This is a genomic window from Gluconacetobacter brunescens, from assembly GCF_048695475.1.
In the GTDB taxonomy this organism is placed as follows: domain Bacteria; phylum Pseudomonadota; class Alphaproteobacteria; order Acetobacterales; family Acetobacteraceae; genus Gluconacetobacter.
The window spans coordinates 517,228-571,704 of the sequence record NZ_JBLHEN010000002.1 but is presented as its reverse complement, the minus strand read 5'-3'; the positions used below and the strand labels follow the sequence as shown (position 1 = coordinate 571,704).

The 54,477-nt window shown below is 63.1% G+C and carries 61 protein-coding genes (1 of these 61 only partly in view); 6 read left to right on the top strand and 55 right to left on the bottom strand.

Translation table 11 applies throughout. The features are described 5' to 3' along the window. From ACMAUO_RS14870 to ACMAUO_RS14790, 17 genes are all read right to left on the bottom strand, one after another. Positions 1-538 carry the 5' portion of a hypothetical protein gene (locus tag ACMAUO_RS14870; RefSeq protein WP_420357746.1) on the bottom strand. It extends 32 nt beyond the left edge of the window, so the window shows 538 of its 570 coding nt (coding positions 1-538); the start codon lies at positions 536-538; its stop codon lies off the left edge, out of view. Between the two features lie 538 nt (positions 539-1,076). Next, positions 1,077-1,484, bottom strand: coding sequence for a type II toxin-antitoxin system VapC family toxin (locus ACMAUO_RS14865; protein ID WP_166498104.1), 408 nt, complete (start codon positions 1,482-1,484; stop codon positions 1,077-1,079). Continuing rightward, a complete protein-coding gene (locus ACMAUO_RS14860) occupies positions 1,485-1,718 on the bottom strand; it encodes an AbrB/MazE/SpoVT family DNA-binding domain-containing protein (RefSeq protein WP_166498105.1) in 234 nt (77 codons plus the stop codon). 114 nt (positions 1,719-1,832) lie between these two features. Continuing rightward, positions 1,833-2,444: a DsbA family protein gene (locus ACMAUO_RS14855; protein WP_473965182.1), complete on the bottom strand. Its 612-nt coding sequence runs from the start codon at positions 2,442-2,444 to the stop codon at positions 1,833-1,835. Between the two features lie 141 nt (positions 2,445-2,585). Then, positions 2,586-5,462, bottom strand: a complete 2,877-nt coding sequence (locus tag ACMAUO_RS14850; protein WP_420357744.1) for a conjugative transfer ATPase — start codon at positions 5,460-5,462, stop codon at positions 2,586-2,588. After that, positions 5,462-5,902 (bottom strand): TIGR03751 family conjugal transfer lipoprotein, encoded by a 441-nt coding sequence (locus ACMAUO_RS14845; RefSeq protein WP_420357743.1) that lies wholly within the window; start codon positions 5,900-5,902, stop codon positions 5,462-5,464. The genes ACMAUO_RS14850 and ACMAUO_RS14845 overlap by 1 nt, the downstream gene beginning before the upstream one ends. Next, positions 5,883-7,298, bottom strand: a complete 1,416-nt coding sequence (locus ACMAUO_RS14840) for a TIGR03752 family integrating conjugative element protein (RefSeq protein WP_473965181.1) — start codon at positions 7,296-7,298, stop codon at positions 5,883-5,885. The genes ACMAUO_RS14845 and ACMAUO_RS14840 overlap by 20 nt, the downstream gene beginning before the upstream one ends. A 28-nt stretch (positions 7,299-7,326) precedes the next feature. Beyond that, on the bottom strand, positions 7,327-8,241 hold the full coding sequence (locus ACMAUO_RS14835; RefSeq protein WP_420357741.1) for a TIGR03749 family integrating conjugative element protein: 915 nt from the start codon (positions 8,239-8,241) through the stop codon (positions 7,327-7,329). Next, on the bottom strand, positions 8,238-8,930 hold the full coding sequence (locus tag ACMAUO_RS14830) for a PFL_4703 family integrating conjugative element protein (RefSeq protein WP_420357740.1): 693 nt from the start codon (positions 8,928-8,930) through the stop codon (positions 8,238-8,240). Before ACMAUO_RS14830 ends, ACMAUO_RS14835 begins: the two co-directional genes overlap by 4 nt. Then, complete coding sequence (locus tag ACMAUO_RS14825) at positions 8,927-9,361, bottom strand: TIGR03750 family conjugal transfer protein (protein ID WP_420357739.1); 435 nt, start codon at positions 9,359-9,361, stop codon at positions 8,927-8,929. Before ACMAUO_RS14825 ends, ACMAUO_RS14830 begins: the two co-directional genes overlap by 4 nt. 14 nt (positions 9,362-9,375) lie before the next feature. Beyond that, positions 9,376-9,744, bottom strand: coding sequence for a TIGR03745 family integrating conjugative element membrane protein (locus ACMAUO_RS14820; protein ID WP_420357738.1), 369 nt, complete (start codon positions 9,742-9,744; stop codon positions 9,376-9,378). Between the two features lie 23 nt (positions 9,745-9,767). Continuing rightward, positions 9,768-10,007 carry a TIGR03758 family integrating conjugative element protein gene (locus ACMAUO_RS14815; protein WP_166498113.1) on the bottom strand — a complete coding sequence of 80 codons (240 nt, stop codon included), beginning with the start codon at positions 10,005-10,007 and terminating at the stop codon, positions 9,768-9,770. Continuing rightward, positions 10,004-10,324 (bottom strand): integrative conjugative element protein, RAQPRD family, encoded by a 321-nt coding sequence (locus tag ACMAUO_RS14810; protein ID WP_420357737.1) that lies wholly within the window; start codon positions 10,322-10,324, stop codon positions 10,004-10,006. The genes ACMAUO_RS14815 and ACMAUO_RS14810 overlap by 4 nt, the downstream gene beginning before the upstream one ends. 372 nt (positions 10,325-10,696) lie before the next feature. Beyond that, entirely contained in the window at positions 10,697-10,966 is a 270-nt protein-coding gene (locus tag ACMAUO_RS14805; protein ID WP_420357736.1) for a hypothetical protein, read from the bottom strand. Positions 10,967-10,989: 23 nt separating this feature from the next. Then, on the bottom strand, positions 10,990-11,388 hold the full coding sequence (locus tag ACMAUO_RS14800) for a type II toxin-antitoxin system VapC family toxin (RefSeq protein ID WP_166498116.1): 399 nt from the start codon (positions 11,386-11,388) through the stop codon (positions 10,990-10,992). Then, positions 11,385-11,642, bottom strand: a complete 258-nt coding sequence (locus ACMAUO_RS14795; protein WP_166498117.1) for a type II toxin-antitoxin system Phd/YefM family antitoxin — start codon at positions 11,640-11,642, stop codon at positions 11,385-11,387. Before ACMAUO_RS14795 ends, ACMAUO_RS14800 begins: the two co-directional genes overlap by 4 nt. A 101-nt stretch (positions 11,643-11,743) precedes the next feature. Continuing rightward, entirely contained in the window at positions 11,744-12,463 is a 720-nt protein-coding gene (locus ACMAUO_RS14790; RefSeq protein ID WP_420357735.1) for a hypothetical protein, read from the bottom strand. A 294-nt stretch (positions 12,464-12,757) separates the two neighbouring features. On the opposite strand from ACMAUO_RS14790, the gene ACMAUO_RS14785 reads away from it, so the two are divergent. Next, a complete protein-coding gene (locus tag ACMAUO_RS14785; protein WP_420357734.1) occupies positions 12,758-14,134 on the top strand; it encodes a CoA transferase in 1,377 nt (458 codons plus the stop codon). Between the two features lie 41 nt (positions 14,135-14,175). Beyond that, positions 14,176-14,568, top strand: coding sequence for a GFA family protein (locus tag ACMAUO_RS14780; protein WP_420357733.1), 393 nt, complete (start codon positions 14,176-14,178; stop codon positions 14,566-14,568). 52 nt (positions 14,569-14,620) lie between these two features. Here ACMAUO_RS14780 and ACMAUO_RS14775 read toward each other — a convergent pair whose 3' ends face one another. The 8 genes from ACMAUO_RS14775 to pilL2 are packed head-to-tail and all read right to left on the bottom strand — an operon-like array spanning position 14,621 to position 21,714. Then, on the bottom strand, positions 14,621-15,370 hold the full coding sequence (locus ACMAUO_RS14775; protein ID WP_420357732.1) for a TIGR03747 family integrating conjugative element membrane protein: 750 nt from the start codon (positions 15,368-15,370) through the stop codon (positions 14,621-14,623). Continuing rightward, complete coding sequence (gene traD, locus ACMAUO_RS14770; RefSeq protein WP_420357731.1) at positions 15,367-17,499, bottom strand: type IV conjugative transfer system coupling protein TraD; 2,133 nt, start codon at positions 17,497-17,499, stop codon at positions 15,367-15,369. Before traD ends, ACMAUO_RS14775 begins: the two co-directional genes overlap by 4 nt. Before the next feature lie 12 nt (positions 17,500-17,511). Continuing rightward, positions 17,512-18,033 carry an integrating conjugative element protein gene (locus ACMAUO_RS14765; protein ID WP_420357730.1) on the bottom strand — a complete coding sequence of 174 codons (522 nt, stop codon included), beginning with the start codon at positions 18,031-18,033 and terminating at the stop codon, positions 17,512-17,514. Next, entirely contained in the window at positions 18,030-19,076 is a 1,047-nt protein-coding gene (locus ACMAUO_RS14760) for a phosphoadenosine phosphosulfate reductase domain-containing protein (protein WP_420357729.1), read from the bottom strand. The genes ACMAUO_RS14765 and ACMAUO_RS14760 overlap by 4 nt, the downstream gene beginning before the upstream one ends. 35 nt (positions 19,077-19,111) lie before the next feature. Further along, complete coding sequence (locus ACMAUO_RS14755) at positions 19,112-19,684, bottom strand: lysozyme family protein (protein WP_473965180.1); 573 nt, start codon at positions 19,682-19,684, stop codon at positions 19,112-19,114. Further along, positions 19,669-20,397: a TIGR03759 family integrating conjugative element protein gene (locus tag ACMAUO_RS14750; RefSeq protein WP_420357728.1), complete on the bottom strand. Its 729-nt coding sequence runs from the start codon at positions 20,395-20,397 to the stop codon at positions 19,669-19,671. The genes ACMAUO_RS14755 and ACMAUO_RS14750 overlap by 16 nt, the downstream gene beginning before the upstream one ends. Positions 20,398-20,410: 13 nt before the next feature. Further along, a complete protein-coding gene (locus tag ACMAUO_RS14745; RefSeq protein WP_420357727.1) occupies positions 20,411-21,061 on the bottom strand; it encodes a hypothetical protein in 651 nt (216 codons plus the stop codon). Beyond that, entirely contained in the window at positions 21,058-21,714 is a 657-nt protein-coding gene (pilL2, locus tag ACMAUO_RS14740; protein WP_420357726.1) for a PFGI-1 class ICE element type IV pilus protein PilL2, read from the bottom strand. Before pilL2 ends, ACMAUO_RS14745 begins: the two co-directional genes overlap by 4 nt. 266 nt (positions 21,715-21,980) lie before the next feature. On the opposite strand from pilL2, the gene ACMAUO_RS14735 reads away from it, so the two are divergent. After that, positions 21,981-22,190, top strand: coding sequence for a hypothetical protein (locus tag ACMAUO_RS14735; protein WP_420357725.1), 210 nt, complete (start codon positions 21,981-21,983; stop codon positions 22,188-22,190). A gap of 221 nt (positions 22,191-22,411) precedes the next feature. Here the strand turns inward: ACMAUO_RS14735 and ACMAUO_RS14730 are convergent, their stop codons facing one another. The 19 genes from ACMAUO_RS14730 to ACMAUO_RS14640 form a co-directional block, all read right to left on the bottom strand. After that, complete coding sequence (locus ACMAUO_RS14730; protein ID WP_420357724.1) at positions 22,412-24,697, bottom strand: helicase-related protein; 2,286 nt, start codon at positions 24,695-24,697, stop codon at positions 22,412-22,414. Between the two features lie 116 nt (positions 24,698-24,813). Next, positions 24,814-25,140, bottom strand: coding sequence for a methyltransferase (locus ACMAUO_RS14725; protein WP_420357723.1), 327 nt, complete (start codon positions 25,138-25,140; stop codon positions 24,814-24,816). Between the two features lie 55 nt (positions 25,141-25,195). Further along, on the bottom strand, positions 25,196-26,305 hold the full coding sequence (locus tag ACMAUO_RS14720) for a DUF6094 domain-containing protein (protein WP_420357722.1): 1,110 nt from the start codon (positions 26,303-26,305) through the stop codon (positions 25,196-25,198). 68 nt (positions 26,306-26,373) lie between these two features. Then, the gene (locus tag ACMAUO_RS14715) at positions 26,374-27,024 is read right to left on the bottom strand and encodes a hypothetical protein (RefSeq protein ID WP_420357721.1); all 651 of its coding nucleotides are present in this window, start codon (positions 27,022-27,024) and stop codon (positions 26,374-26,376) included. An 83-nt stretch (positions 27,025-27,107) separates the two neighbouring features. Beyond that, positions 27,108-27,506: a hypothetical protein gene (locus ACMAUO_RS14710; protein WP_420357720.1), complete on the bottom strand. Its 399-nt coding sequence runs from the start codon at positions 27,504-27,506 to the stop codon at positions 27,108-27,110. 89 nt (positions 27,507-27,595) lie between these two features. Then, complete coding sequence (locus ACMAUO_RS14705) at positions 27,596-28,201, bottom strand: DUF3275 family protein (protein WP_420357719.1); 606 nt, start codon at positions 28,199-28,201, stop codon at positions 27,596-27,598. 102 nt (positions 28,202-28,303) lie between these two features. Beyond that, positions 28,304-28,849 (bottom strand): STY4534 family ICE replication protein, encoded by a 546-nt coding sequence (locus ACMAUO_RS14700; protein WP_420357718.1) that lies wholly within the window; start codon positions 28,847-28,849, stop codon positions 28,304-28,306. Positions 28,850-29,193: 344 nt separating this feature from the next. Then, entirely contained in the window at positions 29,194-29,763 is a 570-nt protein-coding gene (locus tag ACMAUO_RS14695; protein ID WP_420357717.1) for a hypothetical protein, read from the bottom strand. A 201-nt stretch (positions 29,764-29,964) separates the two neighbouring features. Next, a complete protein-coding gene (locus ACMAUO_RS14690) occupies positions 29,965-30,321 on the bottom strand; it encodes a DUF3085 domain-containing protein (RefSeq protein ID WP_420357716.1) in 357 nt (118 codons plus the stop codon). Positions 30,322-30,536: 215 nt separating this feature from the next. Beyond that, positions 30,537-31,349: a GTPase gene (locus ACMAUO_RS14685; protein ID WP_420357715.1), complete on the bottom strand. Its 813-nt coding sequence runs from the start codon at positions 31,347-31,349 to the stop codon at positions 30,537-30,539. A gap of 284 nt (positions 31,350-31,633) precedes the next feature. Next, positions 31,634-32,059 (bottom strand): hypothetical protein, encoded by a 426-nt coding sequence (locus ACMAUO_RS14680; protein WP_420357714.1) that lies wholly within the window; start codon positions 32,057-32,059, stop codon positions 31,634-31,636. Between the two features lie 91 nt (positions 32,060-32,150). Beyond that, complete coding sequence (locus ACMAUO_RS14675) at positions 32,151-32,867, bottom strand: DUF5983 family protein (RefSeq protein WP_420357713.1); 717 nt, start codon at positions 32,865-32,867, stop codon at positions 32,151-32,153. Between the two features lie 127 nt (positions 32,868-32,994). Beyond that, a complete protein-coding gene (locus tag ACMAUO_RS14670; protein WP_420357712.1) occupies positions 32,995-33,279 on the bottom strand; it encodes a hypothetical protein in 285 nt (94 codons plus the stop codon). A 264-nt stretch (positions 33,280-33,543) separates the two neighbouring features. Further along, positions 33,544-35,085, bottom strand: a complete 1,542-nt coding sequence (locus ACMAUO_RS14665; protein WP_420357711.1) for a DNA cytosine methyltransferase — start codon at positions 35,083-35,085, stop codon at positions 33,544-33,546. A 607-nt stretch (positions 35,086-35,692) separates the two neighbouring features. Continuing rightward, a complete protein-coding gene (locus tag ACMAUO_RS14660) occupies positions 35,693-37,693 on the bottom strand; it encodes a DNA topoisomerase III (protein WP_420357710.1) in 2,001 nt (666 codons plus the stop codon). Between the two features lie 600 nt (positions 37,694-38,293). Then, on the bottom strand, positions 38,294-38,677 hold the full coding sequence (locus ACMAUO_RS14655) for a single-stranded DNA-binding protein (protein ID WP_420357709.1): 384 nt from the start codon (positions 38,675-38,677) through the stop codon (positions 38,294-38,296). Then, entirely contained in the window at positions 38,674-39,681 is a 1,008-nt protein-coding gene (locus tag ACMAUO_RS14650) for a DNA-methyltransferase (protein WP_420357708.1), read from the bottom strand. The genes ACMAUO_RS14655 and ACMAUO_RS14650 overlap by 4 nt, the downstream gene beginning before the upstream one ends. Beyond that, positions 39,678-40,187: a DUF3158 family protein gene (locus tag ACMAUO_RS14645; RefSeq protein ID WP_420357707.1), complete on the bottom strand. Its 510-nt coding sequence runs from the start codon at positions 40,185-40,187 to the stop codon at positions 39,678-39,680. The genes ACMAUO_RS14650 and ACMAUO_RS14645 overlap by 4 nt, the downstream gene beginning before the upstream one ends. Next, the gene (locus tag ACMAUO_RS14640) at positions 40,184-41,002 is read right to left on the bottom strand and encodes a PFL_4669 family integrating conjugative element protein (RefSeq protein WP_420357706.1); all 819 of its coding nucleotides are present in this window, start codon (positions 41,000-41,002) and stop codon (positions 40,184-40,186) included. The genes ACMAUO_RS14645 and ACMAUO_RS14640 overlap by 4 nt, the downstream gene beginning before the upstream one ends. Positions 41,003-41,671: 669 nt before the next feature. On the opposite strand from ACMAUO_RS14640, the gene ACMAUO_RS14635 reads away from it, so the two are divergent. Further along, a complete protein-coding gene (locus ACMAUO_RS14635; RefSeq protein ID WP_182999301.1) occupies positions 41,672-42,049 on the top strand; it encodes a helix-turn-helix domain-containing protein in 378 nt (125 codons plus the stop codon). After that, positions 42,049-43,281: a type II toxin-antitoxin system HipA family toxin gene (locus tag ACMAUO_RS14630; RefSeq protein WP_420357705.1), complete on the top strand. Its 1,233-nt coding sequence runs from the start codon at positions 42,049-42,051 to the stop codon at positions 43,279-43,281. The genes ACMAUO_RS14635 and ACMAUO_RS14630 overlap by 1 nt, the downstream gene beginning before the upstream one ends. 67 nt (positions 43,282-43,348) lie before the next feature. Here the strand turns inward: ACMAUO_RS14630 and ACMAUO_RS14625 are convergent, their stop codons facing one another. From ACMAUO_RS14625 to ACMAUO_RS14590, 8 genes are all read right to left on the bottom strand, one after another. Continuing rightward, on the bottom strand, positions 43,349-44,443 hold the full coding sequence (locus ACMAUO_RS14625; protein ID WP_420357704.1) for an STY4528 family pathogenicity island replication protein: 1,095 nt from the start codon (positions 44,441-44,443) through the stop codon (positions 43,349-43,351). Positions 44,444-44,445: 2 nt separating this feature from the next. Further along, entirely contained in the window at positions 44,446-45,006 is a 561-nt protein-coding gene (locus tag ACMAUO_RS14620) for a DUF2857 domain-containing protein (protein WP_420357703.1), read from the bottom strand. Between the two features lie 12 nt (positions 45,007-45,018). Continuing rightward, the gene (locus tag ACMAUO_RS14615) at positions 45,019-46,659 is read right to left on the bottom strand and encodes a ParB family protein (protein WP_473965179.1); all 1,641 of its coding nucleotides are present in this window, start codon (positions 46,657-46,659) and stop codon (positions 45,019-45,021) included. A gap of 16 nt (positions 46,660-46,675) precedes the next feature. Then, positions 46,676-46,927, bottom strand: coding sequence for a type II toxin-antitoxin system HicA family toxin (locus ACMAUO_RS14610; RefSeq protein ID WP_420357701.1), 252 nt, complete (start codon positions 46,925-46,927; stop codon positions 46,676-46,678). Further along, entirely contained in the window at positions 46,911-47,780 is an 870-nt protein-coding gene (locus ACMAUO_RS14605) for a ParA family protein (RefSeq protein WP_420357700.1), read from the bottom strand. The genes ACMAUO_RS14610 and ACMAUO_RS14605 overlap by 17 nt, the downstream gene beginning before the upstream one ends. 33 nt (positions 47,781-47,813) lie before the next feature. Beyond that, positions 47,814-48,020, bottom strand: a complete 207-nt coding sequence (locus ACMAUO_RS14600) for an AlpA family transcriptional regulator (protein ID WP_275881367.1) — start codon at positions 48,018-48,020, stop codon at positions 47,814-47,816. 677 nt (positions 48,021-48,697) lie between these two features. After that, the gene (locus ACMAUO_RS14595) at positions 48,698-49,597 is read right to left on the bottom strand and encodes a LysR family transcriptional regulator (RefSeq protein ID WP_420357699.1); all 900 of its coding nucleotides are present in this window, start codon (positions 49,595-49,597) and stop codon (positions 48,698-48,700) included. A 749-nt stretch (positions 49,598-50,346) separates the two neighbouring features. Continuing rightward, the gene (locus ACMAUO_RS14590) at positions 50,347-50,955 is read right to left on the bottom strand and encodes a glutathione S-transferase family protein (RefSeq protein WP_420357698.1); all 609 of its coding nucleotides are present in this window, start codon (positions 50,953-50,955) and stop codon (positions 50,347-50,349) included. A gap of 93 nt (positions 50,956-51,048) precedes the next feature. On the opposite strand from ACMAUO_RS14590, the gene ACMAUO_RS14585 reads away from it, so the two are divergent. Continuing rightward, positions 51,049-51,594: a TetR/AcrR family transcriptional regulator gene (locus ACMAUO_RS14585; protein ID WP_166498149.1), complete on the top strand. Its 546-nt coding sequence runs from the start codon at positions 51,049-51,051 to the stop codon at positions 51,592-51,594. A 74-nt stretch (positions 51,595-51,668) separates the two neighbouring features. On the opposite strand, the gene ACMAUO_RS14580 is transcribed toward ACMAUO_RS14585, so the two are convergent. The 3 genes from ACMAUO_RS14580 to ACMAUO_RS20930 form a co-directional block, all read right to left on the bottom strand. Next, the gene (locus ACMAUO_RS14580) at positions 51,669-52,367 is read right to left on the bottom strand and encodes a Ros/MucR family transcriptional regulator (RefSeq protein ID WP_420357697.1); all 699 of its coding nucleotides are present in this window, start codon (positions 52,365-52,367) and stop codon (positions 51,669-51,671) included. A 102-nt stretch (positions 52,368-52,469) separates the two neighbouring features. Then, positions 52,470-52,784 carry a type II toxin-antitoxin system RelE/ParE family toxin gene (locus tag ACMAUO_RS14575; RefSeq protein ID WP_420357696.1) on the bottom strand — a complete coding sequence of 105 codons (315 nt, stop codon included), beginning with the start codon at positions 52,782-52,784 and terminating at the stop codon, positions 52,470-52,472. After that, complete coding sequence (locus ACMAUO_RS20930) at positions 52,781-52,957, bottom strand: hypothetical protein (RefSeq protein WP_500862075.1); 177 nt, start codon at positions 52,955-52,957, stop codon at positions 52,781-52,783. The genes ACMAUO_RS14575 and ACMAUO_RS20930 overlap by 4 nt, the downstream gene beginning before the upstream one ends. Positions 52,958-54,477 lie beyond the last annotated feature (1,520 nt).

Below are 54,477 nucleotides of genomic sequence, written 5' to 3'. Positions count from 1 at the left end.
CGTGTTCGCGCCAAAGCGGGTCGACCAGTCGCCCCCGGAGAAGATCGGCTTGCAGCCAGAGACCCTTGGCGGTCTCGTAGTTGTCCCACCCCTGCTCGACACTGCCTTCATCGTGCAATGTGCGGGCCTGCGTGGCGATGGTGGCCGCTTCCTCGTCCGAGCCGACCGGCGCAAACCAGGATATAGTGCGGCATCTGGCGTCACCGGCAAGAACGAGCCGGTCATGCCGGTCGCGGATGCGAATCACTTGGGGAACAAAATCAAGCTCTCCGCTGGCTTGATCGAGGTCGAATGTGTGGTTCGACACCAGGTCCTGGGCGAGTTGTACGGCTTCTTCGATCAGACCGCATTCACCCAGCAGCAAGGTGGCGGCTGTCCACCACGTTCCATAGGCCAGGTCATCCTCCGGAAATTCGAGCAGACCCTGGCAGATGATTCGGAACTGGGACGAGAACACGTCGTGACGAACAAGGCCTCTCTCGTACGGAGATGCGACGAAGGGAATACCATCGAACAGATGGATCTTGGGCTCTGACATGGTGGACTCCTGGGCAAGGAACATGCGCGGAGCCACAGCAGACCCGTCGGGTCATGGTGACCCACGCGGGTTGAGGAGGAAGATTTTCGGGAAAGCCGCCGTGATGGCGGGGGGTGTCTCAAGATGCAGACTGTCCGGGAGAGGGGGGCTCTTTACGGACGGTCAGACGACATGAGGAAGATAGCATCCGCCATCACGCAGGATGGTTGCTCGCCGGGGGATGCGATGCGAGCGGCTCGATCAACGCGATGGCGTCGCGCCGTGGCCTTGAAGATCATAGGCCACCTGGGCATCTCGCCGACAGGACCGGCGGGGCATCGTCAAAGACGATGAGCCTGTTGAAATTTGTATGCGATCCGTTGTGCCTGGATCAAGCACTACGAGCCGGGCGCTTGGCATCCCAGCTCGGTGGGCCGATCATTGGAGAACGGAGCCCAGCGTCCTACGGTTGTTGCCGCACCCGACTGTGGGGCCTTGCGGTCGTTCAGGCGGCGCGAACATTTCGACGGCGGTGGCGCTCAGTCCTATGCCAGAATGCTCACGCCGGGGCGATCAGTCTCAGTGTCGGGAAATATGTACGGTAGCGCGCCACATCGCGGGTCAGCAATTCGTATCCGGCGATGGCGGCGTGGGCCCCAATGAAGAAATCCGGCAAGGGGGAATGCCTCGCGCCGCCACGCCGCTTATAGGCGAGGAAGGACTTGCCCGCGAGAAAAGCCGCTTCGTAGGGAACGTCCTCCCGGTCGAACAGTGTCCGGGGGAGGGCGGCTTCGAGGTCTTCAATACGGGAATAGCGGATTGAGACCTCGGCATAGACAATCGGGTTGATGACGAGACGCGAGCGATCGGCGGCACGCGCAACAGCGTCGGCCGACCATTCAAGCCAATGTTCGTCCTCCGTCATGATGTCGAGCAGGACGTTGGCATCGACCAAGACCGATGTCATTCAGTCGTGCCGGGTCAGAGCCATTATGGCGTCGGTGCTCATGGACACGTCACCGCGGCCACGCAGATGCGCGACAAGCCTCGCGCCGCGTGTGTCGCCGTGGCGAGGCGTGGCGCGTATCAGACGTACGACCTCGCCGTCGAACTCGAAATCGACGTCGGTATGCGGCAGTAGCCCGGCTTTCTCGCGAATTCCGGCCGGAATGGTGACCTGCCCCTTGGAGGTAATGCGCATGATCGGATCTCCATCTCTTACGGGTAAGAGTAAGAAATCTGGCGCTCTTCCGCAAGGGCGTCTTGGGTCGGGTGCGTGGTGGTGCAACGCGACCCCGATGGGGAAGATTGTGAGCTATCTGGATGTATCGTTTGGAAGCGTGGCCGGCGACGGAGAAGACAATCCCCCGGCGGTATGACGTATGTCGCGTTCCGAGAGCAGATCGATGGCCGAGAGCAGGGCGTCGCCGTCAACCGGGCCGGGCAACAGGAGCATCCTTCCGGTCCGCCTGTCCAGAAGACGCAGCGTCGGCGTCGCGGCGATCCCGGCTCGTGCCGCCTCTGCAGCTTGTTCGCGGATGAACCCGTCTGGGCGGGCGCTGCTGAGGCAGCGTTGAATCGCGGCTCCGGAAAATGGTAGCCGCGCGTCCGAGGGAAGCCCCTGGCCATCGCCCCGCGTGTGCCCGTAAATCCAGGCCACCGCGTTCCAGAAGGCGGCAACCCCGCCGACTTCCCCGGCGCATTCGGCGAGGCGCGCCTCATCGAGTGCCGCCGGCTGGTGCATGGGCAGCGGCAGGTGCCGCCATTGCCAATCCACGTCAGGATGCACGTCGATCCATCCTCTGAGCACCGGGAAATATGCCCGGCAATACGGGCATTCCAGATCGGCGTATTCGATCACCGTGAAGCGTGCATCACGGCGGCCGTAAATCCATGGCGGCCCAGCTTTCGATGGACTCTCCGTCATGGATGGCGCGCCTTGCGGAGCCGCATGGGACCGCGGATGGAGGGCGAACCAGGCACCGGCTCCAGGGACGGACGCAATCGCCAGGATCCACGGAAGGCGGCGTGCGATCGCATTGGACCAGGGCGCGCGCATCGTTCCCCCTTACTCCGGCAGATCCATGGCCAGCGGCGTGATGCCGCGTGCGCGATCGATCTTCTCGGCCACCTTGAAGGCCGCATCCAGCTCGCTGACGCCGTCTTGCTGCATCAGTTGGTAGCGTTCGGCCTTCTCTTCAGGCTCGGTCATCGCCATCGCGAGATACAGGCTCGGCGGCACGGCCCTGAACAGCAGCTCCATGGATTTCGACAGGATCACGCCCTCGCTGAATTTCCCGGCCTCCTTGCGCGCCGAGAGCATCAGCGCCTTCTGCGCGGGGGTGAGTTCGCGGAAGCGCGCGATCTTCTCGACCTCGTCCGGCGGCATGTTCAGGCAGATCCACCATTCGATCATGTTGAGCATCGGCTCGGCCGCTCTGGGGAGATCGTCGACATTCTGCGTTGCCAGCCAGTACCAGGCCCCGAGCTTGCGCCACATCTTGGTGATCTTGACGACGTAGGGTGCGAGCAGCGGATTCTTGGTGATGATATGGCCTTCATCGGTGACGTTGACGATCGGCCGGCCGAGAAACTGGTCGCGCTCGGCGATATTGTTCACGGTGTTGATGAGCGAGATGTAGGCGATCGAGAGCTGCGCGCTGTAGCCCTCTCGCGCGAAGGTCGCCAGATCCACGATGGTGATATCCGCCTCCGGCCAGGGGGTGCCGGGGCGGTCGAACATCTCGCCGTCGACACCCTGGCAGAACAGGGTCATCGCATCGGCCATTTCCAGCAGGCGGCCGCGCCGGATCTCCGGCAGGGTCGCGTCGCCGCCACGCTCGCGCAGCGCGTCGCGCACATCCCGGGTCAGGACGGGACGATTGTCGGTCACGCAGCGCCGGGCCGCATCAAGGATGCACTGGCGGATCAGGCTACGGTCGGCGCGGGTCATCCGCGCTTCCTCCTTGTCCTCGCCGCCGGTGATCATCAGCCGCGCGGTGATTTCCAGCTCGCCGAGCACATCACGCTGCTCGTCTCCATCGGCGGCGCTGGTGTCCTGCGGTTCGTCCAGAACGTCGGCGTCGAGGGTCTGCACCTGACCGGGTGTTGCGACCAGGCGCCACGCATCCGCGAAGGGCGCCAGGCTGACACCCGAGCCGGGGGAGAGCTTGACACGATGCACGGAAAGACCGAGGCGGCCGGCGAAATCCCCGAACAGACCGAAGGAATTGCCCGCCTCGACGATGAACAGCCGCGGGCGGTAGATCGCCACCAGCTGGTTGAGCAGGTTGTTGAGCGTGGCGCTTTTGCCGGAGCCGGTCGGGCCGAACAGGAACAGATGTGCATTCATCTGCCGGTCCAGGCGATTCAGCGGATCGAAGGTGATGGTGCCGCCGCCGCGATTGAACAGGGTGAAGCCGGGATGGCCGGTGCCACGGCTGCGCCCCCAGACCGGAGCGAGGTTCGCGACATGCTGGGCGAACATCAGCTGCGTGTACCATTGCCGCCTGTCGGCCGCCGGATCGAAGGTGGCGGGGAGCCAGCGGAGATAGCTGTTGAGCGGGGCCACCTCGTCGTCCTCGCGCACGGGCTGCACGCCGGCGTTGAGCATCACATTGGTCAGGTGCAGGCCGCGCGCGTCCAGCTCCTCCTGATCGCGGCCACGGAGATAGAAGGCGACCGCGCCGCGATAGAGCTTATGCGCGCTGCCGATCAGCTGGCGGGCCTGCTGCACATCCTGCCGCGTTTGCTCCGAGGCCAGCGTCTCGCCGACCGATTTCCGGCTCAGGTGATTCAGATGCGCCTCCAGCACATCCTGCGGCGTGGCGACCATGGTCAGGCACAGCACCGTATCCTCGGGCATCTGGTCGAGCAGTGCATTGAGCGCGTCGCCCTTGCGGGTCTCGCCGGTCAGATGTCCGGTTGAGGGCGGCGTGCGCAGCCGGTCCATGACGACGACGCGATGAGGCATGCCATCGAAGATCCAGGTGCCGTGCGTAACGTCCGAGCGCGGCGGCGCGAAGAACAGGCGCTGCGCGAAATCGACACCGCTGGCCAGTTCGAGTGCGCCGTCCTCCTCGCCGTCAGGATAGCGGGTCAGCGCGTAGAAGCGTTCGCGGTCCTCGGCTGTGCTGCCGAGATGCGTCGGGGCCGGGTTGAACCAGCGGAGCAGCCAGGCGTGGATGGCGGCGGCGTCAAGGCGGCGGGTCCGTACGCCCGCGTTGGCCAGGCCGCCTGTCAGCCGGTCGCAGATCGTGGTCAGCGTCTGTTCGGGAGACTGGCCGCGACGGACACTCGCGCCGGCTGGCGTGCGCCGGTAGACGACCATACGGACGCGCCGCTCCTGCCCGCGCCAGGCCAGGCGCGTCACGGTCCTGTCCTCGAACAGGCCGCCCGGCTTGGCGACGGCGTTCAGATGATGGGCGAAAAAGCGCAGGTAGAACTCCGTGAACGCGCTGTCTTGCGCGCGCGGCCGGATGTAGTCGCGCAGGCCGTGCAGGTAGTCGTTGAAGCTCGGTTCGTCCTGGGCATAGAACTGCACCACCCAGGGGTTCTCGTCGAATTCATCGAACGAATCCTGAAGCGCGTTCTCGACCACGTCGCGGGCATGCCACAGCCACGCCATCTCGCGCCCCTCGGTACCCACGGGCGTCAACTCGAAGAAGGCGGCGACGGAGCGACCGTCTTCGAGCAGCAGGCTCTGCGAGCCGGGCAGATATTCGGCCCAGGGCAGCAGTTCGACGAAGGACGGCGCGACATCATAGAGCGCCTCCACGTCCGCCTGGGTCGCCGGTTTTCGTTTGCCACGACACAGGACCTCGCCCGGCGATGGAATACCAGATCCCGTCAGGGCCGAGATATAGCGATCCCATACATCCGGCGCGCTGGCCCCATCGCTTGCCGTCGGTCCGCCCCGAGGCGACCAGGGGAACGACCAGGCCATCAATATGCCTCCAGCCGCTCGCCCGGCATGGCGTACTGGATCCGCTGATACAGGGGAAAGGCGGTCGTGTAGCCGGGGACGGGTGCGGGGTCGGTGCCGGCAAGATGCGGGAAGACGTACATCACCAGATCCGGATTGGGCAGCCGGTGGAATTGCCGATAGATCTCATTGGCCGCCGTGCGGGTGTAGGTACTGTTGACTTCCTGCTCGCGGCGGACATCACCCTCGGTGACGGGACGACGCAGGCTCTGGCGTGCGTCCAGCAATCGCCGGGACGCCTGACTGCTGCTCGCGCCACCGTCGGTTTCCTGATTCCAGATGTCGAGCATCGTGCTATCGCCATGCGGCAGCACCGCGTCCTTGCTGGTCGAGCAGCCGCCGAGGGCGACGAGCAGCGAGACGGCGAGCAGGAAGCTGGCGTCAGTCCAGGTCGGACGCATGGGCTTCTCCGATACGATGGTTGACCCGGCGTCCCTTCGGATCGTAGTCGATGTTGAGCGGGTGATCGATATGGACCGCCACCCTGGCGCCCGGCGGTACGTAGATCGCGGCGAAGGCCTGGCCGTAAAGCTTGTTCACCCATTGCGACATTTCCTGCACGCCACCGGCGAGGATACGGCCCATGGCCTGATTGCCGGTGATGCCGACCGTGCCGATGGTCGAGCCATTGGCGCCGTTGACGAACGAATAGTCGTTGTCGCCCTTGGGGATCAGCGATGCGGCCCCGGCACCGGCTGCCGTGATGAGCAGCTGTGAGCCGAGATATTGCTCGGCGTTGCTGTGCCGCTCGCCGGCTACGCAGGGAATGCCGTAGGGATCGCTGATCCAACCAAGCCCGCCCTGTATCGCGTTGGTGTTGCCGTTCTGTCCTGTGGAAGCCGTGTTGCTCGTATTGGTATTGCCATTCGCGTCCCCTCTGTCCTCCGGCATGGTGCGGATCGTGCCATCCTGAAAGACGAAGGTGACGCTGCGGATCTGTCCGCGCACGCAGGACAGGGTCCAGTCACCCGACGCCGTGCCGCTGACGACGGCGCCCGCCACGTCCGGCAAGTCGATGCCGTTGGCGGTCAGATTGTCCGGGCCGATCAGTACTTTGAAGGGATAGGGATCGTTGACGGTGCCGTCGATGGGCACGCGTCCGATCAGCGCGGTCATGGCGACGGATCCCATGAGGGTCGCGTTCGCCGGCACCGTATAGACCGCCGTCCCGCTGTTCCGGGATGGCGTGCCGCTATTGGCGGCGGTATCCGCGGCGGGACCCGTCAGCGTCGTCTGCGCGGGACCGAAACTGGTGGCGAAGGCGTGCGTCCCGGCACTGGCGCCGTTCCCCTTCCTGTCGTCGGGGCGTGGATCGTCCGGTTCGACCCAGCGGGTGCTGTCGAAGCTCTTGCCATCGCCGTCCTGGAGCCCGAGTCCGACAGGAAGGTCGCTCTGGCCTGGCTTGCCGCTCAGCCCGTCGAGGCGCTTTTGCAGATCCTGCAGCAGGGTCTGGGTCTGTTTGTGGTCGGTGCTGACCTGATCGCGTGCCTCGCGCAGATGGTTGCGCTCGCCGTCGATCGCGCCCTGGATGCGCTGGTCGATGGTGCTTTCCCGTGCCCGCAGGCGGTCGTTCTCCGCCTTGGCGTTGGTGTTGTCGTTCAGCGCGGTCTGCAATTCATTGCGCAGCTGCTTCACCTGCGCGACCAGCGTCGCCACCGTGTCACGCGGCGTATCGCCTTCAATGCCCAGCGCCTTCATCTCTTCCGGGGTGAGCTGGCTGCTGCTCTGCGACCCGGCCGAAGGGGCGGAGTGACCGGAGAACAGGCGGATCGCGACGAACAGCACGGCGAGTGCCATCGGGATCATCAGCCATTTGAGCAGACCGTTACTTTTCACGGTGGTCTCCCCGGGGTTGGCCGGCTGCTCCGGCGGGGGGCAGGTTCACGACCGGATCGATGGGCGCGATTGCCGGGAGCAGTGATTCGGCCAGGCCGTGACCGCGGGTGACCAGATAGACCACCGTCGTGTCCGTGGATTGTCCCGCCGGGCCTAGGTCCGGATGCTGGAAGGCCGCCGCCACGAAATCGCCCTGCAGCGCGCGGGGGTCGAGGTCCAGCCAGTTGGCGGACAGGTTGGTGAGCCGGATCGCGGTTACCCACTGGTCTTCCAGACGCCAGGCTGCCAGCGCGCGAGCTTGAATCGGCAGCGTTGGCAGCAGCATTCCCAGCGACAGGTCATGACGGAGCGTCGCGCGGCCGATCCCCGCCACCGGTTCGATGGTGCGCAGGGGCGCATATAGGCTTTGCGCGGCATAACGGGTCAGCGCGACGGCAACGGGCGTCTCATGCACGGCGGTGCTCGCGTTGCCGGAGGCGATGCCGGGACCGGCGGTCGTGGCGCCGTCCGTTTCGCCATAACGCGGCGCGGGCATCTCGTCCTCCACGATGCGCACCGGCTCCAACAGCGGCTGGCCGTCCTTCGCGGGCTGGGCGGCGATATCGACCAGGATCAGCGCCCCGCTTGCGACATCCTGCACTTGCAGCCGTGTCGGTGCGATCGGATCGCTGGCACGCAGATAGATGGCGCCCCCGGCGCTCTGCACACGCAGATGATCGGCGATGGCCGGCGGGACGCCGACCCGGACGTTGCGATCGACGAACACGACCCGCTCCTGACCGACGACCAGCGGGACGGCGAGCGGCAGGCGTGCCCAATGCAGGATCTCGATGGCCCGGCCTTCGGACGGCAGCCCGACGGCAAGGGCAACGCCGGACAGTGCCGGCAGGACATACCGTTTCACGGGGTGTCTCCCTGCGGGGTGAGGGAAGTGCCGCCGGCCGGAGGGGGGGCGGGAGGCGTGGGTGCGACCTCGATGCGTTGCGGCGTGCCGGCGTAGCAGTCGAGCGCCAGGCCGAACGGGTTGTGTTCGGGATCGACATCCATGCGCACGACCTTGAGCGGATAGCGCACGAAGGCGCGTTTGACCTGCTCGGCGCCGTAATATTCGTCGGCGGTGACGTCGAGTGTGACGACCCATTCGTCGTTCGAGACCGTCCTGACGCGCAATGTCGGATCCTCGCCGTAGCCGCGGCCCGGAATCTCGTAAATGCCACGTACCCGTTTCCGGAGCTCGCCGTTCCGCGCCCGGTAGAGGTCGTCCTGTTGCAGGAACGCGAGGCAGCTTGGCGTCAGGTAGGGCGAGAGCGTGCGGAGGTTGCGCGCATAGTCGGCTTCACCGTCCGACGGCCAGCGCTGGATCTGCTGCCAGACGTAGAAGGCGAAGGTGTACACGCTCTCGGGTGGAACATCCCACCAGCGGCGCGTGCTGCCCGAGCGCAGATCGGGCGGTACATGAATGGTCAGATTGCGCGGCGCGCTCCACCAGCCGAACGAGAGCAGCAGCACGATGACGAACAAGGCGCCGGCCGCCAGGCGCAATGTACGGACATGCGACTGAAGATGCACGACCTCATTGCGAAAGCGGCTCATGATCCACCCTGCGGCGGCATGGTCTTTCGGGCCGGTCGTCGTGTGCTCCAGGACCCTGTGCGGGTGATCAGGGCGCGGGTGCCCAGAACGGCACCAAGAGACGGATGGCGGACGGCGAGCCACCACTGGATCTGCCGGTGTAGCCAAGTATCGGGCCGTCCCCGCTTCTGGCGGCGCAGGAAGCCGCCGCCCGCGAAGATGCCCGCCGTGATGCCGAGCACGGCCATGGTCGGAATCATGGCGATGCTGTGCGTGACGCCGGCGAGCGGGATCCCCAGCAGCAGGCCGGCGACACCGGACAGGCCGGCGCAGATCCACAGTTCATCGGCGGTGAGGCCACGCACGACGACAGGCTGCCGGTTCAGGCGATGCGGCAGGAACGTCACCAGCCCGTTCTGCGGCTCATGAGGGGTATTCGAAGGATGGGTCATGGTCGGTCCCGGGATCAGAGGATGCCGGTGGCCTTGGTGAGGAGCCAGATGCCGATCACCAGCAGCACGGCGCCGACGGAGACGGTCAGGCCGAACTGGCCCCAGGTCGCGCGCCCGGTATGGATCTCCGAATAACGCGTGTAGGCGTGGTAACAGACACCGATGAACATCGACGCGATCACCAGCAGCGCGATCAGGGTCACGATGTCGTAGCCGTAATTTTGCAGGGTCTGGATGATCCCGCTGCCGGTCCCCCGAGACGGGTCTTCCATGGTCGGAAGGCCGGCGGCGAACGCGCTGGCCGGTGCCAGGGCGGCCGTCAGTGCCGCGGAGGAGACAACAGGTCGTGTCAGGAAATGGCGAGAGGTCGGAATGGTCGTCATGATCGTCATGCTCGCGGCTTGAGTCAGGAAAGGAGGAGGACACCCAGCGCCAGGTACATCGCGACGAAGCGCGTGATCACGCCCAGGAACTGGCGCTCCGTCAGTTTGCGTCCGGCCCAGCCCGCCCAGGCGGCATGGGTGGCCCACGCGCCCCAGAGAAGGAGTACGGCGAAGACCATGCCGGTCGCAGCCGTTGACACGCTGGCCGGCGTAAAGCCGGCATTGGCCTGGAAGGCGGTGCTCTGATCGGAGGACAGCGTCATGGATTGCGCGCGCCCGTCGGGGTTGCCGATCCCTCACGCGCATAGTCGCCGTTCAGGCGGAGCGGATCACGCGGCTGTGCCCGCTGGGGCGTCAGGTAATCGGCGATGCCCACACGGACAGCTTTGAGATCCGTGTCCAGGCGCTGAAAATCGAAATGATACCGTGTGGGCCCGTCAGGCGTAACATGGGCGGCCTGGGCGGCGAGCCGATCCGCCAGTTCCAATTGGCGAATGACCCCCGCAAGCTGCTCGCGCTCCGTAGGCGCATCCGCCGCCACGGCCGACGACGCACTGAAGAACGCCAGCAGCGCAGTCATGACAGAAAGATATGCTGGTGGACCGGGACAGGCGGTGCATGCCATCGGGTTTTCTCCGCGGAGAAGAACGGGATGGCGAACGTTGCAGAAGCGGACGCGCCTGCGCCGCTGACAACGCGGCGTATGACGCGCCCTGATTGTTGTCCTGCGAATTCGGACAGTGCGCGGCGGTCGGCCGGTCAGCCCTCGGGCCCTCACCGGCATTCGGTGGAGGTGTCAGACGCCAGCTGGATGCTCTCGGTGCCGAAGCACCGGATTGCTCTCGGCGGAATCCCTGCCGGTCGGTAGCGCTGCCTCACGAAAGCACGTCGCGGCGAACCTTCGTTCGCCCGAGCGTGAAAGTCCGGCTTTTCTCTTTATACCGGCGGGTTTTCAGTGCCGTGTCGGGAAGGGAAAAACATTCGTCATGTCCAGGAAGGCGCCGATACCTTCGCTGTCGATGGTCGCGTCAAAGGCCGCCTTTGCGTCTTCGGCTGTCTCGAAATGGTCCTCCCACACGATCGAGGTCCCGTTCCTGTTGATGACCTCCAGCACCCATTGAGGGTCCGTCTCGATCCGGTAAATCTGCACCTCCACCGTCTCGCCGTCCCGCGTGAAGGGGCCGGACAGTCCGGACGTGATGATGTCGGGATCATGGTCCATGTTCATGTCTTTCGGAAGAAGGTCTATTCGGACGGAGCGGGAAATGCCGCCTGGATATCGGTCTGGCTGAAATCATCGCCGACGAACAGGAGCGGACATTCATGGTCGCGGGCGATGACATAGGAAAAACAGTCACCGAAATTCAATCCGGCAGGGTGCATGCCTTTCCCCCACATCCCATAGGCGTGTGCCACTTTCTTCGCGTCAGCGTCGGTGAAGCTGACCACGGTGAAACCGAAATTATCGATCAGCGCACGCATTTCCGCGCCGAACCCGCGCCGATCCGCAACGATCAGGGTTTCGGTGACGGTGGGCGCGGCAATCAGGAGGTCGGCTTCGGTTTCGAGAACGGTGCGACAGCGGCTGGCGGCGGACTCATTGAGGGCAATGGCTACCAGCGCGGATGTATCGACGGCAATCATTCCGGCATGCCGTCATCGCCATAGAGAAAATCCTGGCTGCGCGCGGCATCCGGACCGGACGCTGTCTTTGCGGCACCAGCAGCCGCAAGTCGCTCCATCAAGGCACGCCGTGTGTCAGGGCTGGATCTGGGGCGTATGGGAGAGAGACGCACAATAGCGCGTCCGTGACGGGTCAGGATGACCTCGTCACCTTCTTCGGCGCGGCGGACCAGTTCGGTCAGCTGACCTTTGGCTTCCGTGACGGAAATCTGCATGAGCGGAATTCCCTTGCTGGTGTGACAGGGGAACTATAGTCGAATGAAATGGACCATTCAATGGTCCATTCTCTTGGGGTGGATGACGTGAATGGCTTTCGTCAATGGGTTGTCGGTGGTCGGGCATTACCGATAATCTGGTCGTATAACGCCTCGGGGTCCGCGTCTTCTCCGAGTTCGTCGACCATCTTGTCCAGTTCGGCGCATATGTCAGGTGGCAGCATCATGGTCAGTTCCCATCCGGGCGTATCCCATGCCGGGATAGGCAGACCACGGACATAACGGGTGTCCGGGTTCGTCTGACGTGTTCGGCTGACGCCGGCAAGCTGGCTTTCGCAAAGTTCCGGCGTCGCGGTCATCTCGATGTAGGCGCTGGCCGTCCGAAAGGCGTGGCTTGGCGAAGCGAAGCGCCCCAGCGCGCGGGCCTTGTTGCTTGAATACAGAAACAGGGTCGGTTCCCTGATCCGGCTGAACTGGACCGGAAGCCATTCAACGATCGCCAGATCGGAGGCTTCGGGCCACTGGAACCCCGTGGACGCTTTCCGCGCCAGTTTGAAGGCACGGCCGACGCTCGTCGGTTCGACCCTGACAGTCTGTGCGCCGTTCCGATAGCGCTGGTCCGTGATCCACTGGTTGATAATGCGCGCTTCCCGGCGTGGAGCCTGTTCGCGGACGGAGACAAGGGCCATGTCCGGCATGACGACCTGCTGGCCCATCAGATAGAGGCGATCGAGCCTGTCGTGACGGGCAAGATGGACCAGAGGTTCGCTATCGGTCACGATGATTTCAGCGGGGCGCGTGGGGACAGATGTTTCGCTCATGTCGAATCCTCCCGTCACTTATACTGTCAGCGACCGGCGGAGATTTCCAGAAATTCCGACATGGAGAAGCCGCTCGCGGGTTATATGTCCGGGCTGCCGTTCCGCGCGAACATGCGCTCCAAAGATGCCTGCGAGTGGACACTGATCCAGTTGGCAGGCCCGACGGATTTTCCCATGCTCACGGGTCGAAGCCCCTCCAGGCGCACTCGCCGTCGCCGCATCGGGGGGTATCGAGGTGTGGGAATCAATGTTGATCGTGCGTCCCGACCTCATCTGTCGACAGGAAATCATTGCATGACGCGGAACATATCCCGGCTTCTGCTCAAGGACATTGCCGCTTCGATCGGGCTCGCTCCCGAGGTGGCCGATCGGGTGGCGTTCAGGGGGAATGATCGTCTGCCCTCCTGCTTTCCGGTGACGCAACTCGCGGCGGCGACGATCGGGGCGGCTTGTCGCGCTGTCGCGGACCTTCTGGAGGCGGACGGTTTGTCATTGCCGGTGGCGGTCGATCATCGCCTCGCGTCGCTCTGGTTCCGTTTTTCCATCCGGCCGCAAGGCTGGACGCTTCCGGCTGCGTGGGACGCCATCGCCGGTGATTACCGCGCACGCGATGGCTGGATCAAACTCCACACCAATGCTGCACATCATAAACGCGCGGCTTTGGCTGTGCTCGGGTGCAGCGCGACGCGCGAAATGGTCGCCGAGGCCGTGGCAGGCTGGACCAGCGATGCACTCGAACAGGAAATCGTCACTGCCGGGGGATGCGCGGCGCGACTGCGTGGCCGGGCGGCCTGGGAGAGCCATCCGCAAGGCCGGGCGGTCTCGAGGGAACCTTTAATTCTGTGTGACATGGGGAGCCCGGGAAACGATCGTCGATGGCGTCCCGATCGCGACAGGCCCCTGGCTGGCTTGCGCGTGCTGGACCTGACGAGGATTCTGGCCGGCCCCGTCGCAACGCGCTTTCTTGCGGGATGGGGAGCCCAGGTTCTCCGCATCGATCCGCCCGGATGGGAGGAGCCCGTCGTGGCGCCGGATGTCACGCCCGGGAAACGGTGCGCCCGGCTGGATCTCCAGGATCCGGGTGACAGGGCTACGTTTGAACGATTGCTGTCCAGAGCGGATATCCTCGTCCACGGCTATCGGGCCGACGCCCTCGACCATCTCGGATATGGCGCTGATGCAGGGCAGGCCATCCGGCCGGGTCTGGTCGACGTGTCACTGGATGCTTACGGCCATAGCGGCCCATGGGCGCACCGGCGCGGTTTCGACAGCCTGGTGCAGTTCTCATCCGGGATCGCCGCCAATGGCATGACATGGCGCGGTTCCGAGGCGCCGGTTTCTCTGCCCGTACAGGCTCTTGACCATGCAACGGGCTATCTGATGGCGGCGGCAGCCATGCGTGGCGTTGCAGCACGCCGGCGCGGTGAGGGAACGACACGGTTCCGGCTTTCTTTGGCACGGACGGCTGAACTGCTTTTCGCGTATGAGGGCGACTATGGCGGTGATGCCCCGGGTGATGCCGGGTTTGGTGATTTTTCAGACGTTCAGGAGACGACTGCGTGGGGACCCGCGCTCCGTCTGCGTCCTCCGGCCACTATTGGGGACATCGCAATGCACTGGGCCTCGCCTGCTGTTCCCCTTGGATCCGGACGCGCTGAGTGGACTGACTGACTGAAACCAGGCAGACGATTTTGGAAGAGCGGGAGGTGAAGATGGAAGGTGGATGCCTGTGTGGTGCCGTGCGTTATATCGCTGAGGGTGAGCCCATCAGCAGCGGAATCTGCCATTGCGAGACCTGCCGCCGTGCCGCGTCGGCACCCCGACTTCCCTTCGTGGGCATGCTGTCTGGTGGCTTTCGCTACACGCGCGGCGCGCCGGTCGATTACACGTCCTCACCTGGTGTCACGCGAAGCTTCTGTGGCCGCTGTGGCTCCCCTCTGACCTATCGCCGCGAGGACACGCCCGGCGAACTCGACGTCATGACGGTGAGCCTGGACGACCCGAACACGATCCGCCCGACCTTCCATGTCTGGGCGAGCGAGGCGCTCGACTGGGACCCGATAATGGGCGATCTCCCGAGCTACCCGGGATCACGCCCCTGCTAAATTGTGATTGTCGTTGGAACGAGGACATATCGACGCGCGGTGCTGTTGCGAGTCAGAGGTATTTCTTGAACATCGCTGCCGCGACGTTCGTGGCGAGGCCGAGCAGGACGGCGCACGGAAGCAGGATCAGCAAGGGTGGCACGCTCACCGGTATCGCGAGATAGGTTACCCAGGGCCAGACGGCCAGCGGCATAAGGGCGGCCCTGGCGCGGTGATAGACGAACCCGGATTCCTGACCGGCCCCGAAACGCCTTATGTCCCGGCGGACCAGCCCGTCCACGAAGCCGACGAAGGCGCTCAACACGAAGAGTGGCAAGGTCAGCACCAGCACGAACAGCCGGACCAGAAAGGTCAGCACGGTGTATGCCGCGGCGATGAGATAGGCTTCGACATGCACATAGACGACCGCCATGTAGTAGCGGAAATCATGCGCCTGGTTGCGCGCCCCGCTGCTGGACTGGACGGAAGCGTCGCGTATCCAGTCCAGCAGACCGCTTCTCACGAACAGCCACTCATAGGCGGCCTGCACCAGTCGGTAAGCCGTGCGTCCCGGCTCCTGCACCAGGGCGCTCCGGGTGAAGCCGGAGGAAAGCTGGCCCAGTTCGTGGTTGAGCATGGCTTCGGCATGGTGCCAGCCCTGTTCCGGCCAGAAGAGAGCCATGCCGACGCATTCGATGGCGACGCAGAGCAGGAGCGATCCGCACAGGACGCCGATAAAGCGAAACGGCAGGGTGACGAGGCTGACGACGGCGCTCTGCTGCCGCTGCTGGGCACGCTGCGCCGTGGCAGCGGGATCGCTCAAGCGCTCGTTTCCCCGGCGAGATCGGGCGGCAGGGCGTCCGTCGGCGGGCCACCCAGCTCCGGGTTCTGCCACCACTCGTCCGCCTCGACATAGTTCCGGCGCATGGCGGCGGCCAGCTGCTGCAAGTCTTGTGGCATGACCTCGTCCGGGTCCGGTGCCGGCAATGGCATGCGGACCTTCCAGAGCGTGCCGCCCTCGATCAGCGCGAAACACTGCCCCTTGGGCAGGGCGACGACATGCGCGGGCTCGATCATGGGCACGCTCGAACTGCTGATCCGGTCCTGTGTATTCGAGGTAAAGGCAGTCCGGCCGGTCGGATCGGAACTGTCGGTCGCGCCGCTCATCATGGAAGCCGCATAAACCTCGACCTTGGGCAACTGGCGCGTCAGCAGTTCGGCGGTCGCCGTCTCGCGCACGCGCAGCATGAACAGATTGTTGAAGTTGCCGACGACCTGGCCGGCCTTGGCCCGGTTGCCGATGCGCGCCTCGATGTCGGAGAGCGTCTGCGTGTAGGCGGTCACCTGCATGCCCGCCCCGCCGCCCTTGTTGACCATCGGGATGAATTCATCGCCCATGAGTTCGTTGAATTCGTCGGCATGGACGTTGATCGGCACCTTCGCGCCCGGCGTCGTACCGGGCAGCCCGTCATCGATGCCGAATTTGTAGATGTGGCCTGCGACGGAGACCAGATCCGCGAACATCGAATTGCCGACCGCCGACGCGACTTCGGCGTCGGAGAGCGCGTCGAGGCCGACATAGACCACCGCGCGTTTGCGGATGATCTGCATCCAGTCGAAAATCGGACGCGGATCGTTGAGATCGGCATAGTTCGGGGCGAGCAGTTGCGCGATCTTGCCGGTGGTGAGCTTTTCCAGCAGTGGCAGGAGCGAGGCGACGATCTTGTCGAAATAGGTACGGTCGTAGCGGACGGCCGAGCGCAGGCCATCCAGAACCGGGTCGTAAACCCGGGCCTGCGAGAGATAGTGTTCGAGGGCAACCACCCGTTTCTCGCGGCCGATCATGTTGCGCGGGATGTTCTTGTCGTTCAGGCGCCCCTCGATCTGGACGATCATCTCCCAGGCCTTGGGGTCGTGCGTCGCGAAATAGTGCTGCGCATATTCCATGAACAGGGCGTCGATATTGACGACGTGACGCTGGATCAGAAGGTAGTCGGGCCGCTGGCCAAGTGCCACGAGGGCGCGGGCGATGATATTGACGAAGCGCCAGGCGAACTCGCGGAACGCTGCGCTGTTGCCTTCACCCGAGAGCTGACCGGCGATGCGGGTCGCGACTTCGGAGATGCGTCCGAAACGCCCGACGGCATTGTAGCGGGCGCTGAAGTCAGGCCAGCCCAGATGGAAGACATAGAATTCGCCGGTCCGTCCGGCGCGTTCAGCCTCGACATACATGCGCCGGAGCAAATCCGCGTCGCCCTTCGGGTCGAAGACGATGACGACCTCGAACTCGCCTGCCGCATTGCGGCGCCTGATGTCCTGGGTGATGAACAGCTCGGCGAGCCGCGTCTTGCCAACGCGGGTGGTGCCCAGGACCAGGGAGTGTCCGACCCGTTCGCCCAGCGGCAGCGTGACGTCGGTCTCGTCCGGCTCGATGCCGTGGAGACGTGGCATGCCCCCAACCGGGGGCAGCGGCCGGGCGGGGTTGAATGGGCTATCCCAGCCCAGCGCCTTCCGGAAGTTGGACGCCGGGAACGGGGCGAACTCCAGTTGTTCTTCCAGTCGCCGCGCGAGCCGATACAACACGGTGGGTTCGACATAATGCCGGAACTCCGGCCGATAGGTCTGCATCAGGCGATGGGTATGCCGCTGGTCCCAGCGGAAGCCGCGACCGACGAACAGGCGCTGCTGGCTGACCGGAACCGCGCGGCTGGTCATCACATAACGGGGCAGACGCCGGATATTGCGCCGATAGCGCAGGATGGCCCAGGCTTCGCGCAGCCTGATTGCGCCGAAAGCCAGGAAGGCCAGCGCACTGCCGAGGCCCAGAAGGGGGTTGAGGGCGAGTGACCATGGGGCCGCCAGGCAGAGCAGCGCGGCGGCAGCGCAGACTACGACCGTATAGAGTTCCACCGCGGGGCGCAGCAAGACCTCGATGCTCTGGGACGCGGCCATCGGCGGCTCCGATCAGGGTTCGATGCCCGTGGCGGTGATCAGCGCCGGGTAGGTCCGCAGTCCGAGGCGTTGGGCGAGATCATCCCCTGGCGTCGGGGAGAGCAGCAGGTCCGGTGCCAGCGCGCGCAGGGCGGCCAGCGCCTCCGTGGTGTCGATATTGACCACCAGCCCGACCGCATGCATCGACCGCAGCCGCGTCGCATGCAGGCGCAGCCATTGCCGGGACCGTTCGTCATCTCCGATGACGAAAAACGGTGTCAGGCCCGGTGCTTGGATCTCTCGCGGTTGCACGGCGCCCGGTGATAACAGAGTCGAGCGCACCGGCAGCATGGTCCCCTCAGCAGTCCTCGGCGGACTGGTGAGGGGCGGCGGCGGCGTTTCTGCAGACTCCGACGTCAGGGCCTCATAATAGGGCTGAGCCGGTGCGCCCCCATGGTCCTCGACGATGATCAACGGCGACGATTGCGCGATGCCAGACGCCGGTACCAGCCAGCAGGGAAGTGCGAGCGCCATGTGCATGACGCCACGGGTCATGGCGATGGGCTCCCGATGTCCGCTGTCTGATCGTCGGACACGCCATTGGATGTGTCTTCGTTCTCCTCGTGCTCGCACAGGGTCAGATCGGAAAGACAACCGCCGCCGGGCTGACGCTCGAAGAACAGCGTATATTGGCGCCCGCCCCGGCTTGTCTTGCTCCAGTCCGCAATGGTCCGGATATCGGCGTAGCGGCCCGGCCGGCCCGCATCCATCGGGTCCGTCCCCGCCGCGAAAAAGGTCGAGACGCCGCGCTTGTTGGCGGCGGAAACAATCGCTTCCCAGCGTTCGATCCGATCAATGTGTTCGGGGAAGCGTTCGGCGATCAGGCGCAATTCGTTCTTGGTGCAATGGATGCAGGGCAGACAGCCGACCCGTCCCATGCCGTGGGCATAAAGCGGATTGGGGGCAAGGCCGTACCGGCGGTGCATCGCCCATACATCCTGGACGGACCAGTCGAAGATGGGGCGCCAGACGAAGGAGCCGCTGTCATGGCGGTTCCAGCGGGGATGTCGGGCGCGGCGCGCGCTCTCGGCGGCGCGGATGCCGAGCCATTGCAGGACAGGGCCATGTCGGAGCATGGGAAACACGACCTGAAACGTGATCGGCAGACCCTTCAGCGCCTCCGTGCAGAACCTGGCTCCGGCGCTCGGAAACCGTCCTTTGCTGATGCAGAGATCCAGGAAGGGATTGCCTGTGGGTTCGTGAAGAGCGGCCGCTTCCGCGACGATCGCATCAGGGATGCCCTGCTTCGGCCATTCGCGCAGGATGTAGGCCCGATGGCGTGCCAACTCCCTGGAAAAATCGGCGCGGACGGTCTCGATAGCGGGCCCACCGGTCCGCTGTGCGAGGCGGTCGATGAACGCGTAGGTCGATTCATGTTCGTTCCCGGTATCGGCGAATACGGCGCGAAACGGCAATCCGGATTCCAGCGCGAGCAGATAGACGGCCGTACTGTCCTTACCGCCCGATACGTTGATCAGATGCTGGACTGAAGAGCGAGCCGGGTCGCGCGCGAGGCGACGGCGCGGGTCGAACGGCAACGGCGGAATCGTATCCTGCCGCAACGCATGGTCAGTCATGGCGCCCCCGCGTCCGCGAGAACCTGGGAGAGGCGGAGGCCGACGCTGCGGCGATAGCGCACCGCCAGTTCGCCTCCGGCGGGGCGGTGATACCGGCCGATCGCCAGCAGCCAGTTCTCGTTCGGCAGATGCTGCTCGCGCAGGATCCTGGCGGCCGTTGCCAGATTGGCGTAGGGGTCGAGCAGGTCGCAGGGGGCGGCGTAGCGCCGACTCTGATAGCCCAGATTGATCTGGCCGAGGCCGACATCGACACGGCTGGCAGGAAGCTGGGTCAGGATCTGGCGCAAGTGCCGGCAGGCGTCCGTGCGGGTCGGATAGCGCTCGGCGTGCCCGGCGACGTTGAGCGTCCAGGGCCACGGGATCAGGCGACCGCGCAGGAGCGCCCCGCTCTCCTGCAAAGCCACGGCGAACAGCACCGGCGATGGCACGCCGGCCGGTGCAGCCGCCATCTGGTAGGCCGGAGGCGGCAGCTCGCGTGCAAGGCTGGGTGATGTCCAGCCCATGGGAAGCAGTGCGACAAGGCCGAGCAGCGGCCCTGCCCGACGCGTGGGGGTCAGCGCCGTTGCCATTGGCCGTTGACCTCCTGCACCAATGCGGGCAGGTCGCCGGGCAGTCCGAGCGAGAGCCAGCGCCCTGAATCGTGGTTGAGCGTGATCGTGGCGGAGCGGACTTTGGCGGGGTCGATGCCCGCCTGACGCGCCCATAGGCGGATGCGCTCGTCGTCCCCCTGACTGCCGACCAGATACAGGTCGAAACTGGTTCCGCTCGACTGCAATTGCTCGACGCGCTGCGCACAGGCGGGGCAATCCGGTTTGACGAAAACGGCCAACCGGCCGGAGCCCGAGTTGCCGGTGCTCGGCGTCTGGGCGTCGGGCAGGCTCACCCGCAACTGGCCGGGAAACAGGTGTTGCCACGCGAGATCATAGGCGCGCTGATAGGCCAGCATCTTGTCGACGCGCCTCGCCTCCGCCTGGGCTTGCAGCGTCGCATAACGGGTTCGTTCGTCGTCGTTGCGTGCTTCGATGCCGAGCGCCGTCAGCGGATCGAGATTCGGCGAGTAGATCCCCAGCGGCCCCTGCATCAACTCGCGGAAACGCGCCCACTCCTCGGTGCGCAGACCCCAGGTTCGCGCCTGGCGCTCTTCGGATGCCGCGTCGCTGGTCGTCTGGATCTGGCTGAGGCCGGTGCGCGAAGCGGCTGTCGATACCGGCTGCGAATGGGCAATGAGCGGCATTCCGATGCCCGCGCATATCAGGCCGGCCACGGTGAGGGAGGAGCGCATCTCGGCCAGCCCCCTATGGCAGGGCCACGCGCTGCGCGGTACCGTTGACACGGAACAGCGCGGCGTGAGGTTCGAGGGCCTGCAATTGCCAGCCGCGCTCGCTCTCGCCCGCGTGGAGCAGGCGAGCCGAGGCCAGCGAGGCGGTTGTTGCCGGCGTAATCGAGAGGAAGCGTTCGCCGCCGCGCAATTCGACACCCGTTACCCGGAACGGCGGCGCCAACGGACGGGGTGGGGTCGAGGCGTGTCGGGGAGCGATCGGAGCAGCGGTCAGCGCCAGGCGCTCGTGTTCCTGCTGCGCCTCAATTGCCGCAACACGGGTTTGCAACGCTCGGACATCGTCGGTGTGGACGAAGGCGGCCTGCTCTTGTTCCAGGCGCGTGATCCGTGCTTCCAGCAACCGACGTGCCGTGGCGATTTCGGTCTGGCTGGCGGGTTTGGGTCGGTGTCGATCGGTGTCGGCCAGCCGCTCCAGATCGGTCATGCGTGCGGCCAGCACACTAAGTTGCACGTCGGGGTTGTTGCGGCGTGTCTGGTCAGCCAGTCGGGACAGGGTAAGGTGATCGGTGAGCGCGATCGTGCTGACCGCCAGGAGACAGCCGGCCGCGACGATCCTGAACCAGGGAATCCGGCGACCGCGCAAGGTGGAGATCGGGGGTAAGCTCACGGTCGCGCCCCCTGCGGCTGGTGGAGGTCGAATCGAGGTTGCTGTACCCCCGCTTGGCCGAGAGAAGGGCCGCGCGGTGCGGTTGTGGCCACCGTGAGGGCGGGAGTGGCTGGCCCCACGTGTTGGCTGAAGCACACCGTCCGGCTCGCATCGTCGATCGACAGCGCCCAGGCGGGACCGGCAAGGGTCAGCAGGGCCTCGTGCAAAAACTGCGGACCAAGATGCAGGTGGGCGGCAGGCAGGGGCAGGGCATAAAGCGGCGCGATTTCGCTGCTGGCGCAGAGGCGATAACCAGAGCGGAGCAGCACGTAGTGGATCGCGTCGGCCACTGTCGCATCGAAGGTGGACGGCACTCTGACATCCACAATTTGCAGCATCAGATCCCGTTGCCCGAGATCAGGCGTAAGCTCGACCAGCGTATATCGGCCCTGGCGCATCACCGGCACGAAGCCTGGGGGGAGTGCGCCGGGGCTATGGGATTCCGCTCTGCTCGGCATGCTGGCGCTTGCGGCCGGCGCGGGTGCAACGGGCTTCGTCGTGACGCACCCTGCCAGGAGCAGACTGCTGGCTATGCAGCCCGGGATAGACAGAGAGCGGATGGTGCGGGATGGTCGTTGCATCAGCAGTTCCGGGAAGCAATGGATCGTCACCATCGCCTTGGGGAATCGCCAGGGCAGTCAACAAAAGGGATTAGAAGATCCCCAGGTTCCGCAAAATCTGCCAAAAGGTCGTTCACGCCGCGATGGACGGTGACGGGCCGTATGGGGCAATCTGGATGTGTCGTGTCGAGGTCGTCGGTTTGAAGACGTGAACGGAATATATAAAATTACGATAAATAGACTGATATTTATCGGATAGACTTCTATAGGGATCCATGAGGCGAGACGCGTGAACATGCGTGCGTCGGAGGGCAATAGAGATGGGTAACGTTACGCTATCGGCGACACCCAAAGGAAATGGCTACCAGGCCACAGTCATTTTTTCAGGGGAGAGTGCAATTCCTGCTGGTGTCGTGATCAGTTCGGCGGAGACGTACCCGACAATCGCCGAAGCAATCTCGGCCGCGGCTTTGAAGTTGCTGGAGATGCCCGACCACCTGGAACAGCTGGATCATGTGGCTTCAGGATAGTGGCGGCCGTCGATCTGATTTGAACAGTTTCCCCCAAGCCGCAGAAGACCCGCTACAGAAGCGGTCCTTGGCTTCTCATTGCCGGAAAGCCAGGCTGCGGCGATTAACGGTCTTGTTCACCGCATGTCTTGCGGCAATTACGGCCTGTATCCCTTCGAGGTGGTCATGAAGGGGGAGGAGAGATCCCGACGATCCGATGGATCGCCGGGATTTGGAGGGGATCACGCAGCCAGAAGCTGCCTGGCGAGCGCGACTTCGATGGAATCTCCGTCCTGGTTCAGGACGTCGAGCCCTGATTCAGGCACGTCGCCCGACGTGCTCTGCGAGACCATGATCTTCCTGGCCATAAGGCCCAGGCACGTCATCTGCGACGTGCCCGCATAGCCGAGAAAGATCACCCGGACGGCAAGCTTCTGTCCGATGCGCCATGACCGGCGAGCGGCCTGCTGCAATGAGTAGACGTTATAACCGCTCTGCATGAACACGATCGTCGGAAATTCCAGAAGGTCGAGACCAGTCTTGACCAGTTCCGGGTTCGTGATGAGGACATCAATCCCCCGGTCCAGCTGCTCGGCGATCCAGTCTTCCCGGCGGGACGCATCCACGCTCGCGCGCAGCACGGCCACCTTGAAGCCCTCCTGTTCCAGCAGCATCTTGAGGCGCGACGTGGTATCGCGGGTGCCGGTGTAGACCGAGTAGACGAGGGTCTTGCGCCCTTCTGCCTTCTCGTGCCGGCAGATCTCGATCAACTCGCGCTCCTTGGGCATGATCTCCAGCTCGTTGAACTGAGCTGGAACGAACGCCAGGGTGTGGCGTGTACGCGGATGAACGACGGTTTCCGAGCGAAAGCAGCAATCCGCCCAGGCGAGGAGGACGTTGAGCACCACACCGAGAAGCGTGGTGTCGCGCTTCGCCAGAGCCTGCTTCAGTTCGGCAGTGAGGCGCGAAGCCAGATCCCGATAGGCCGTGGCCTGCTCGGCGTCCATGGCGACTTCACGGAATTCCTCGTCGTAGGGCGGCAGCACATTGCCGCCGATATCTTTCAACTTGAGAAAGACGGTGAATGGCAGGACGCACCGCATCACGCCCTTGGGACCAAACCCCGGGGCCTTGACGGTACGCACCGTGACCTTCGAGCCCCGGGCCGTCTTGTGCGCGGTGCCGGTGCTCTCGGAATAGATGTCCTTCAGGACGCCATGATCGCGCATGAAGGCCATCGCGGCGGATGTCATGCTGCCGCTCTTGTTCGGCCGGTAGCCGTCCTCGATCATCCGGCCTGGCAGGGCACGGAACAGCAGGTAGAAGAGATCGTCGCCATAGCCACCCATCAGTGTACCGGTGAGCAGCAGCGTTCTGGTCGCCTTTGCGGCGAGCACGCCCATGGCCTGACCCTGTGCGGAGCCGCCGTTCTTGTACTCATGCGCCTCGTCGGCGATGAGCAGGTCGAACGTGCTCTGCGGCAGGTATCTCTTGATGAATTCAGACGGCTGATAGCCGCCTTCGCCGAAGCCGAACTCCATGTTGGCCATCGCGCGCTCCATGCGATGGGCCTGACGGTCGGAAAAAACGAGTTCGCCGCGGGCGTCCATCAGGTTGATGAACTCGTGGATATTGTCGCCCAGCATGGAAGCCAGGAAACCGTCTCCAAACGTCTTCATCAGCCGCTGGGCGGTAACCGCCCCGATGGTCGGGATGCGTTTGAGCGCCTTGAGCACGGCCGAGGACTGGTCGCTGGCAGATAGACCTCGTGGACGGATCAGGGTCCACAGGGGGGCAGCGCAGTGGCTGCACTTCCTGCGGTAGTCCTCGGCGTCGAGTTCGACCGGCCTGACCGGTTCGCCGTCGAGATCGGTGATGACATGGCCGCAATCCGGGCAGAGGCCGATGTCGCCGTCTGCACTGCGCCGGCGGGTGAAGGCGGGCTTCCAGTGAAACCCCATCCGCATCCGCACGCGGCCGAGGACGAAGAACTCCTGCCCCTGCGCGGGGACGCCGAGTTGCTGCCGCAGCTTGATGAGCTTGACCAGCGTGTCCGGTCCGTTGAGGACCCAGACCCTGGCGCCGGCCACCGTCTCCTGGATCTCACGCCGCCATTTGTAGACCAGATGCGGCGGTGAGAGGATCAGGGTGCGACGATAGCCCTCGGCATGGAGTACGGCGGCCGTCGCGATACCGACGGTCGTCTTGCCGCAGCCCATCTCGCCGTTGACGATCGCGGCGCGCTCGCCCCGGTCGATCAGCAGTTCGGTCACGGCGTGAACCACATCGGCCTGGGCGTCGAACAGGCGACGCTTGAGCCCGGCCAGAACGATCTGGCGGAATGCTTTCGGGTGTCCGGTATAGACCGGTGGATTGGCGCGGTTCAGCGAGTCCAGCAACTCGTCGCCGAATTCGGTGACGAAGTCCGGCAGGCTGACGGTAAGAGGAGATGCCGCCGCGTCGAGCAGGTCGTCCTGCATGGAGGCGGTTTCGGCGGGAGAGGAAAGAGTATCGGATTCGAGGGACATGGTGATGCTCCAAAAAAAAGGGGCACGCACCTCCCTCGCGGGGCGATGACGTGCCCCGGATTGGGATGAAGCGAACGGCGATGAGCCGCGCGCGGATGTGGAAGAAGAATCGGCCGTTAGAAGCTCAGATCCTCTTCGGGCAGCTGAACGACGGTGACGGTACGGTCAGCGTTGGTGACGACCGCGATCAGCAGACGCGGCGTGATCGCATAATGCGAGATCAGGACGTTATCGGACTGCAATGCGTCGAGATTCGCATGACGCTGATCGTCTCTGACATCGCCCCAGTCGCCCCGGATGTGGCGCTGGACATACTGCAGAGGCTCGATCAGCCCCTTGCGGTCCAGCCATTGGACCTTGTTGCTGAGTTTGAGGCTGCCGAAAGGGAAGAGCGGCGGGGCTGTCTGGGGATAGTCCAGACCGGCGAACAGGTTTTTGAACATGGAAAGGAATCCTTCCTTGATAGTGCGCTTCCACGGGAAGCGGGGATGAACTGGATCAGCGGATCGTGAGCACCTCTCCCCGCGTCGGGGAGGCCGGCGTCATGTCCCAGGCCCGGATGACCGGAACGAACTTGTCAGTGAGGATGCGGGTTTCGGCCACGGAACCGTCGTCGCGTTCGGTGTACTGCGTCTGCGACGTCTTTTCCTTGTGGGTGTCACCCTTGACGACCAGTACACGCCCGCTTTTGGAACGGACGACACCGGAGATCGCGCCCGCCGCGAGAGCCAGGGCGAGATGCCAGTGTGACAAGGCACGCGCCGGGGGGCGCTGAGATTGCTGCGCGGCTCCGAGATGCATGTCGAGCATCGGCCAGAGCCCTTGCAGGCGGCCGATCTCATCGGCGAACTGCTCGGGCTCCATCGTCACGCGGAAGAACTGCTCCGGTTCCGAAGGACTGGCGGGGACTATGTAGGGCAGGAACGGCCAGTCAGGCGGCAGTTCCTCGGCTTCGATATCGCCTTGCCCGATCTGCAGCAGCAGACCGCGCATGGTCTTGGTCACGTCGGACATCTGGTCGCGCTGACGAACGCGGCGTCCGAAGATGACGACCTGTTTGAACTGCGTTTCCACCGCCCGGTAGATGCGCAGGTCGGTGAAGTGGCGTGTGAGCCAGCCGACCAGTTCGGCGTCGAGCACGTAATGCGGCACGATGAAGATCAGTACGCCGCCATATTGCAGGAAGGGAAGCGAGCGCTGGTAGAACAGCTTTTCCAGACGCGGGCGCCCCTGGCCCTGATAGCCGATATTGCCGTCCATCCCTTTCGACAGATCGCCGTAAGGCGGGTTGAGCCACAATAGGCCGAAGCTCTGTCGTGAGATCAATGTGTCCATCAGATCGCCATGGATACAGCGATCGACCAGTTGCCGTGCGTGACGCGCGCGCTCGGCATCGTATTCGACCGCGAATGCCTGGACCTGTTCGCGCCCGAGGGCATGAGCGGCTTCGGCGATCGCAACGCCTTCGCCGGCGCAGGGATCGAGGATGTTCATCGGGCCGACACCAGGAGCCAGTGCGGAGAGCACGCGCTCGATCGTCGGTTCATCGGTCGGAAAATAGCCGTTCCTGGCGAAATTGCGCGCAAGGCGCGGGAACATGAGAGCCATGGGATGTCTCCACGATGACGGTGAGGAAGGGGGACCGACCCTGATGAGCGGGTCTGCATGAAAGTCGGCTATGCGACACGCAGCAGCGGCGACACCGAAGCCAGTGGGCTGTCGTCGGCGCGTAATTCACCGCTACGGATGAGGCCGCCGAGGGCGACGGTCAGAGCCGGGACGTCGATCGCCAGCCGATGGCCTTCCAGCGGCCCGAGGGCGAGCGGGAGATGGCCGAGCATGTCCTGGGCGTAGAGGAGGTCCAGGACGGTTTCGCGCCAGTGATCGAGTAGGGGAAGTGGGCAGGTTTCCTTGACCAGCGTCCACAGCCGGTCGCGGTGGCGGAGAGAGTGACGCGGCAGAAGAGCCAGCGCACTGGCATTGGCTTTGTCCGGACGCACGCAACGGCGGTCGAACAGCCAGAGATGAACGATGGAGCCGAACAGGGTCCGCCGATAGGCCCGCGTGGAGCGCTTTTTGAGCATGTCGACATTGCCGACAAAAATCGGGGTCTTGCTTCCGTCCTCGGCGACGATCTGGAACTGGTCGAGGCCCCGTTCGTCACGCCCGAGGGTCAGGCGTGCCAGGAATTCCTGGATGGCGGTGTCACGGGCCCAGACGGACAGGAAAACGAGGTCGTTGCGCTCGTCGGCGATGCAGGCATCGGCCATGAGATCAGAACATTCGTCGATACGATAGAGCAGTTTGGAAGAAGGGGTTGCGGGCATGGTGAATTTCCCTGGAAAAGGAAGCAGCACCGCCCGGCAGGGACAGTACTGCCCCATTGGGTTGGAAGGATCGGGCCTGCCGATCAGGTCGAGGCAGGCGCTGTCGGCGAAGTCGCGGAATGGTGTTCTTCGTGCCAGGTACGAACCCCCGCGCGCCATTCGGCGGATTGTTCGGGCGCCATGTCCAGAAAGCGCAACGGGCACGAGTAATAGTAGGGGTGCATCGCCTCTTCGAGCGGCTTGTAGCCCCACATATTTCCGCTCCGTTCCAGGAGGTCGCAGCGGATATAAATGAGGGAATCGCCGGGCTTGAGATGAGGATGTACGCCGTCGACCCGCGCGGTGACCCTGACCAATGACCACAGCACGTTCTCGTGCAGGGCGTGGTCCAGGACCTGGGTGAACGCGCGTTCGGTCGTTTCCGACCAGGTGAGTTCCCGGATCAGTTCTTCCCGGGATTGGAGCGAAAAATACCAGCCCATAAAAGACCTCCATTGAAAATGTCGGAGATCCGCCCCGAGGGGATGAATCCCCGACGGGTGAGAGAGGGCCGTTCGCACGGCATGAGGGTTCAGGTGGCCAGACGCCATTCCTGAGCCAGAGGGGTGAACGTATATCCAAGCACGCCGAGACGATCGCACTGCTGACGCAGGCGTTGGCGATCGACTGTCGGATCGAGTTTCACGGTCTCGCCAAGCGGCCAGAGCGTGTCGAAGAGCGCCTTGTCAGCATCCTCGTCTCGGGCTTTGGTCTCCGCGGGCGGTGCGGCACCGAAGGGTGTCGTATCGACCAGGGGATCATGCCGATCTCGTGTCCTCGCCTTTCTCGAAGGTCTGACCTCAGACGGTGCTGGCGTCTGGGTCTCCTCGTCGATCGGGTCGACTTCCTGTGGGCTCAGTCGCTGGACATCGTCAGCGCTCAGGGCATCGATATTGGAGAGGGTCATGCCGCCAAGCAGCGCGCGGATTTCAATGACCATGCGGCCATTGGTCGTATAGGTGGAAGGGCGGATTTCGGCGATGCCGAAATCACCTTCATATTGTCCTTCGGCATATTGCTCGAGTTCGGCATTCTTGACGACGAACTCGCCGATGGAGGTTGCAAGGCGGCCGACATTGAAATCGCCGTTGCGACCGTGAATGGTCTTGATGGCCAGGCGGCCGGGGATCGTAATCATGGGGGCGTCCTCACAGGATGATGCCTCGGTCACACGCTGACGCGGGGCGTCAGGGGCGAGCTGAGGCAGCAAGACCCCGATGATCGGGGTCTTGCCGGAAGATCAGAAGGAATCGGCAAGCGCTGGTACCGGAGTATCGGCGGCGTCTTCCTCGGGCGTATCGGATGCCGGCGCGGATATTCCGGGCGTGGCGGCGTCCTGTGTGGGGGATGAGGCAGGGGCCTGGGGCACCTGGTCGCTGGTCTCGGTCGGCTTGGGCTCAGCCTTGTAGACGAGCTTGCCGTCGATCTTGATCCAGCTGACGAAGAGCAGGCGGGCCTTGAGGCTGACGCCCTGCTCACCGGCACGCTTCCCCTTGGCGTAGGTGAAGATGTCGGTCCAGAGATCGCCGAGGCGAAAGCCGATCAGGACTTTCTTCTCGCTCTCGACCGCCTGGATGCAACGGCGGATAAGGTGCTGGGCTTCGGAGCCTGAAACGCGCGTATCGAAACGCACGTAGGAGGCATCGTTGGCCGGACCGTTCAGGGCTGCGACGTCGCAGGCCAGAAACGGCGCGCCTTTCTTGGGCTTCACCTCACGGATCCGGTTGAGATAGCCGAGACCGGTGATGTGCAGGTCGAAAAAACTGGTTTCGTTGGACGTGGTCATGGTGGATCTCCAGAAAAAAGAGCGGAGACACACCCGACCCTGGCGGGGAGGTGTGAAACCCCCGCGTGGGTTGATGAAACGATGTTCAGGCATCACCATCGTTGACGATGGCCGTTCGCGCATGGATGCCGGTGCGAACCGGGATGATCTACGTGGTGACAACCACGTCGCAGTCTCGAAGATCATGACTGCCTGGGCATGCGGCTGAAAACATCAGCGGGCATGCTGGCAGGGTCGCACGCGGCCGCAATCCCCCGTGGGCAACAATATGCACTGGGGAAAGCTCCTGTTTGCCGTCATGGTGAGGGCAGAGTTGAGGGGGCACGCACCCCTTTGCGAGCCACCTACTGTAGACCGAGGAGGTGGCCGATGATTGTAACGCAGAGCGGAAAGACGATACCGGTGACAAGACTCCAGAGAGGTCCGTCGCGAAACCCATGGGTCAGCTTGTTTGCTGTCTCATGGGCCTGGTTGATCTGATTGATCGTAACATCGCCACCTGCTTGAATGTTTCCGATCGATTGCGAGGAGATGTTGGCGCCGACCAGTTGCTGCAATGTCAGAATATGTTCAGCCTGAGCGATCAATCGAAGATTGCCGAGCGCGCGATCTCTGAGCCAGGCGCCCACTATGCAGGAGCTGAGAGCGGTGAGCCCGGCCAGATTAAAGAATGGAACCGGCATATCAAAAGACGGCTCCGGCGCCACCATCCACACACCTCTGAACCAGGCGTAATTAGCATAAAGATATTTTATTTTTTGAATGAATGGGAAGAGAATGAGCTTCAATATCGCAGGGTCCGTAAAATAGGCGTATTTTACATACTCGGAGATTGGTATAAGAAGCCCTATAATGCAGAACGATATTCCAATATATTTGGAACGTGATGCGCGTTTGCGCGCAATTTGCAACATGCGGCCGATTTCTCCTATCGTGGAGTAGTGTCTGGAACACGGTAGCGGTGTAAAGGATGCGCGCCAAGACCTCGTATCGGGCTGCTGTTCAACAGCACTGCCGCGATGTCATGACGCGGAGCTACGGACAGCCGATCGCGGACGTGCGGCGTCAAAAAAAGGCCCCCGCAGATCTGCGGGGGCCGTAAGCATTTGCTGCTCTCAGGGGATAGGCGGCACCGCCAGTAGCGACAATTGCGTCGGGCTGGCGGACAGTTCGAGATCGTCATCGCTTTCCAGAATGCGGAGGAAGACGCCCTCCTTCGGGTCGAAAAACTCGCCGAAATCGTCTCCGCCAAGTTCCGCGCGGACCAGTTCCCACCAGTCGTCGAACGGGTCGACATCCGGGTTGCAACCGACCGCGTAGGCGAGCAGTTTGTGGTGCCCCGTCTCGGTGCGTTCTCCGCGTTCGGAGAGGAAATAGGTTCCTTGATCCTTGGCGAGGATGACACGGCATTGATTGGCGATTGCTTCGGCCAGCACGGGGCGAAGATCGGCGCCTTTGAATCGTAGTGACATGGATGAATTCTCCTGTTCTGGGAAAGAAAAGGCTCTCCACCCGAGGGACAGAGAGCCTGTAAGACCTGTTTGCAGGCTGTTTGGAACTGATGATTGGGACAATTGGCATCAACCGCGGAGCTTCCGCGTTTCATGCCCGGATACAAAGTGTGCATCCTCACGGGTGGCGGTTTCGTTGCGCGAGCAGATGACCGGGCGGTCCTGAACGCTTGAAGTCACGCTGCTGGCGCCTGGCGCTGACGGGTTTGCTTTTTGTCGACGACGCAGACCTTGATCTGACGCCAGCCTCCGTCATCGATCAGGCGTTCCAGAACAGCGCCGAGATCGTCGAAATACACATCGTCGATGCGTTCGATCGTCTCCGTGTCGCGATGCAGCTCCACAACGTAGGTATCTCGGCCACGATCATAGAGAATCGAGACCTGACCGCAGAATTTCGCGGTGGTGACCGAAAAGCCGATCGTGGGCGGCGTGACGACAATATTGGCAGGGCTGGGATCGACCACAGTGAAGTCTCGCGCGCCAGCATCGACAAGCATATGCGTGATGCGCCGGAAGCCATCCGGGGCGGGCAATTGTTCAAGCTGGCTGATCAGATCGGCCAGCTCCGGACAATCGGGCGACGGGACCGGGAGTTTGGCCGGCGCCGAACCGAGTATGTATGTCTTTGAGGTATAGGATGTGCCGTCCGACAAATTCCGGGTCTGCACCTCCGGCGTGTCCGCTCGCAGGCCGTCGAAGCGGCGTCTGGCATACGGTTCGACGTGAATTTTAGCCCCATCGCCGGGTGCGACGGTGACGAGCTGACGATCGAGCACGGCGAACTGGGTGCGTCCAGTCTTGACGATGATGGCATCACGGGTCGTGGCGACGACCGTGCCGTCGAACGGGTTCGGGTCGACATAAAAACCCAGCGTCGAGCGCTTGGGCTGACCATCGTAGATGGCGAACTGGAATCTGCGGGCGTTGGAGGGCACATGGCCACGAACCAGCGTCGGCATCTGTTCACGAATGGATTGGGTGTCCATGGAAAAGCTCCCTTGAATGCCAGGGGAACTGCGCCCGCAAGGGAACAGGGTCCCCTTTGAGGCGTGATGGACGCGGGATGCGTCCGGTGAGGCGGGATGACCGTCACGGTGTGCCGTGATGCAGTCTCGAAGGTCTCGACTGCCTGGGATGTTGCCGGCAACGCCAGCGAACATGCGTGCAGGATTGCGCGCGGGCGCCGGGGATGCGGCTGAAAAACGGAAGAGAGCGACCTTCGTCTTGTCACAAACCGCGCGTCGCCCATGAGGCCGGAGAGCCGACGGGATCAGGTCTCAGGCACGAAGCGGTGCGTTCGGGAGGCGGGAAAGAACAGATGCGTCCATCGGTCGCCCCGTGTGTGGCCACCGTCGAAACGCACCAGCGCGTAGTGATACAGGCCGCCATCGAGCAGATCGCGGATGGCAACAGACCGAAGACCTGTATCGGTCTTCCGGCGTGCCATGACCCGCGCGTCGCACGTGATGTCCACCTGTGCGAGACTGGCGAGACAGGAGCGGAACTGCTGATCGAAGTCATTCCCGTCGTCAGGCTCTCCGAATACGTCCCTCCAGCCGAGATCCGGTACTATATCGCGGAGGCAGGAAGGATCGTTCTGTTGATCGGCATGGTCGATCATGGGCGTGATGACCTGCGGGGACGATAGGTCGGTCTGATTGGCGGCCGTGCCATCGTGTGAATGGGAACGTGACATGGGGATACTCCTTCGTCGAGACGCGAGCGCCGCACCACTGTCGGATTGGCGCTCGCGTGTGCTCAGAGACAATGGTTTTTGAAAATGCTGATTATGGCTCGTAGAGTTCGAGCCCTTCGAGATCTGGAGCATCCTGGTCGAAGATCAGAATGCGGATATCGGCCTCGCCCGCGCGTTGCAGAATGTCGGCAAGAACCACGGGCAAACCACGGTCCAGGTTCTCTTGCCGCAACTCCTGGGGGGTGATGCCGTCGAGACGCAGATTGTCGTCGGTCCACGGCGTGGCGAACAGTTTCACGCCGACGGCCGGGCTGTCGGTGATAGGGAAGACGATGAACGGGAAGCCCGTAGGTGTGTGCTCGGTTGCCAGGCTGGTGAGGTATTCCCATGCTTCGCCGGTGAGATGGGCCGCGCTGATTTCCCAGCTGCGGCTGTAGATTCCGGTCTCGAAACTCAGGCGGCGCACGGTCTGCCGCGCTGCCTCGGGAGAACCGGCATCGCCGATATGAATTGGCTGGCCATCGAAATCGTCGCCGTAAACGGCGTAGAGAATGGCGCGGACGACACCTGCGTTGCCTTTGGTCGGCTCGATCCCGGAAGTGCCGGTGTTCCGGTCGTCGGGGATTACGGCGAAATCAAGCGTTACGATGCAGCGTGAGTGCAGCAAATCGTCGTCGCTGAAATGGCCCTGCCCGGGATGAACCGGCCGACGCAGAAGTGGGTACTCGGCTCCGGTGTCGATGCAGAGCATGCGCACGACGCGCAGATTCTGATAGCCGCGGGCAAACGGATTGATTTCGTGTGACATGGGAATTCTCCAGAAAATGGTCGCTGGAGGCCCCTGATGCCGGGGTCGGACCCCAGCGGGTGAGAAAGGACGTGGATGGTTACGGGGCGTTTTCCGGCGTCGCGCCGGTAAGGAACTTGTTGACCCGTCAGTCCGTCAGGTCGTCGGACTTCGCCAGAGCCGCGAGAACGACATTGGGGGACAAGGCATCGGCGAGCCGTTCGTAAATGACCGGAGCTTCGCTGTAGCAGACGGCTTCGGCGGTGCCGTCACCGATGGGAAAACGCGTGATATCCACGTCATCCGCATCCTGCGTGTCATAGTCGACGACGACGACACGAGGCTCTGGCAGGGTGGCGGGCCATCCCTGAAGAACGACGGCAATGACGAGGCCGCCTTCGAGGGCAACCGCGATGGAGGGTGTTTCAGACATGATCGCTCCTTGGGAAACAGAGAGGCAGACGACCTCGCATGAGGCGCTCCCTAATCAGGTTGGAGTGGTAGAAATCCGCAGCGGGAGAATGCGAACACTCGGCCGTGGGTGCAGATGCAATCGGCGCCGGAGCGCGGAGAAAGGCCGCATCGACGCCTGACAGGCGTGCGTCCGCAACCTGATGCGAGGCGGACGAGGTGTGGTCCACGCGAAGTCATCCGCGTCGCAGCCCGGGGACCGTGGCTACTGGCAGGTGCTGACGGGTCAGCGCGTGCGGCGATCAGGATCGATGTGGCGCGCCGTGGCGTCGCGTGCCAATCCGCTGTTCCCGCTCTCCCTGTTGCGCAGGACGTTCTTGATGCGGTGCCCGAGCCATGCCATGCACGGCACGGCCATGGAATTGCCGATGGCCTTGTAGCGGGGTGCATCTGCGGCGGGTTTGCCGCGGTAGGGCACCAGCGTGTAGCCGTCGGGCAGCCCTTGCAGGCGCTCGCATTCGACGGGCATCAGGCGACGGACACGCCATGTGGACCAGGGTGGCGTTCCGGGTTCGGGGGTATAGAGAAGCTGCGTGCTGCAGGCGGGTGCTACAATATGCCCCTTGTCGCCGCCACCGCTGCTGGCGCGCAGAGCCGGGGAGAGAGCGCCGCCCAGTTCGGCGCGGACACCGTCCGTGCGTCCGCGGAAAGTGACGCTGACCACCATCGGGCGACCCTGGCCCGGTTTGCCGCCGCCGGTGGACAGCTCCCCCGCGATCTGGCCATGGCCGGATTCAAAGCGGACTTCGCCGCGCGTGTTCTGCGCGAACGCCGCGATGGGTGGGCAGGCCACGATGGGCACGCCCTTGCCAGTGCCGTCCTCGCTGCTTCCCTTGCCGCCGTTGGCCGTGCTCAGCGTATGGCTGATGGCGCCCGCGACCGATTGTACCATGAAGGTTTCGACCTCGAAGTCATTCTTCGGGCCGGGCGCCGCGGTCAGGCAGGCCGCGACATCGATCGGGCCCCGCGTATTGCCGCCGCCAAAGGAGAGTGTGATCGGGTCATAAGGACCCTTCACCCGGGCATAGTCACCCGGGACGCGAGGGCTTGGCGCAGGAGCATTGGCAGGTTTTTGCCACGGCGCGAAGCCCTGCGCAGGATCCCGGCGCAGGCCTTCGGACTCAAAAAGTATTGCGGCGGGATCGACGTCGTCTCGACCACTTGCCACAAGAAACACGCGGCGGCGTCGTTGGGCGACTCCGAAATATTGGGCGTCGAGCACACGCCATGCGATGCGGCGGCGGGGACCAGACACGTGACCCGCGTATGTCCACTTGCCCCCTGGCGGCTCGAGCGCGCGGACTTCTCCGGCCAGGATGCCCAGAAAGAGGCCGAAGGCGTTGTCGCGTGCGCTGAGCACGCCGGGGACATTTTCCCAGACGAGCGTCGAGCGCGGGCGGTGGGTTTCGGTGCGGACCTGATCGATGGCATTGGCAAGCTCCACATAGGCAAGGGTGAGCGCTCCGCGCGGATCGGCCAGGCCTTGGCGGAATCCCGCGACGCTGAATGACTGGCAGGGGGTTCCTCCGACCAGGATGTCCGGCGCGACCGTGCTGCCGTCGCGAATTTTCGGGGCGAGAGCGGTCATATCGCCCAGGTTCGGAACGTCGGGGTAATGGTGTGCGAGCACCGCGCACGGAAAGGGTTCGATCTCGGCGAACCAGGCGGGTCGCAGGCCGGCCGGTTGCCAGGCGAGGCTCACGGCCTCGATGCCGCTGCACACGCTGCCATAAAGCATGGCGGGCGGCGCACTGTGTACAGAGTTCATGGGGGTCTCCTGTTCGGGTGTCGGGAAAGCAGGAGCAAGGCGCCGCAGTCCGAATGGACCGCGGCTGTGGAGAACAGGACCACCTGTGGGCTGGTCCGGCATCGGGCTGTCGTCAGGGCCATTCGCCGGCGCAGCAATCGCACCCGACCCGTTTCGTGGCTGGGGTCGGCATTCGCTGGCGCACATCCGCGCACAAAAGGAGCCCGTTCTTTCCCCGGCGGGCACCGGAACGGAGTACCGTCAACCAGAAAAGGTCTCCCGAACCCTCATGCGCGGGCGACCAGGGATCGGGGGACCCCTTCCGATGAACGGAAGATAGTGATGGGGGCGGCGAGGGATGCGCCGGAACAGAGAGGCGCCTTCCAGACCCGCGGCGAGGATGACTCTCGCGGGACGCGCGCCTCATGGTGGAAGGAATGGCGCGCTGGCTCTCCCGCAGGGCCGCGGGATCTGGGCCATGCCGCCGGGTGGGCGCACACGGCTCAATGAGGAACCTGACGATGTCTGTTATCGATCGGGAGCGAGCAGCGCAGACATCAAATCGTTCCAGGCAGGATCCTGAAATGGATGCGTCGCTCTGGCCGCCGGGTCGTCGTTGCCGCCGCGCTCAGGGACGGCGTTTACGGACGCTGCCCCGCTTCGACGAAACGCCTTGCGTCTGGAGCGTCCCGTCACAGGTCGGGTAGGTGCTGCACGACCAGAACGGCCCATTCTTGCCGGTGCGCTGACGGGTGGGTGCGCCGCATTTCGGACACGCGGGCGTGGACGGCACCGCGATGGTAAGTGTCGCGCCGCGAAATTGCTGGACCAGCTGAGCGATCCATGTGGACTGGCGCGCAATGAAATCATCCAGCGTCATCTGTCCAGACCCGATCATGTCGAGGGCCTGTTCCCAGATGGCTGTCGTGGCGGGATCGACAATGGCGGCCGGCACCGCGTCGATAAGAGTGAAGGCGGCCTCGGATGCGCGGACGGCCCGTCCTTTCTTGACCAGGTAGCCACGCCCGACCAGACCATTGATGATCCCGGCCCGCGTCGCTTCCGTGCCGATACCGGTAGTGTCCTTCAGCTTCTGCTTCAGGCGCGGATCGGTGACGAGTTTGGCCACGCCCTTCATCGCCTTGACCAGTTCTCCCTGCGTGTAGGGCTTGGGCGGCAGCGTCTTTTGCGCTTTGAGATCGACGGCATCGATCCGGCATGAGGCGCCGGATTGCAAGGGGGGCAGGATCTGGCTGCGGGGCGCTTTGTTACCCTCGCCTTCGTCCGGCGCCGGTTCGGCCAGGACCTGGCGCCAGCCCTGCACGACGACCTGCTTGCCGACAGCCCGCAGGGTTTGATCGGCGCATACCAGGTGCGCGGTGGTACGATCATATTCGTGCGGTGGCAGGAACTGGGCCAGGTAATGCGCGCGGATCAGCGTGTAGACGGCGCGCTCCTTCGCATTCATGGCCGACAGGTCGGTGGGTTCCAACGTCGGGATGATGCCGTGGTGGGCGCTGACCTTGCTGTCGTCCCAGGCGCGGGAACGCTGGGTAGGGTCGAGCTGATCGATCAGGGCGCGCAGGCCCGGATCGGTTTTGACGAGGCTGGCGAGGACGGTCGGCACTTCGGCCAGCATGCTCTCGGGCAGGTAGCCGGAATCCGACCGCGGATAGGTCGTGGCCTTATGTGTTTCGTAGAGCGCCTGGGCGATATCCAGCGTTTCCTGCACGTCGAGTCCCAACTGCCGCGAACAGACTTCCTGAAGCGTGCCAAGATCGAAGGCCAGAGGAGCGCCCTCACGGACGCGCTCGGTCTCGACAGACAATACCCGCGCCGTGCCGGCGGCACGCATGCGTTCGACCGCCTGCTGCGCGACGGGCTGTTGCAGGCAGCGACCGGCTTCATCGGTGCTGTTCTCCGGGGGCACCCAACCAGCAAGAAAGGACTGGGTGCCGGCGGACAGGGTCGCGTCGATCGTCCAGTAGGGAACCGAGACGAAACGCGTGATCTCGCGGTCACGGTCGACGACGAGCTTGAGTGTTGGCGTCTGGACGCGGCCAACGGACAGCACGCCCGTATAGCCCGCCTGACGGCCGAGCAGGGTGAACAGCCGGCTCAGATTCATGCCGACGAGCCAGTCCGCCCGGGAGCGCGCGAGAGCGGAGTAATAGAGCGGCAGGGTTTCGGCCGAGGGTTTGAGCGCGCCAAGCGCCTTGCGGATGGACACATCGTTGAGCGCCGAGAGCCACAGGCGCTGGATCGGGCCGCGATAGCCGCAGAGATCCAGGATCTCTCGCGCGATCATTTCACCTTCGCGATCGGCGTCGGTGGCGATGACGATTTCCGTGGCCTGACCGACGCATTGCCTGACGATCTTGAGTTGCGCGGCGGTCGAGGGTTTGGGTTCGACGCGCCAGCGCTCGGGAATGATGGGAAGCTGTTCGAGGGTCCAGCGTTTGTAACCCTCGTCGTAGGCTTCGGGCTGTGCGGCCTCGACCAGATGACCGATGCACCAGGTTACGACAATGCCCGACCCGGTATAGCAACCTGATCCCCGTTGCCGGGCGCCCAGCACGCGGGCGATATCCTTGCCCTGAGATGGCTTCTCGCACAGAAAAACGCGCATGAAACGTCCTGACCGGGTGTAGTGGGGGCCGGTTGTCACCGACCCCTCACCACCCTTCCCGGCGGACTGACCGGCGGCAGCAAACAACGCGCACATTGCATGACCGGGTTATCGCGAGGGCGTGGACTTTTGGCGCGGGAGGAGGCACGTCGACGAAGGCGGCCCGGCAGAGCTGCTCCGCAGCTGGTGTCGGAGAGACAGTCACTGCGAAAATATCGTCGTGGAGAGTCGGAGGCCTGCTATGGACACGGCCAGAATCGTTCGATCAGGTCGGTTACAGGTGGTTCGCCTGCCAGAAGGGCTTCATCGCGACGGTGATGAACTCCGTGCCCGCTGTCACGGCACATCCCTCATTCTTGAGTCCGGCGCGCGGAACTGGGCCTGGTTGAAAGACGTCGTGGGTGGCGTTGACGAGGATTTCGAGCGCGCCGCTCTGGAACGGGAAACAGGGCCGTCAGGCCCGAAGGAGGACCCGCCCGCAAACCCCGAAATGTGATCCGGATCGACCGGAAAGACGGGTGGAACTGATGGCAGGCATCAGTCCCCCTCGAGCGATCCAGAGGCGGCCGTGCGTTGGCGCAGCCGCCCCTGTGAACACGCCTACCGTTCTGTCGCAGGCTTCGCGCCGAGCGTCACGGCCTCAACGCGATAGGGCAGAATGCCGACACGGCGGGCTTCGACCTTGAACGTGACCCGTTCATTCTCCTCGGCGTCTTCCCATTCGTCCCGCACCGTGCGGCCCTCGACCAGCACGCGCATCCCCTTCTGGTAGAGCGTCTGCCAGCGTTCGGCGTCACGATGCCAGAGTTCGACCGGCGCCCAGAAGCCACCGCGATCCTCGTAAGTGCCGTCCTTTTTCGGCACCGGATTGTCGAAGTAGACGTTCAGGCGCAGCAGGCGGCGCGGTTCGTCGTTTCCGTTGGCGAATTCGCGGTATTCGGGCGCGGAGCCGATATTGCCCTCGCCGCTGAAATGGGTGCTCATGGTGCTGTCTCCGTGATGGTGGCGCTGGCCCCTTGGGGGGACTGCTCGTTGTGGAGGTCGAGGAACGACGGGTTCAGCTCACAGCCGATGAACCGTCGTCTGAGCCGGGTTGCCGCGGCGGCCGTGCGTCCGCTGCCCATGAAGGGATCGAGAACGATATCGCCGATGCGCGAACCGGCCAGAACGCAGGGCGTGACGAGCGCGTCGGGAAACACCGCGAAATGGTCGCTCGTGGAGGGCTGGGTTGCGATGGTCCAGACGTCGCGCCGGTTGCGATGTCCGCGCGCACCGATCTGATGCAGGCGACCACGGATGCTGCCATTTGGCCCGGAGGATCGTTCGCCGGGAGGCTGGCGCACTGGCCGGAGATTGCCCGGAGCGCGGGGATCGGACGAGGGCTCGCTGATGGCGTCCCGGTCGAAATAGTACCGTCGCGATTTGCTGAGCAGGAACAGATATTCGTGCGCCCGCGTGCAGCGATCGGTCACGCTCTCCGGCATCGGGTTGGGCTTGGCCCAGATGATGTCCTGACGCAGATACCAGCCGTCGTCGCGGAGCGCGAACGCCACCATCCATGGAATCCCGATCAGATCCTTGCCCTTGACCCCCGGGGGCGCCGGGGACCAGCGGCCGCCGCGCGGTCCCGTTGTCGTCGCGCCGATCGTCTGCCACCGCTGGCCCTGCCTACCGCCGCCCGATTTCCCGGTGCCCGCGTAGCTGTCGCCGATATTGAGCCAGAGGGTGCCGTCGTCGGCCAGGAGCCGGCGGACCTCGCGAAAGACGCTCACGAGGCTGGTGATGAAGGCGTCCGGAGTGTTCTCGGTGCCGATTTCGGCGGCCCGGTCCGGATGATCGGACGGCAGATAGCGGCGGAGCCCGAAATAGGGCGGACTCGTCACGCACATGTTCACGCGGACACCGTCGTCAGCCATCTGACGCAGCAAGACACGGCAATCGCCAACATGGGTGCGGTCGAGCCAAACGGAGGCCGGGGTGCCGGTCATGTTGCCACCCTCGCATCCGGCAGTTCCGCCCGACGCGCGCGAACGGCATCCGCCTCGGCCAGCTTGTCGGCGCAGTCCCGGGCCTGGCGCGCGAGTGTATGCAGCAGGCTGATCTGCATGTTCAGGGTGATCCGCTGGCTCTCCATCGCATGGAGATCGTCCAGCAGGGAGGCGGGCGTCGTCGGGTCCGCCATCAGGGCCTGCCACAGCGCGACCCCCATCTTCGAACGGTCGCGGTTGCGCCAGCGCAGAAAGGTCGTGCCTGCGCCAGTGGGTTGCTGGGCCAGTTGCACGCCGAGCAGTGCAAACGGGTAACGGTCCGTCTGCGCCAAGATCCGTCGCTGCGCCAGCCCGACGAGGTCATCCCGAAGGGCTGAGCATTGGCTGGCCCAGGTCTCCAACCCCTTACCTTTAAAAGGTTGTAAAAGGCCTTTTAGGTAGGCCGCGTGTTCCAGCCGCTGGAAGTCTGTGTGTTCCAGCGGGACGAAGTGAGGGCGGTCGGTCATTCTGGCGCACCTTCCTCATCGGCGGCCTCGGTCGTGTCGCCTGGCGTCTCGCCGGCCGTGTCCGGAGACGCGTCCGCTGATTCCACAGGCGTTGGCTCAGTCTCGGAGGCGCGACGCGCAGAAGCCGAGGTCACGGGCGATCGTCGGGAGATGGGCGGTGCGAAACGCGAGCGGCGCGTGCCTTCCAGCACGTCCTGCGGCAGCTCGCCATATTTCTCGATCGCCGCGCGCCCTGCGGCATTCTTCGAGGCGAAATCGTCGCGGGTGCAGCCCGAATAGCGATATTGCTGGGCCAGACTGAACAGGCTGCGCAGCGCATGCGCGCCCTCGTTGAGCCAGCGCTCGAGGGTGGAGCGGTCGATCAGCGCGGTGTGATGGGCGAGGATCAGTTTCCGGGCCAGCTCGTCGTAATCGGCCAGCAGGTAGAGCGCCATGAAACCGAGTTGCGAGGAGATGAAGAGCGGGAGTTTGACTGGCTGGACATTCAGATTCTCGCCGACGCTCAGGGCGGACGGAAGCCCTGCCAGGGCCTGATCGACCTGTTCGCGCAGCGTCTGGAGCTGGTCCCTTGTGGTGTTCAGCTTCTCTTCGATACGCAGCATCCACCAGTCGCTGTAAGGATCGTCCTGTTCGGCGCCACGTTTCATCCGGTTCATGACGGCGACATAGCCGTTGAGACCGACAATGGCCGGTTTGCCATCGGCCGCGGCGCGACCGTGCCAGATCCGCGATGCGTGGTGGGTATGCAATGTCAGCGACATCGTGCTCCGCAGGGAGCCGAGATTCAGTTGCAGGGTTTCCGTGGGACTGGCCATCAGCGCCGCCTCGCAATGGGAAGGAGGCGCCACCATCCGGGTGGTCGGGAAGGCCGTCAGTCGCCAAACCGCATCGGCCTCCGGCCGGATAGACTGTCAGCTCAAAGCGACGTGCCGCGCCCGGAAGGCTGCGTGTTGCGCTATACCCGGGGTATAAATGCTGGAGGCGGTAATTCCGCCGGATGGGGACGGCGCATGGGCTCGCTACGACCGTAGGCGTGAGCCGGTTCTGGAAGGCCGTCTGTTGCATTATACCCAGGGTATAGATGACGCTGCCGGACTTGATGCCGGCCGCTCTGGCAGACCGGTCGGCGTGCCGACCATGACGCGGCGCGATATGCGTGGAGGCCGGAACCGTCGTCGGAAGGCTGTGTGTGACGTTATACCCTGGGTATAATTTGCCCCGGACACGTCATCGTGCCTGTGGGGACGGCGGGACAGAGGCGAGCGGGCAGCGGGATCATTCTCAGGGGGGCGGTGGCTCCGGCCCGGTCCGGTTGTCGGACTCTCCTGCCCAGCCCAGGCGCGGAACGCGCCACGCAGGGCTTGCATGATCCCGAACAGATGCCCAGCAGGGTCTTGCAATGGTTCCGCTGTCCTTGAACTGAAATGGAATCATTCATATATGACGTGTTAAGACATCTAACTGGTCATATACGGACAAATACGATGGGATCGCCCAAGGTAAAGCCGGCGCTTGAGCGGCTGGGACGCGATGTGCGGCAGGCGCGTCTGCGGCGCGGGATCGCTGTGGCGGATCTCGCGGCGCGCGCCGGAACCTCGCCGAGTTCCATTGGCCGCCTCGAACGGGGCGATCCGGGCGTCGCCATCGGGACACTGGCCGACGTGCTGGTCGTGCTGGGTCTTCTGGAGCGTCTGGCGGACCTGATCGACATTCGCAAGGACGAGCTGGGGCTGGCGCTGACGACGGAACACGGACCGCGTCGCGGACGTTCCTTTGCGGCGCGGCTCCGCAGGCAGAAGGCGCAACCGGCTGGACAGCAGGATCAGCAGGACGTCGTGGACCCTGAAGGGGCATCGTTCTGATGGCTGAGTTCCTTGCCCAGGTTGCCCTCGGAGAGAGCCTGACGCCGGTTGGTCAGCTGCGTTTCACGCATGCCGGGCCGCGGCAGTTTTCGACCTTCGCCTACGATGCCGCCTGGATCGAGAACTCCCGCGCCTTCGCCATGGAGCCGGATCTGTCGCTCGAGGGAGGGCCGTTTCACCGGTCGGGCCAGTCGGGACATATGCGTGACGCTTTGCCCGGTGCTTTTGCTGACGCCGCTCCGGACAGTTGGGGGCGCAGGTTGCTGGAACGCGCCTACGGCAATGGCCTCAACGAGTTCCAGTATCTGACGCTTGCCGACGATGTCTGCCGGCAGGGCGCGATGCGGTTTCTGGACAGCGAGGGCGCGATCATTCGCGGCAAGGCGACGGACTCCGTCCCCCGCCTGGTCGATCTGGAAGCCATCACGGCGATCGCCCGAGCCTATGAGCAAGGCGAGGACATTTCGGCCGAACAGATGCAGGCGCTGGCGGGCGCGGGCGGCTCCGGTGGTGCCCGTCCCAAGGCCAATGTCAGGGATGGCGATGTACTCTGGCTGGCGAAGTTCACCTCGGTTCACGATCAGCAGCCCATCGAGCGTGTCGAGGTCGCGACGCTTCGTCTGGCGGAAGCCTGTGGCATCCGCACGCCTGCGACGCGACTGGAACTGGCGGACACACCGTTCCCCGTAGCGTTGATCCAGCGCTTCGATCGGCGCGGGACGAGCCGGATTCCCTACATCTCGGCGCGTACAGCTCTGGGCAAGACCGGAGCGGAGCTGGGCTCCTACACCGAGATCGTCGATTTCATGCGGGCCTCGTCATCGGACCCCATGGCGGACTTCCGCGAACTCTACCGGCGTCTGATCTTCACGATCCTCGTGTCGAACAAGGATGATCACCTGAAAAACCACGGTTTCCTCTATGTGGGAGCCGGCCAATGGCGGCTGTCACCGATGTTCGATGTGAACCCGGCGCCGGATCGCAACCCGCATCTTGAGACGGCGATCCTTGAGGGTGGCCCCCATGATCGGTCGATCGATCTGGCGCTGGAGGCGTGCGCGTTCTTCGAGATACCCGAGCCGGAGGCGCGGCAGGCGATCCGTGCGATGGCGCAGCGCATCTCGGACGGGTGGCGGGAAGCCTTCCGTGAGGTTGGTGTCTCGGGCGCACAGGCGCGCCACTATGAGCCGGCTTTCGCGAGTGACCAGATGCAGGCGGCGCTTACAATTTAGGTCATATATGACCAATTGAGTGACGTTTCCTCCCAGATATGACCGATACGTCGCAAGCGGTGCGGGCTTAATCGTTTGAATCCCGCTGTCCAGCCCAGGCGCGAAATTCTCCGCGTAGCGCCTTCTGCACGATCCCGAACAGATACCCGGCAGGATTGCGGATCGGCGTGCTGTCGCAGCGGGCGTCCCATTCGTCGAGGATGGGCTGATGCAGCGCGCTGTCGATCGCCTGCAAGGCCGCCAGGACGCCGGCCTGTTGCTCGGGGGTGAGCGTCATGAAGCGTTCCGGCGGTGTCAGCGCACCGCGCGCGCGATGTACAGGCCGTACAGTATGTATTTTTTTATTGTCTTCTTTACGTACAGTACGGTCCGTCTTCGGATTCCGAAGAGAGCCGTTTTCCGCGGAGTCTGGACCGACTTCGGAATCCGAAGAAGGGCGCCGCCGATTCCGAAGACGGTGCGCTCGACCCTCTTCGGAATCAGGATTATCCACATCCTGTGGATAACGTGCGGAGAGCAGCCCATCCTGTGCCGACACCCGTTGCGCGATCGTCCGCAGGCGCGTGGGCAGGATCTGATGCCTCAGAGCGTCGTCTTCGGTGATTTCCTTCAGCACCAGCATACCGATCCGTTGCAGGGATTTGCTGGCGTGCGCGAGCGCCCGGCCGACCAGATCCAGGTAGTCCATGTCGAGCTGAATCCCCTCGTAGGGGGTGAGGGGTTCGTCGTGCAGGACATAGAGATTGCCGATGACGCGACCGGACACGGGATCGCGGCGCCGTCGGGCCAGGCTGATCCAGCGCGTCAGGCGCATGGCCGTCAGGGCGCGGGCGACGGTTTCGTGGGAGGCGCGCCCGGCGCCAGGCATGGAGGCGAGAAAGGGAGCAAGCTCGTCGTAGCTCGGAAACGCCGTGACGCCATCGTCGTTGAGCAGCAGGCGGAAAACCTGCCAGGCATTGCGTTCCAGCGGCGTCAGGCGGCGATCAAGAATAAGACCGCGCGGCACCGCATCATGACGATTGCCCGAGAAGAGAAGGCCGTCAGCGCGCGCGGTGGCAGGGCGGCCTGTATCGCGTGTTCGCTCGGCCTGCATGCGGTGCAGGGCGTGGTCGAGCAGGCCGCCCAGTATTTCAGGACCGCGTGGCGGCCGTGAACGGGTCATGGTTAGATCTGGCCTTCATCGATCCATCCACGAATGGCGCTCCAGACGACGGATAAGGGCAGGCCGGTGCCTTCGGCGAGGTCGGCGGCCAGCGCGAACATCGCCGTCTCGTCCGTCAGCGGGATGTCGCGTGCCTTCACGGCGGCGCTCCAGGTTTCCCACAATGTCGCGTCCTGCTCTTCGGTCAGGACGGGATGGCGGCCCTTGCGCTTCGGCAATCCGATGACGGCGCGTCGCAGCGCGATTTCCTGATGCGTCAGCCCGTAGAAGCGGGTGATCAGTTCGGTGCTGGCGCCAAGGCGGAGCAGTCGGTCGATCTCCTCGACCTCCCGGGCGACGTTGTCCACCTGCTGCAGCAGACGTCGCAGTACCTCGCGGTTGATCGTCACCGCGCACCAGCAGATCGCGGCGTTGGCGAGAATGCTGGCCATCGCCGGATTCTTCAGGGCGTCCAGATCCTGGGCATCGAACCCCATCGAGCGCGCCCGCCGCAACTGGCCGTTGCGCAGATCGTGCAATGCCTGGGCGATCACCGCCTGATTGAGGGGATGGGGACCGGACATCGCAGCCTGTCCCTACAATCCGGGCATGGCGGCGTCGCCCGAATTCGACTGCGCGTCGATGTCCATCAGGCGGCGTCCCAGCCGGATCAGGCGGAAGAGCTTGACCAGTCCGGTGTCGCTCAGCCGCAAGAAGCTTTCTTCGGGCGTGTCCGAGCCGATCAGGAGGGAGCGCAGATCGCCGGGCAGGCCCGCCGGACCCGACGGTGAAACCGGCGAACCGCTCAGCATCCGCAACAGAGCCAGCACAATCTGCGCCATGGCCGGTGCATCGTCGGACGCCACCGTCTGTGGGACGCGCGGGCACGCGAAACCGAGGCCCGTGTCGTCTTCGGTCACGCTGTCGTCCTCGAGACCAGCTTCATGCGCGATTTCACGGGCGAACTGCGCGATATGCAGACGAAGATGCTCCGGCGTGTCCAGTTCGGGTTCGATGTGCCAGACGTCTGAAATCGGATAGAGACCCCCGGCACGAACGGGAATGGCGCGCAGGACCGCGTCTCCGAAATCATGGTGAGCTTCACCCGTGTGTCCGGCAAGCAGACGCTGAATGGCGTCGAGCCGGTCGCTGCCCTGCACGGCCGAGACCACATGGTCCTCAGTCCGTGCGGCTGGCGTGGCATCGGTGGATGTGTCGTTTGCGATGTCTGATGGTGGAGGCTCCCCTGCGGGCATGGGGTCGCCGTGCTCCGGGGGTGACGACTGCGAAGGTGTTTTCGACTGAACCGACTGTTGTTCCGATGGCGCGGATGCCGGTGGCTGGGAAGGCGTCGGCGCTTCGGCCGCGAGCGCCTGCCAGCGCCGGTCGGAATCGACGATCTCAAGGGCGAGCGTGTCGTAATTCTCGCCCAACAGATCCGCCATCTGACCCACCAGCTCGTCCTGCACGCGCTGCGTCGAGAACTGGCCGGGGTCCGCGTCGAAGCCTGCAAGCACGTCCTGGAACAGGGTTGGAAAATCGGCGTTGTCGGGGGTGGTCGTCGTTCGGCTCTCCCATGTCCGGGCGGCGGACCGGCGCAAGGCGGTCAGTTGCTCGATCTGGTGGCGGCCCAGCCCGGCATAGAGGACGTTTGGAATAGCGGGCAGAAGGTACTGGATCGCCTCCTGCATGCGGCTGATATGCGGTTGCGGAACAGGATAGCCATCGGCCCGGAGACGCCGCGCGAGATCCGATTGCGTCAGCGTCTTGCCCGTCTCCGTTTCATACAACTCGCGCGCCTTGGCGACGCCGAGCGCCCGTTCGATGAAGGTCAGGCCACCATGCAGCTCGTTTTCCGCGAGGTGGCCGGTCAGGGCGAGGATCTCCCCGCGCTGGGGCCAGGGCCGGAAGAGGCAGGAAATTCGGTAGAACCGATCCTCGCGGGTTTCGGCCCACAGGTCGCGGAGAATGGCGAGGCGCGTGTTGCCGCCATTGCGGATGATATAATGGTCGACGCCTGGCCGACGGGTAATCGGTGGCGGCGCATCGAGGCCGCGCTCGCGAATGGAAGCCTTGATGTCGTCGTAGAGCGGATTGCGGGTGATGCGCGGGTCGAGTTCATAGGACCGAAGCTGGTCGAGCGTCACCACCATCGGGGTATCCGCCACGGGGTCGCTCAGGCGCTCGGCGGCTTGCCCGGTATGATGGAAGCCGTCGTTCACCAGGCGCGCGGCCATATCCTGGGGGGAGAGATCAGCCATGACCGCGTGCTCCCTTCCGATCGGCGGTGGCATGGCGTTGCACGCGGCGCAGCATCGCACGCGCGTTCCGGCCGGCACGATGATCGCTGGCGGTCGCGCTGGTGTAGATCGGGGGCAGCCCCTCCTTGACGAATTTCAGGTGTCCCCCGGCCGTGCGACGGACGCTCCAGCCCGCGCTCAGCGCGTATTCGATCAGAGGCAGCAGCCGTTTATGGCCTCGGGCGAGTTCACGCGCGTTCGACATTGACGCTCCCCCCTCGTATCTTGCCGTTGACCTGGGCGAAGCGGTCCCGCCATTGCGGGCACAGTTCCGTTGCGACATCGCGCATGGCCTCCAGCGCGGAAGGGGCAAGCCGCCCGGACGGCCGCCGGTGTTCGACCCGGTGCGCCGGCAAGCCCTGCGTGGCCGCACGGGCGATGGATTCGATGGAAGGCATCTGGGCCTCCATCAGATGGATCGCGGCTTCGGGATCGTCAGGGAAAATGAGCCGTAATCCCTCTCCGACGAGACGGGCCGTGGAGGAGATCGCGGGCACGCGGTTGATCAGGAGATGCAGCGGCGGCGGTTCGATCCCGAGACGGCGAAACGGAGCCAGCTCGGAGACCAGTTGCAGCGTGCCGCGGCGCAACTCGCGCGCCGCGAGGATTTCCGGCGTCACCGGGGACATCGCCAGATCGGAAGCCAGCAGCGCCATTTCCAGCACGACGCTGCGTGCGCCCTGGGTGTCGATCAGCAGCAGGTCATAATGCGGCCGAAAAATCGGGAGCAGGTTGCGCAATCTCAGGCGACCGTCGGGCGCATGCAGCAGCAGCGTGCCCAGCTGGTGCTGCGGATCGTTGGAGAGGATCACGTCAAGGCGCGAAATCACCGTGTGGGAAACGAGCGTTGCCAGATCGGATTCGTTGTGGGCCAGCAGTTCATACACACCAGCCGGCGCGCGGTGATCGAGTGCATAGTAAGATGAGAGGGTGGGCTGTGCGTCGAGGTCGAGCAGCAGAACGCGCAGGCCGGCGTCGGCAGCGAAACCGCCGAGATTGGCCGCCATGGTCGTCTTGCCCACGCCACCCTTGGTCGATACGATGCAGATACTATACATGACATGCTCCTGATGAAGACGGGGGGAGCAGGGTCAGGATCGTTCCTTGAGGCGTGCGACGATCCAGCGATCGATTTCATCCGAGTCCCAGCCGACGGCACGGATGCCGATGCGGATGGGCCTGGGGAAGGTGCCGGCCTTCATAAGCTTGTAGATATGCGCTCGCTTGAAGCCGGTTTTGACTTCGACCTCCGATCGCCTCAGAACACGACGTTCGGGCGAAGACGTTCCTTCTTGCACGTTACGATCCTTCCCTGACGCTCTATGGAACTCCCGTGTGCTCTTCATCAGGCGGCAGCGCCGGCTGCCGCATTTGTCAAAGCGAATAGGGCGCGGACCCTATTGGTTAGCGGCCCGCGCAGACCTGGAGTATTCAGAGGAAGGTGAGATGCGGGCCAGAATGACTATGGTCCGCAGAGACCTCCAATAAAGTGGTAATTCGATCGGGCGGTCGTGATTTAGTGAATGGGCGAAGAAAAAGACTAAAAATAGCAGTTTGGTCTGCCTGATTTCCGCATCTCGCATGCGACTGATCTAGAGAATGTCTAATGATTTGCGTGCTGAATTTTGCAAAACTGATACGAAATTATTTCATGTTCGGTCGCTTATCGTGCAATTATTCGGATAAATATTCTTCGCATTAGAATTATTGCCTAGTGTTTCAGTTTCATTATGAAATCGAAACTCTTGCGAATGGTGTGTGTTTTCTCAAGATGGCATGCAGCGGCATGTCATGTCCCGCGGGTTGGTCTTGCGCTGTTCTTCCAACGCCACGCCGATTTAAGTCATCGGAGCCAGCCATACGTCTGGAATGGAGCGCATCCGTTCAGAAAACGCTCCGCTCCAGACGTCGGAAATGATATTCTTTATAGATATGAAAGGCGAAAAAAGACGGTACTATCCCGTTCTCCTGTTGCTCAAGCGGCCGGTCCGCCGACGGCATGACAGGCTCTTTCAATGAACCGCGCCAACTCAGGCACGGGGGAAGCTTCCTTGAACACCAGGAGAATTTCGGCGGGGAACACCGGGTCTGCCAGCGGCCGAATGACGACGTCCGGGTGATGTTCGCGGGACCGCCAGTTCTCCAGGCTCAGACCTAGCCCATAACCAGCTCCGACCAACATCATCAGTGTGTCGTATCCCGAGGCGAATGCGGCCTCACGGGGCAGAGACGACGAGATTTCAGCGAACCATCTCCGAAGAAGATAATGTCCTCCGGACCACATCTCGGGATGACACACGAGAAGGGGGTAGCGCTTGATATCCTGTAAGGAGATCTTTTCAAGGGCGAGCAATGGATGCCGTATGGGCAGAGCAACGACGGGTCGATCTGTCCAGGCGCACTCCTTCGGATAGGCAGCGGTCGAATCTCCATCGAGGGTGAACGCGGCATCGAGGTATCCGCGGTCGAGCGCACTGAGCATCTGGCGAACAGTCATCGCGGTAACGCGGATTTCGGTTTGTGGCTCCTCCTCCCGGCAGCGGGCGAGAAGCTGAGCTATTCGTGGTTGGGCCAGTCCATCGGTGATCCCGATGCGGAGTTGGCTTCGATAGCCTCTGGCGGCCGACATTGTCCTGGCTTTGGCATTTTCAATGCAATTCAGGATCTCTCTCGCATGTTCCCGAAACACCTCGCCGGCCCACGTGAGCCGGATACGGCCTTTCCGCCGGTGCAGGAGTCGAACACCAAACTGAGTTTCAAGCTCTCCGATCGCGCGGGAAAGTGGTGACGGCTCTATGGCGAGTTTGTCCGCCGCATGCGTGAAGTTCAGTTCGTTGGCGACGACCAGATAGTATTCAAGATGGCGAGTTTTCATTTAAAGCCTCTCCTGGTTCACTATTCTCCCTTCGCTACGAGGTTGGGCATCGTGGTTGCGTGACCGTAAATGGTCGATGCACCCGCTTTCCGTCGATATGGACCTCGGCGAAGACCAGTGTGGCAGGGTGAGGACCGTAATTGTCGGAGCGCTTTATGAGGCCGAATTAAAGAGCCGATGGTCGCTGCGTACAAGAAACTTTGGCGACTTGCCGGACGTGATAGATCAAAAAACGAGATATATTAGAAGTAAATTTCTGAATACGTTTGGTTCTACGTGCATTTTGTATACGAAGACCGAGGACTCGAAGTGAGCATTGATCTGATCTGGTCGCGACTGCCCAAGATAATTTTGGAATTCTCTGCCGGCGTGGCCCGCGATTCTAGAGAGATTCCACTGAACTTTCGCTCAGTGGAATCTCTCTAACTAGTTGTTTATAGAGCATTTTTACCAGTTCGAATGTGTCCATTCAAACTGGATCTGCTCTAGACCTGTAAAGATTGCAGATTCTGTACAGATATTAAATACGAGCGATATGATATGTTGAAGAAAATCGCCTTTATGTGAGTGATCAGTGGTTAATATTTATTTAAGGCGCTTTATGTTTGTATATACGAAATAATTGATTGGTTATAGGGTCGCTGTTGTGGTGTTTCATGAGTGCTGTCAACGGTTTGAGATGGGGCTGCGACAGTGCCACTGACGGCTGGAAGTTGGGCGCGGTGGAACTCCCCTTATGCAGGACTGCCTTATTGCGGGAGCATCAGCATGTTCGGCATAGGTATGAAACCGGGTAGCTGGGTTACCCGGGTCATCCAGTCAAGAAGAGCCGGGAAGGCGGTGACATCGATGCCTCCTTCGTGGGCCACGGACAGGTAGGGAAAGATCGCGCAATCGGCGATCGTCGGACGTCCGAGCGCCAACCATTCATGAGCCTCCAGGTGCTTGTTGAGGATCGGCAGTACTTTCTCGCTCCAGCGTATTGCTGTCGGCAGGTCGAGATCGACACCGAACTTCTTGATAAGGCGTGCCGCATTGGGTCCGTTGCGGATTTCCGATGCTGCGACCGACAGCCACGCCACAATCTCTGCCTGCGCCGCGTGATTATCGGGCCACCACCTCCGGTCTGGCAGCCCGCCGGCCAGATAGACGAGAATTGCCTGTGAATCCCGGATCACGGAATCGCCATCGATCAGGACGGGGACTTCCTGGAAGGGGTTGAGATCAGTAAAGACTGCGGAGTGATGTTCCTGTTTCATTAGATCGACGGGTTGGAGGTCTAACGGGATCCCGGCGAGCGCGACGAATAGGCGCACTTTGTAACAATTACCGGATACGTCGAGATCATAAAGTTTCATGTCGCGCTTCCCCCTGTCTGATCTGCGCCGCGAGGTGCGAGGTATTCTTCTCCTTTATAAAAGCAGACCGATCGGTCTTTTCGGAAGGCTGAGATGAAGGCGTCCTATGACGATATCGTGATCGCTGCGCGTGAATTGTTTCGAGAGCGGGGTTATGCCGGCGCATCGATGCAGGAGCTTGGCGAACGGGTCGGGCTCAAGAAATCAAGCCTTTATAACCGATTGCCAAGCAAAGAGTCCCTGGTCGCCGATGTGCTTGAGTTGACGTTGAAGGAGACATTCGACGGGCTGCCCGATCCCGTGACGGATTGGCGGCAAGCGTATCGCGAACTGATCGAGCGAATTGCTGCCGTGCTTGGTGATCGGGGCCGCTGCGTGGGGTTCCACCTGTCGTTTGGCGTCCCTGCGGAGACGTCCGAGGCGAAGGCTGCCGTGAGCGAGTTTTTTCAGGCGCTACGGTCCGGGATGGCCGAGATCCTGGATATGGGCGGCGTGCCGGACGCCAAGCGTGTCGCGACTGATGCGCTGACACGGCTACAGGGCGCGACATTGTGGTTATCCGCGCTCGGGGAAGCAGAACCGTTGCGGCGCGAAACCGAGGCGATCCTGCTGGATCTCGAACGAAGCGGCGAAGAGTGACCGATACCGGAGCGATTTGGTCTCTGTCACCCTTTCGAACCAGGATTCCGTTACGGAATCGCCGAAGATCTGCCTCAAGGCGTTCCAGATTTGCCCCGGCGGTTCTGCGGAGCGCTGTCTGTGCGGCCTTTCCGTTTCGAAGGCCGGCGCGCGGGGGCGGATTTGCTCACCTGGTTGCTGATTGATTTCGTCTGACCTTTGGCAGGGGGCATCGGATCGGGCTCAACCGCGAGCGACGCCTGCGGCATTGTTTCACCGGCAGCCCCGTCTCGCACGACGTGCGTGGCGGCTACCTCCGCACGGCGGCCAAGGCCGATCGCCCGTGCTACGGCCGCCCGTCGTTGCGCGTAGGCGGGCGCGACCATGGGATAGTCTTTCGGCAGATTCCACCTTTCCCGGTATTGCGCCGGAGTGATCTGATAACGCGACATCAGGTGCCGCTTGAGCATTTTCAGCTTCTTTCCGTCTTCCAGGCATATGATGTAATCGGGAAAGACCGACTGTCCGATCGGCACTGCAGGTGTGGGCGCTGTCGGTGTTTCGGGAGGAACGGGATCGGTAGCTGATTGCCCCGTCGTGTTGACGTTGCGGATCGTTGTGTACACCTCACGGATGAATGCCGGGACATTTTCGGTAGGCAGCGACGTGTTGGAATTAGCGAGATGCGCCGCCACGATCTGCGTCATCGCGGCAAGAAGATCCGGATTTTTATGATTGATGTCGTCCACGATAGCTCTTTCGTCGGGTTCGCGGCTAAGAATATCACCGATCATTACGGAGCGTCGATGCAGCTGCAAGTGGAGAACCGCCCCAATGTGATGCTAAAATGAAGAAACCACATGTTGCCGATTTTGCTGTTTCCAGCGCTTCAATGATCACGCGTCGTGATTGAACCCGGATAAGCCCGGGAGCTCTCCTGCCTGGCTGTTCCAGATACGGAGGACATCCACCCCATGGTCGGCGATACGATAGACAACCCTGTACGGCCAGAGGGGACAGATCTCTCTCGTGTTGGGGAAGAGGCCTGGGCGGCCACGCTCCGGCATACTTGAAAGCCGATCGCAGACGGCGACGATCTGCACGGCGATCCGACTGGCGGTGTTGGGACACGTTGCTCCGAGGTCGTTCCTAATCCGGATCAGGTCCGAGACCGCTTCATCGGTCATGGCGACGATGGTAAAGGCCGTCATGACAATGGGAATTCCGTCTCTGACGCGGTTCCCCAGCCGAGCAGCCAGTATCGCACCTTAGCGTAGGCATGTGTTCGGCCGTCCTCGGCGGCATCCCAGCCTTCCTGAACAGCTTCTATAAATTTGAGTTCGTGCTTGTGGGTTTCGCCACCCTTAGTCAGACTGCGTGGCAAAGTTGCCCTCCCTTAGTTTATGTGTAGAAGATATTTATTATTCAAATGAGTGTCCGTGCGCCCTCATTTGTATTTGGGCTTCTTCTCTATCTCACCAGGAGATGACGCTTCAATCTCACGCTCGAAGCGAAGCATAAGCGCGCGGACGTTCCGTAACGCCCGCCAGTCACTGGGAGATGCCGCCGAGTAAACCGGACCGGCGCCCGAAGCATGCGTCCATCTAAGATGGCCCCCATTGGTAAGTCTCATAGACCAGCCGCGTGCTTCGGCCCAGATACGCAGATCCTGCCAAGGATGTGCGCGAGTGCGGCTCATGACGGGAACTCAATTTGTGGCGTTTGCTCACCGCTCCTGTCGTGTTGTTCCTCACCGGTTTCATCGTTGCCAAATGCAGGGGACTCCAAAACGAGGGTGAGGAGATCTGCTGGCACAGGTTCGCCGAGTACCAGGTCGTATCGAGCGTGGAGGTGAGAATGGATCCAGACATCGAGGGGGGTAACTGCGCGAGAGTGGGCAGAGCGCGCAGAGCCGCCGCATCTATCTGATGGATCACGTCGGACGGGAGTGATCGAGCTACCATGGGTAGAGTTCGGTCCGGTAAGGCGATCACGTCTTGTTCGTTCGCTTAATGTCCGGGTGCCGCGACGGCTGCCATCGTCGCACTCGCTCATGCCCATCCCCTTTCGTCACATTCTGGACGTTCGGAAACAGCAACGAAGAAGCGGTAGTGAGCACGACCGTCCTCGCTCCTGGCGTCGGGCGGGTCGTAACGTGTTTCAACAGGGCTAAAAGCACGTCCTGCCTATTTCCCAGATCAGCGAACAAGTCTCCCCGTTCACCGCTGGACCATAGGTCCGGGTGTTCTATTCGGCAGGCCACCCGACAGAGGGGCCGCCCTGTTGAAAAAGCGTTACGACACGCTGTAATCAGAATAGCATGGAATCGCGCCGCATGTCATCCGGCGCTCCCCGAATGACTCGAGCCCCTCATCCGTATGACTCGGTCATCTGGTTCCGGAGAAACTAATCAGACGCGCGATCGGAGCGTCATGGTAAGAAAAATACATGAAAAACAGCATGTCGAGATCCGAGCTCTCGGATAGATAGTGCCCAGGCGAAACTGGGAAAGCCTGTCCACGCCGCTGGGTAGACTATGAGCTCGAAATCGTCTCCCGCGAATTTGGCATGATGGGCGCGCTCATGACTGGCTGGCGGTGTGAACCCCGCCTGGGTCCGGAAATGGAGCACAATCCCGGGAGGATTCGCAGCACGCAGGTACGGGACTATGTTACCTTCTTGCCAACTCTCGCAAATTAGTCCACAGAGTAGTCAGTCTAGTTTTTTTGTTAGTGAAGAGTCGCTTTCTAATCAACCCGTTAGGGGCGATTTGTCGATCCCTTCACCCGCTCCAGACCTGCTGATAAATCCGAGATGGTGGCGATCCGACGCGCGTTTCCTGCGCTTCGGTGCTCACGGCCTTTAAGGCCGCTCCGCTCCGATGCTCGGAAACACGCGACGGGC

Bases quoted from the DNA above. Each gene is read 5' to 3' on its own strand.
- ACMAUO_RS14695 (WP_420357717.1), bottom strand. From the start codon at position 29,763: ATGTTGCAAATTGCGCGCAAACGCGCATCACGTTCCAAATATATTGGA.
- ACMAUO_RS14685 (WP_420357715.1), bottom strand. From the start codon at position 31,349: ATGGACACCCAATCCATTCGTGAACAGATGCCGACGCTGGTTCGTGGC.
- ACMAUO_RS14795 (WP_166498117.1), bottom strand. From the start codon at position 11,642: ATGCAGATTTCCGTCACGGAAGCCAAAGGTCAGCTGACCGAACTGGTC.
- ACMAUO_RS14605 (WP_420357700.1), bottom strand. From the start codon at position 47,780: ATGTATAGTATCTGCATCGTATCGACCAAGGGTGGCGTGGGCAAGACG.
- ACMAUO_RS14725 (WP_420357723.1), bottom strand. From the start codon at position 25,140: ATGTTCAAAAACCTGTTCGCCGGTCTGGACTATCCCCAGACAGCCCCG.
- ACMAUO_RS14840 (WP_473965181.1), bottom strand. From the start codon at position 7,298: ATGGCACTCGCCGTGCTGTTCGTCGCGATCCGCCTGTTCTCCGGTCAC.
- ACMAUO_RS14850 (WP_420357744.1), bottom strand. From the start codon at position 5,462: ATGGCCTGGTCGTTCCCCTGGTCGCCTCGGGGCGGACCGACGGCAAGC.
- ACMAUO_RS14820 (WP_420357738.1), bottom strand. From the start codon at position 9,744: ATGACGACCATTCCGACCTCTCGCCATTTCCTGACACGACCTGTTGTC.
- ACMAUO_RS14855 (WP_473965182.1), bottom strand. From the start codon at position 2,444: ATGACGGAGAGTCCATCGAAAGCTGGGCCGCCATGGATTTACGGCCGC.
- pilL2 (WP_420357726.1), bottom strand. From the start codon at position 21,714: ATGGTGACGATCCATTGCTTCCCGGAACTGCTGATGCAACGACCATCC.
- ACMAUO_RS14815 (WP_166498113.1), bottom strand. From the start codon at position 10,007: ATGACGCTGTCCTCCGATCAGAGCACCGCCTTCCAGGCCAATGCCGGC.
- ACMAUO_RS14665 (WP_420357711.1), bottom strand. From the start codon at position 35,085: ATGAACTCTGTACACAGTGCGCCGCCCGCCATGCTTTATGGCAGCGTG.
- ACMAUO_RS14810 (WP_420357737.1), bottom strand. From the start codon at position 10,324: ATGACTGCGCTGCTGGCGTTCTTCAGTGCGTCGTCGGCCGTGGCGGCG.
- ACMAUO_RS14625 (WP_420357704.1), bottom strand. From the start codon at position 44,443: ATGACCCGTTCACGGCCGCCACGCGGTCCTGAAATACTGGGCGGCCTG.
- ACMAUO_RS14620 (WP_420357703.1), bottom strand. From the start codon at position 45,006: ATGTCCGGTCCCCATCCCCTCAATCAGGCGGTGATCGCCCAGGCATTG.
- ACMAUO_RS14585 (WP_166498149.1), top strand. From the start codon at position 51,049: ATGAAGGCGTCCTATGACGATATCGTGATCGCTGCGCGTGAATTGTTT.
- ACMAUO_RS14830 (WP_420357740.1), bottom strand. From the start codon at position 8,930: ATGAGCCGCTTTCGCAATGAGGTCGTGCATCTTCAGTCGCATGTCCGT.
- ACMAUO_RS14720 (WP_420357722.1), bottom strand. From the start codon at position 26,305: ATGGCTCTCATGTTCCCGCGCCTTGCGCGCAATTTCGCCAGGAACGGC.
- ACMAUO_RS14580 (WP_420357697.1), bottom strand. From the start codon at position 52,367: ATGATCGGTGATATTCTTAGCCGCGAACCCGACGAAAGAGCTATCGTG.
- ACMAUO_RS14780 (WP_420357733.1), top strand. From the start codon at position 14,176: ATGGAAGGTGGATGCCTGTGTGGTGCCGTGCGTTATATCGCTGAGGGT.
- ACMAUO_RS14635 (WP_182999301.1), top strand. From the start codon at position 41,672: ATGGGATCGCCCAAGGTAAAGCCGGCGCTTGAGCGGCTGGGACGCGAT.
- ACMAUO_RS14575 (WP_420357696.1), bottom strand. From the start codon at position 52,784: ATGACGGCCTTTACCATCGTCGCCATGACCGATGAAGCGGTCTCGGAC.
- ACMAUO_RS14610 (WP_420357701.1), bottom strand. From the start codon at position 46,927: ATGTCGAACGCGCGTGAACTCGCCCGAGGCCATAAACGGCTGCTGCCT.
- ACMAUO_RS14845 (WP_420357743.1), bottom strand. From the start codon at position 5,902: ATGCGTCCGACCTGGACTGACGCCAGCTTCCTGCTCGCCGTCTCGCTG.
- ACMAUO_RS14655 (WP_420357709.1), bottom strand. From the start codon at position 38,677: ATGAGCACCCATTTCAGCGGCGAGGGCAATATCGGCTCCGCGCCCGAA.
- ACMAUO_RS14595 (WP_420357699.1), bottom strand. From the start codon at position 49,597: ATGAAAACTCGCCATCTTGAATACTATCTGGTCGTCGCCAACGAACTG.
- ACMAUO_RS14680 (WP_420357714.1), bottom strand. From the start codon at position 32,059: ATGTCACGTTCCCATTCACACGATGGCACGGCCGCCAATCAGACCGAC.
- ACMAUO_RS14705 (WP_420357719.1), bottom strand. From the start codon at position 28,201: ATGATTACGATCCCCGGCCGCCTGGCCATCAAGACCATTCACGGTCGC.
- ACMAUO_RS14670 (WP_420357712.1), bottom strand. From the start codon at position 33,279: ATGTCTGAAACACCCTCCATCGCGGTTGCCCTCGAAGGCGGCCTCGTC.
- ACMAUO_RS14735 (WP_420357725.1), top strand. From the start codon at position 21,981: ATGGGTAACGTTACGCTATCGGCGACACCCAAAGGAAATGGCTACCAG.
- ACMAUO_RS14730 (WP_420357724.1), bottom strand. From the start codon at position 24,697: ATGTCCCTCGAATCCGATACTCTTTCCTCTCCCGCCGAAACCGCCTCC.
- ACMAUO_RS14805 (WP_420357736.1), bottom strand. From the start codon at position 10,966: ATGGACCATGATCCCGACATCATCACGTCCGGACTGTCCGGCCCCTTC.
- ACMAUO_RS14765 (WP_420357730.1), bottom strand. From the start codon at position 18,033: ATGACCCGTGGCGTCATGCACATGGCGCTCGCACTTCCCTGCTGGCTG.
- ACMAUO_RS14825 (WP_420357739.1), bottom strand. From the start codon at position 9,361: ATGACCCATCCTTCGAATACCCCTCATGAGCCGCAGAACGGGCTGGTG.
- ACMAUO_RS14860 (WP_166498105.1), bottom strand. From the start codon at position 1,718: ATGCGCATTACCTCCAAGGGGCAGGTCACCATTCCGGCCGGAATTCGC.
- traD (WP_420357731.1), bottom strand. From the start codon at position 17,499: ATGGCCGCGTCCCAGAGCATCGAGGTCTTGCTGCGCCCCGCGGTGGAA.
- ACMAUO_RS14630 (WP_420357705.1), top strand. From the start codon at position 42,049: ATGGCTGAGTTCCTTGCCCAGGTTGCCCTCGGAGAGAGCCTGACGCCG.
- ACMAUO_RS14755 (WP_473965180.1), bottom strand. From the start codon at position 19,684: ATGGCAACGGCGCTGACCCCCACGCGTCGGGCAGGGCCGCTGCTCGGC.
- ACMAUO_RS14715 (WP_420357721.1), bottom strand. From the start codon at position 27,024: ATGCCCGCAACCCCTTCTTCCAAACTGCTCTATCGTATCGACGAATGT.
- ACMAUO_RS14800 (WP_166498116.1), bottom strand. From the start codon at position 11,388: ATGATTGCCGTCGATACATCCGCGCTGGTAGCCATTGCCCTCAATGAG.
- ACMAUO_RS14865 (WP_166498104.1), bottom strand. From the start codon at position 1,484: ATGACATCGGTCTTGGTCGATGCCAACGTCCTGCTCGACATCATGACG.
- ACMAUO_RS14660 (WP_420357710.1), bottom strand. From the start codon at position 37,693: ATGCGCGTTTTTCTGTGCGAGAAGCCATCTCAGGGCAAGGATATCGCC.
- ACMAUO_RS14750 (WP_420357728.1), bottom strand. From the start codon at position 20,397: ATGCGCTCCTCCCTCACCGTGGCCGGCCTGATATGCGCGGGCATCGGA.
- ACMAUO_RS14590 (WP_420357698.1), bottom strand. From the start codon at position 50,955: ATGAAACTTTATGATCTCGACGTATCCGGTAATTGTTACAAAGTGCGC.
- ACMAUO_RS14785 (WP_420357734.1), top strand. From the start codon at position 12,758: ATGACGCGGAACATATCCCGGCTTCTGCTCAAGGACATTGCCGCTTCG.
- ACMAUO_RS14790 (WP_420357735.1), bottom strand. From the start codon at position 12,463: ATGAGCGAAACATCTGTCCCCACGCGCCCCGCTGAAATCATCGTGACC.
- ACMAUO_RS14690 (WP_420357716.1), bottom strand. From the start codon at position 30,321: ATGTCACTACGATTCAAAGGCGCCGATCTTCGCCCCGTGCTGGCCGAA.
- ACMAUO_RS14675 (WP_420357713.1), bottom strand. From the start codon at position 32,867: ATGTCACACGAAATCAATCCGTTTGCCCGCGGCTATCAGAATCTGCGC.
- ACMAUO_RS14615 (WP_473965179.1), bottom strand. From the start codon at position 46,659: ATGGCCGCGCGCCTGGTGAACGACGGCTTCCATCATACCGGGCAAGCC.
- ACMAUO_RS14710 (WP_420357720.1), bottom strand. From the start codon at position 27,506: ATGGGCTGGTATTTTTCGCTCCAATCCCGGGAAGAACTGATCCGGGAA.
- ACMAUO_RS14700 (WP_420357718.1), bottom strand. From the start codon at position 28,849: ATGACCACGTCCAACGAAACCAGTTTTTTCGACCTGCACATCACCGGT.
- ACMAUO_RS14640 (WP_420357706.1), bottom strand. From the start codon at position 41,002: ATGGCCAGTCCCACGGAAACCCTGCAACTGAATCTCGGCTCCCTGCGG.
- ACMAUO_RS14645 (WP_420357707.1), bottom strand. From the start codon at position 40,187: ATGACCGACCGCCCTCACTTCGTCCCGCTGGAACACACAGACTTCCAG.
- ACMAUO_RS14650 (WP_420357708.1), bottom strand. From the start codon at position 39,681: ATGACCGGCACCCCGGCCTCCGTTTGGCTCGACCGCACCCATGTTGGC.